This is a genomic window from Geomesophilobacter sediminis (assembly GCF_016458275.1).
Taxonomy (GTDB): domain Bacteria; phylum Desulfobacterota; class Desulfuromonadia; order Geobacterales; family Geobacteraceae; genus Geomesophilobacter; species Geomesophilobacter sediminis.
This window is the reverse complement of record NZ_JAEMHM010000009.1, coordinates 228531-281551: the sequence shown is the minus strand read 5'-3', so window position 1 is coordinate 281551 and position 53021 is coordinate 228531. Positions and strand designations below refer to the sequence as shown.

47 protein-coding genes and 1 pseudogene (1 of these 48 only partly in view) are annotated in these 53021 nt (G+C 59.1%); 29 read left to right on the top strand and 19 right to left on the bottom strand.

The genetic code is table 11. The annotated features are described in order from the left end of the window. The 9 genes from JFN93_RS12850 to JFN93_RS12810 form a co-directional block, all read left to right on the top strand. Positions 1-305, top strand: a 305-nt coding sequence (locus JFN93_RS12850) for a helix-turn-helix domain-containing protein (protein WP_328753911.1), incomplete at its 5' end; no start/stop codon positions are given. Between the two features lie 344 nt (positions 306-649). Further along, positions 650-1033 carry a hypothetical protein gene (locus JFN93_RS12845; protein ID WP_199384486.1) on the top strand — a complete coding sequence of 128 codons (384 nt, stop codon included), beginning with the start codon at positions 650-652 and terminating at the stop codon, positions 1031-1033. A 258-nt stretch (positions 1034-1291) separates the two neighbouring features. Next, positions 1292-2221 (top strand): REP-associated tyrosine transposase, encoded by a 930-nt coding sequence (locus JFN93_RS12840; RefSeq protein ID WP_199384485.1) that lies wholly within the window; start codon positions 1292-1294, stop codon positions 2219-2221. 54 nt (positions 2222-2275) lie between these two features. Next, positions 2276-3118 (top strand): helix-turn-helix transcriptional regulator, encoded by an 843-nt coding sequence (locus JFN93_RS12835; RefSeq protein ID WP_199384484.1) that lies wholly within the window; start codon positions 2276-2278, stop codon positions 3116-3118. Continuing rightward, on the top strand, positions 3119-3793 hold the full coding sequence (locus JFN93_RS12830) for a YbhB/YbcL family Raf kinase inhibitor-like protein (RefSeq protein WP_236021697.1): 675 nt from the start codon (positions 3119-3121) through the stop codon (positions 3791-3793). An 11-nt stretch (positions 3794-3804) separates the two neighbouring features. Beyond that, positions 3805-4323: a cupin domain-containing protein gene (locus JFN93_RS12825; RefSeq protein WP_199384483.1), complete on the top strand. Its 519-nt coding sequence runs from the start codon at positions 3805-3807 to the stop codon at positions 4321-4323. 112 nt (positions 4324-4435) lie between these two features. Beyond that, complete coding sequence (gene blaOXA, locus JFN93_RS12820; RefSeq protein ID WP_236021696.1) at positions 4436-5149, top strand: class D beta-lactamase; 714 nt, start codon at positions 4436-4438, stop codon at positions 5147-5149. A gap of 215 nt (positions 5150-5364) precedes the next feature. Continuing rightward, positions 5365-6123, top strand: a complete 759-nt coding sequence (locus JFN93_RS12815; RefSeq protein ID WP_199384481.1) for a sulfite exporter TauE/SafE family protein — start codon at positions 5365-5367, stop codon at positions 6121-6123. A 1325-nt stretch (positions 6124-7448) separates the two neighbouring features. Further along, complete coding sequence (locus JFN93_RS12810; RefSeq protein WP_199384480.1) at positions 7449-8216, top strand: rhodanese-like domain-containing protein; 768 nt, start codon at positions 7449-7451, stop codon at positions 8214-8216. Between the two features lie 288 nt (positions 8217-8504). Here the strand turns inward: JFN93_RS12810 and JFN93_RS12805 are convergent, their stop codons facing one another. From JFN93_RS12805 to JFN93_RS25560, 3 genes and pseudogenes are all read right to left on the bottom strand, one after another. Further along, on the bottom strand, positions 8505-9464 hold the full coding sequence (locus JFN93_RS12805) for a hypothetical protein (RefSeq protein WP_199384479.1): 960 nt from the start codon (positions 9462-9464) through the stop codon (positions 8505-8507). 602 nt (positions 9465-10066) lie between these two features. Further along, entirely contained in the window at positions 10067-10582 is a 516-nt protein-coding gene (locus JFN93_RS25565; protein WP_236021710.1) for a hypothetical protein, read from the bottom strand. A 186-nt stretch (positions 10583-10768) separates the two neighbouring features. Next, positions 10769-11071: pseudogene (locus JFN93_RS25560) on the bottom strand (transposase); the annotation flags it as partial. Positions 11072-11194: 123 nt separating this feature from the next. Here JFN93_RS25560 and JFN93_RS12795 point away from each other — a divergent pair. Next, positions 11195-11944 (top strand): transglutaminase-like domain-containing protein, encoded by a 750-nt coding sequence (locus JFN93_RS12795; protein WP_199384477.1) that lies wholly within the window; start codon positions 11195-11197, stop codon positions 11942-11944. Positions 11945-12225: 281 nt separating this feature from the next. After that, positions 12226-13245, top strand: coding sequence for an IS110 family RNA-guided transposase (locus tag JFN93_RS12790; protein ID WP_199384476.1), 1020 nt, complete (start codon positions 12226-12228; stop codon positions 13243-13245). Positions 13246-13691: 446 nt separating this feature from the next. Here JFN93_RS12790 and JFN93_RS12785 read toward each other — a convergent pair whose 3' ends face one another. From JFN93_RS12785 to JFN93_RS12775, 3 genes are all read right to left on the bottom strand, one after another. Next, positions 13692-15515 carry a hypothetical protein gene (locus JFN93_RS12785; RefSeq protein WP_199384475.1) on the bottom strand — a complete coding sequence of 608 codons (1824 nt, stop codon included), beginning with the start codon at positions 15513-15515 and terminating at the stop codon, positions 13692-13694. Between the two features lie 123 nt (positions 15516-15638). Beyond that, a complete protein-coding gene (locus JFN93_RS12780) occupies positions 15639-16661 on the bottom strand; it encodes a T6SS immunity protein Tli4 family protein (RefSeq protein ID WP_199384474.1) in 1023 nt (340 codons plus the stop codon). Positions 16662-16902: 241 nt separating this feature from the next. Beyond that, a complete protein-coding gene (locus JFN93_RS12775; protein ID WP_199384473.1) occupies positions 16903-19854 on the bottom strand; it encodes a hypothetical protein in 2952 nt (983 codons plus the stop codon). Between the two features lie 322 nt (positions 19855-20176). Here JFN93_RS12775 and JFN93_RS12770 point away from each other — a divergent pair, with 322 nt between their 5' ends. The 11 genes from JFN93_RS12770 (at position 20177) to fdhD (ending at position 31409) form a co-directional block, all read left to right on the top strand. Then, the gene (locus JFN93_RS12770) at positions 20177-20566 is read left to right on the top strand and encodes a response regulator (protein WP_199384472.1); all 390 of its coding nucleotides are present in this window, start codon (positions 20177-20179) and stop codon (positions 20564-20566) included. 2 nt (positions 20567-20568) lie between these two features. Beyond that, positions 20569-20724: a hypothetical protein gene (locus JFN93_RS12765; protein ID WP_199384471.1), complete on the top strand. Its 156-nt coding sequence runs from the start codon at positions 20569-20571 to the stop codon at positions 20722-20724. Between the two features lie 370 nt (positions 20725-21094). Next, complete coding sequence (locus JFN93_RS12760; protein WP_199384470.1) at positions 21095-22279, top strand: aldo/keto reductase; 1185 nt, start codon at positions 21095-21097, stop codon at positions 22277-22279. Positions 22280-22444: 165 nt separating this feature from the next. Then, positions 22445-22876 (top strand): lysozyme inhibitor LprI family protein, encoded by a 432-nt coding sequence (locus JFN93_RS12755; RefSeq protein ID WP_199384469.1) that lies wholly within the window; start codon positions 22445-22447, stop codon positions 22874-22876. 325 nt (positions 22877-23201) lie between these two features. Further along, on the top strand, positions 23202-24140 hold the full coding sequence (locus JFN93_RS12750) for an NAD(P)H-binding protein (RefSeq protein ID WP_199384468.1): 939 nt from the start codon (positions 23202-23204) through the stop codon (positions 24138-24140). Between the two features lie 103 nt (positions 24141-24243). Further along, a complete protein-coding gene (locus JFN93_RS12745; protein WP_199384467.1) occupies positions 24244-25275 on the top strand; it encodes a fatty acid desaturase in 1032 nt (343 codons plus the stop codon). 329 nt (positions 25276-25604) lie between these two features. Continuing rightward, positions 25605-26387 (top strand): 4Fe-4S dicluster domain-containing protein, encoded by a 783-nt coding sequence (locus JFN93_RS12740; RefSeq protein WP_199384466.1) that lies wholly within the window; start codon positions 25605-25607, stop codon positions 26385-26387. Between the two features lie 47 nt (positions 26388-26434). Beyond that, positions 26435-28825: an aldehyde ferredoxin oxidoreductase N-terminal domain-containing protein gene (locus JFN93_RS12735; protein ID WP_199384465.1), complete on the top strand. Its 2391-nt coding sequence runs from the start codon at positions 26435-26437 to the stop codon at positions 28823-28825. Between the two features lie 195 nt (positions 28826-29020). Beyond that, on the top strand, positions 29021-29956 hold the full coding sequence (locus JFN93_RS12730; RefSeq protein ID WP_199384464.1) for a hypothetical protein: 936 nt from the start codon (positions 29021-29023) through the stop codon (positions 29954-29956). A 50-nt stretch (positions 29957-30006) separates the two neighbouring features. Further along, positions 30007-30516 (top strand): FKBP-type peptidyl-prolyl cis-trans isomerase, encoded by a 510-nt coding sequence (locus JFN93_RS12725; protein ID WP_199384463.1) that lies wholly within the window; start codon positions 30007-30009, stop codon positions 30514-30516. 53 nt (positions 30517-30569) lie between these two features. After that, entirely contained in the window at positions 30570-31409 is an 840-nt protein-coding gene (fdhD, locus tag JFN93_RS12720) for a formate dehydrogenase accessory sulfurtransferase FdhD (RefSeq protein ID WP_199384462.1), read from the top strand. Between the two features lie 43 nt (positions 31410-31452). Here the strand turns inward: fdhD and JFN93_RS12715 are convergent, their stop codons facing one another. The 3 genes from JFN93_RS12715 to JFN93_RS12705 form a co-directional block, all read right to left on the bottom strand. Next, on the bottom strand, positions 31453-33078 hold the full coding sequence (locus tag JFN93_RS12715; RefSeq protein WP_199384461.1) for a 6-pyruvoyl-tetrahydropterin synthase-related protein: 1626 nt from the start codon (positions 33076-33078) through the stop codon (positions 31453-31455). 361 nt (positions 33079-33439) lie between these two features. Further along, a complete protein-coding gene (locus JFN93_RS12710; RefSeq protein ID WP_199384460.1) occupies positions 33440-33844 on the bottom strand; it encodes a hypothetical protein in 405 nt (134 codons plus the stop codon). A gap of 75 nt (positions 33845-33919) precedes the next feature. Then, complete coding sequence (locus JFN93_RS12705; RefSeq protein ID WP_236021695.1) at positions 33920-34543, bottom strand: TetR/AcrR family transcriptional regulator; 624 nt, start codon at positions 34541-34543, stop codon at positions 33920-33922. A 612-nt stretch (positions 34544-35155) separates the two neighbouring features. Between JFN93_RS12705 and JFN93_RS12700 the strand changes: the two genes are divergently transcribed. The 3 genes from JFN93_RS12700 (at position 35156) to JFN93_RS25945 (ending at position 39501) form a co-directional block, all read left to right on the top strand. Beyond that, the gene (locus JFN93_RS12700; protein WP_199384459.1) at positions 35156-35542 is read left to right on the top strand and encodes an STAS domain-containing protein; all 387 of its coding nucleotides are present in this window, start codon (positions 35156-35158) and stop codon (positions 35540-35542) included. Next, a complete protein-coding gene (locus JFN93_RS12695; protein WP_199384458.1) occupies positions 35539-37611 on the top strand; it encodes a chemotaxis protein CheA in 2073 nt (690 codons plus the stop codon). Before JFN93_RS12700 ends, JFN93_RS12695 begins: the two co-directional genes overlap by 4 nt. A 96-nt stretch (positions 37612-37707) precedes the next feature. Beyond that, a complete protein-coding gene (locus JFN93_RS25945; RefSeq protein ID WP_199384457.1) occupies positions 37708-39501 on the top strand; it encodes a methyl-accepting chemotaxis protein in 1794 nt (597 codons plus the stop codon). Positions 39502-39617: 116 nt separating this feature from the next. Here the strand turns inward: JFN93_RS25945 and JFN93_RS12685 are convergent, their stop codons facing one another. The 3 genes from JFN93_RS12685 to JFN93_RS12675 form a co-directional block, all read right to left on the bottom strand. Further along, entirely contained in the window at positions 39618-40097 is a 480-nt protein-coding gene (locus tag JFN93_RS12685; RefSeq protein WP_236021694.1) for a carboxymuconolactone decarboxylase family protein, read from the bottom strand. A 167-nt stretch (positions 40098-40264) separates the two neighbouring features. After that, positions 40265-40564: a YkgJ family cysteine cluster protein gene (locus JFN93_RS12680; protein ID WP_199384456.1), complete on the bottom strand. Its 300-nt coding sequence runs from the start codon at positions 40562-40564 to the stop codon at positions 40265-40267. 58 nt (positions 40565-40622) lie between these two features. Beyond that, entirely contained in the window at positions 40623-40853 is a 231-nt protein-coding gene (locus tag JFN93_RS12675; protein WP_456237431.1) for a DUF7830 domain-containing protein, read from the bottom strand. Between the two features lie 223 nt (positions 40854-41076). Between JFN93_RS12675 and JFN93_RS12670 the strand changes: the two genes are divergently transcribed. Further along, positions 41077-43809 carry an MASE3 domain-containing protein gene (locus tag JFN93_RS12670; protein WP_199384454.1) on the top strand — a complete coding sequence of 911 codons (2733 nt, stop codon included), beginning with the start codon at positions 41077-41079 and terminating at the stop codon, positions 43807-43809. A gap of 208 nt (positions 43810-44017) precedes the next feature. Here the strand turns inward: JFN93_RS12670 and JFN93_RS12665 are convergent, their stop codons facing one another. The 3 genes from JFN93_RS12665 to JFN93_RS12655 form a co-directional block, all read right to left on the bottom strand. Next, the gene (locus JFN93_RS12665) at positions 44018-44839 is read right to left on the bottom strand and encodes a formate/nitrite transporter family protein (protein ID WP_199384453.1); all 822 of its coding nucleotides are present in this window, start codon (positions 44837-44839) and stop codon (positions 44018-44020) included. A gap of 230 nt (positions 44840-45069) precedes the next feature. Next, entirely contained in the window at positions 45070-46095 is a 1026-nt protein-coding gene (locus JFN93_RS12660) for a CsgG/HfaB family protein (protein ID WP_199384452.1), read from the bottom strand. A gap of 345 nt (positions 46096-46440) precedes the next feature. Then, a complete protein-coding gene (locus JFN93_RS12655; protein WP_199384451.1) occupies positions 46441-46803 on the bottom strand; it encodes a DUF3135 domain-containing protein in 363 nt (120 codons plus the stop codon). A 323-nt stretch (positions 46804-47126) separates the two neighbouring features. Between JFN93_RS12655 and JFN93_RS12650 the strand changes: the two genes are divergently transcribed. Further along, positions 47127-47627, top strand: a complete 501-nt coding sequence (locus JFN93_RS12650; protein WP_199384450.1) for a DUF2231 domain-containing protein — start codon at positions 47127-47129, stop codon at positions 47625-47627. A gap of 102 nt (positions 47628-47729) precedes the next feature. Here JFN93_RS12650 and JFN93_RS12645 read toward each other — a convergent pair whose 3' ends face one another. Next, positions 47730-47981: a hypothetical protein gene (locus JFN93_RS12645; protein WP_199384449.1), complete on the bottom strand. Its 252-nt coding sequence runs from the start codon at positions 47979-47981 to the stop codon at positions 47730-47732. Positions 47982-48257: 276 nt separating this feature from the next. On the opposite strand from JFN93_RS12645, the gene JFN93_RS12640 reads away from it, so the two are divergent. Then, positions 48258-48746 carry a ferritin-like domain-containing protein gene (locus JFN93_RS12640; RefSeq protein ID WP_199384448.1) on the top strand — a complete coding sequence of 163 codons (489 nt, stop codon included), beginning with the start codon at positions 48258-48260 and terminating at the stop codon, positions 48744-48746. Positions 48747-48945: 199 nt separating this feature from the next. Here the strand turns inward: JFN93_RS12640 and JFN93_RS12635 are convergent, their stop codons facing one another. Further along, positions 48946-49317, bottom strand: a complete 372-nt coding sequence (locus JFN93_RS12635; RefSeq protein ID WP_199384447.1) for a pyridoxamine 5'-phosphate oxidase family protein — start codon at positions 49315-49317, stop codon at positions 48946-48948. Between the two features lie 164 nt (positions 49318-49481). Here JFN93_RS12635 and pdxR point away from each other — a divergent pair, with 164 nt between their 5' ends. Continuing rightward, the gene (gene pdxR, locus JFN93_RS12630) at positions 49482-50876 is read left to right on the top strand and encodes a MocR-like pyridoxine biosynthesis transcription factor PdxR (RefSeq protein ID WP_199384446.1); all 1395 of its coding nucleotides are present in this window, start codon (positions 49482-49484) and stop codon (positions 50874-50876) included. Between the two features lie 279 nt (positions 50877-51155). On the opposite strand, the gene JFN93_RS12625 is transcribed toward pdxR, so the two are convergent. Further along, positions 51156-51797, bottom strand: coding sequence for a TetR/AcrR family transcriptional regulator (locus tag JFN93_RS12625; protein ID WP_199384445.1), 642 nt, complete (start codon positions 51795-51797; stop codon positions 51156-51158). A gap of 4 nt (positions 51798-51801) precedes the next feature. Next, on the bottom strand, positions 51802-53021 hold the 3' portion of the coding sequence (locus JFN93_RS12620) for a B12-binding domain-containing radical SAM protein (RefSeq protein ID WP_199384444.1). 142 nt of this gene lie beyond the right edge of the window; only the last 1220 of its 1362 coding nucleotides appear in the window; the start codon falls outside the window, past its right edge; its stop codon occupies positions 51802-51804.

Genomic DNA, 53021 nt, shown 5'->3' with positions numbered 1-53021 from the left:
CGACGCCTGATCTCCAAACCATAATCGAGACTGTTGAACAGATTTGTAATCTTGAAGCGGGCGAATTGAACGCAGGAGGGAGGGATTTCCGGTCTGGCGAGGCCAGAAGCCTGGCAGCTTGGGCCGTGCTCGAAATGAGCAATGAAACCCTAACGGACTTAGGAAAAAAGGTTGGTCGTGATGTTTCAACTCTTAGCTCAGCGGTCAACAGGTTGCTGCGACGAGTTAAATTGGATGCCTCTTTGGCCGAAAAGCTGGCGGGGTTGAAACGAGCCCTTTCGGAGATTGAAACGTTGCAAGCCTGACCCCGGCCTTTGTGTTGCCGTTATCCCACAGGATGCTGTGGCGAATCAAATCGGAGGCCTCTTTGGCGGAAAAGCTCGAGGGGTTGAAACGAGCCCTTTCGGAGATTGCAACGTTGCCAGCCTGACGCCGGCCTTTGTGTTCCTGCCTTTGTTCCCCTATCCGTTCCTCAGGTGATGCGTCGAGAGCAGCAAGGCTTTGGCTAAACTTGGGATCAGGCACAGTCCTATTTGACAATAAGGTGATGGCGGGTATTCTTGCCCGGCTTGCTACGATGGTAGGCAGATCAGAGACGATCCAAGGTTTCCCAGATGCGCATTCCAGTCGTTTTCCGGGAGGTGGTCTTATGGGGATCAGTGAGGAGAATATCTTTTTAATGGAACTGCAGCTGCTCACGAGCGAGGCAATGAAGAAGCACTTTCAGTGGGAAAACAAGGACGATGACAAAAGTCTTTTTGCCACGGCTCAACTCGTGTTCTGCTCGCAAGTGATCGAATCCCTCATGGAAAGTGAGGATTGCGAAGAAAGCGATTTCGTTGATGCATCCGATGATTGCCTTCAACTGCAGTACTCGCTTCTTGAGGAAGCGCGTGCAAAAAATGATCGCAAGATGATGATAATATCGCTGGCGCGGATACGTATTATAAAGACAATCATCAGGCGGTTAGGGAACAACGAACGCCGCAATCGGTGGATCAGCGGCGAGTTCGTAATTCCACCTTCCTACTGACTCGCTTCCGGGGGGGTAACCCACGGGACTCCCGAGTAACGCTGTTAAGATTTTAAGATCCATCCCCGGCAAAAACCCTCCCCTTGCCCCCATGCTTCACGGTGAAGAACATCGGAAAGGCGGATGCGGGAAAACTGCACGTCCGGTTTGATTTGGGAGGGCAGGGTGAAACCGACTTCCCCTGTACCAGGCCTACACATTTGACAAAACGCTGGTAACCTTGCCTCCGCCGTTATTCCCTTTGGCGGAGGTGAGGGTGTGGCCCGTCCGCTTCGCATCGAGTATCCTGATGCTTTCTATCATGTCACCGGTCGCGGCAATGAGCGTCATGACATTTTCAGAAATGTCGGCGACCGCCGCAAATTCCTTTCCTGCCTACAATCCAGCAATGAAAGGTACCTCGCTGTCATCCACGCTTACTGCCTGATGACAAACCACTACCATCTGCTTCTACAGACACCTCTCGGCAACCTCTCCCAGGTAATGCATCACATCAACCAGGCTTACGCCAATTATTTCAACGTGAAACGGAAACGGGTTGGCCATCTGTTCCAAGGCCGGTTTCAGGCTGTCCTGGTCGAGGCAGACTCCTATGCCACGGAGCTGTCACGTTACATCCATCTCAACCCGGTTCGCGCTGATATGGTTGCTTTGCCGGAAGATTACCCCTGGAGTAGCTTCCACGGGTACCTTGACCCTGCAGACTGTCCTGCGTGGCTGACGACCAGCTTCATTCTGGGCTACTTCTGCGATCGAGCTGCTTACCGAAAGTTTGTCCACGAGATGATGGAGAAGAAAGTAGCGTCCCCGCTTGGCAATGCGGATCATTTCGGGATCTTGGGGCGGGAAAAGTTCGTTCAGGAAATTCTCGAGGAGCATGTCTGGGAGAGGAAAATGGATCGAGACTTACCGACGGTCCGGGGTGGGGATCGAAATCTGTCACCTGAGTTGATTCACTCGGTAGCGGCCGAGGTGTTCTCATCGGAGCCTGGGACGGCGAGGAAGGCAGCAATCTTTATCAGTCATTGCTATTCCGGCTTGTCGCTTAAGGAAATAGGTGCATATTTCGAACTTTCGCTGTCAGGAGTGACTCAGTCTAGCAAACGGTTTAGGATGAGGGTCGAGAGAGAAATGATTTTGCGGGAGAAGGTTGAGCTGGTAGAGAGACGGTTAGCCCTAGCCCTGTAAAATGTGTAGGCCTGGTACTGCAGGACTGCAGGAGTGGGTGTCATGGAGCCCTGAATGATGAACGATTTACTGCAACTCGTCGATTCCCTTCGCTTGAGGTCGGTGGACGACGCCGGCTTGGCCGATCTGAAGGAGATCTGCTTTGTTTCCTGCAAAAGAGCACTTTCCATCAGGCATGTACCCTTTTATACCCCCTGCCTGATCCTTGTTCTGAGCGGGAGAAAGGTCATCTTGGACCCCGGCGGCACGGTCACCTGCGACGCCGGCCAGCTTATTGCCGTTCCGGCTCCGGCAAGCTTCGACCTGCGCAACGAACCGGATCCGCAGCTGCGCCGCTACTTCGCGCTCGTCATCCCGTTTCGCCACGAGCACCTCGCCACCCTGGGCAACGCCCACGCGATCACCGTACCACCCCGTATCGAACAGGTGGGAGTCCTCAGATTCGATGTGGAGAAGACCCTGCTGACAACGGTTATGCACTACCTTGAGACGCCTTCGAGCCCGCGTCTTGTGGAGCATCGCCTGATGGAAATCCTGCTCGTGTTGCTCGAACAGGATCCGCGACTTTTCTCGTTTCTGCTGACGCAGGAGATGTGGAGTCAAAAGGTTCGCGCCATCCTCTCCTCCGATCTCTGCCGCGAGTGGGCGTTGGATGAGGTCTGTCAGCGGCTTGGCACGAGCGAAAGCAGCCTGAGACGCCACCTCGTTCAGGAGCATACCGGCTTCAGGGAACTCCTTCAGGATGTGCGCCTGAGCGCCGCCTTGTCACGATTGCTGGGAACCGGCCAGCCGGTGAACCGGATTGCATCCGATTGCGGATACCAGTCCACGTCACGTTTCACCGCCAATTTCAAGAAGCGGTTCGGCCTGACCCCCACCGACATTCGTGCAGTATGAATGAAACGGGTCAAAATCTGGCCGTTTGCGGACATTCGTCTTTGTTCTGATTTGCTAAGATACTCCCATGGACTGAGCAATATTCGGTCACTCATTGATGAACACGGGAGAAAGAAGATGCCGATGAAAACAGTGATGATTTTGCTTATGACAGTTCTGGTGATGACGGGTGCCGTACATGCGGAGGAGTTTTTGCTGACCAGCCCGCAGGTGAAAGACGGCGGCAGCATGGCCGAAGAGCAGGTGTTTGCCGGTTTCGGGTGCAACGGGGGAAACAAATCCCCGGCGCTGGTGTGGCGCTCGGCGCCTGCGGGAACGAAGAGCTTCGCCGTCACTGTCTATGATCCCGATGCCCCCACCGGCAGCGGCTGGTGGCACTGGGTGATCTTCAACATTCCATCAACTGCTGCGGGCCTGGCGAAAGACGCCGGCAATCCTTCGAGCGGCAAGGCGCCGAACGGAAGCATCCAGAGCCGCACCGATTTCGGCAAGCCCGGCTACGGAGGGGCATGCCCCCCGGTCGGGAACAGCCCCCACCGCTATATCTATACCGTTTTTGCCCTGAAGACGGACATGATCCCGCTGGACAGTGACGCCTCGGCTGCAATGGTCGGTTTCTTTCTAAACGCGGACAAACTGGCTTCCGCATCTTTGACCGCCTACTACGGGAGATAAGGAGAAAGATCATGCCCAGAACATTCAAGATGGACGACATCCCGTTTGAGACCAAGGAGGCCGGGCTATCAGCATTTTCCTGGCAGACCAGCCCGCACCTGGGCAAAATCGCGGGTTCGAAGCATCTCCAGTTCGACATAAGGTCGCTGGAACCGGGAAAATTCTCGTTTCCGTACCATTTCCACCGCGCTGCGGAAGAATTGTTCCAGATCATCTCCGGCGAGGCGACCCTCCGTACCCCGGAGGGGTTCCAAAAGGTCGGTCAAGGAGATCTCGTTTTTTTCGAAGAAGGGGCCACCGGTGCCCACCAGCTCTATAACCATGGGGATACTCCCTGTATCTATCTCGATATCCGAACGACAACCGGCATCGACGTCTGCGAGTACCCGGATTCGGGGAAGATAGCCATTCTCCCTTCCCTTGAGGTGTTCAAAAGCGATGCAAAAGTCGATTACTACCTGGGGGAGGAATGTGTCGCGGAGAAATGGTCGGCGGAGATGTTGAAGAGGAAAAACTGCCGGGCAGACTGATTCAACCAATACTCGAACCTGACAAAAGAGGCTCACGATGCCAAATATACTCTTAATGCTGGCACTCTTCCTGTTCACCCTTACATCCCCCGCATTCGCCGAAGACGCAGGCATGGCCCGACTGTTTAACGAGAAGAACATTCAGGGAACGATTGTCATCTCATCGTTAGACGGCACAACCACTTACAGCCACAATGACACCCGCGCCGCCACCCGGATGCTCCCCGCCTCCACCTTCAAGATCCCCAATACCCTGATTGCGCTTGAAGAAGGTGCCATTGCCGATGAGACACAGGTACTGAAATGGGATGGCAAAGTGAGAAGCATAGCGGTCTGGAACAAGGATCAGACCGTGGAAAGCGCCTTCAAATCCTCATGCGTCTGGGTTTACCAGGAACTGGCCCAGCGCATCGGCACTGCCAGGTATGAAAGCTATCTCACCCGGATCGGCTATGGCAACGCCCGACCGACGCCGGTCCTCACCACCTTCTGGCTGGAGGGAGACCTCCGGATCAGCGCCCTGGAACAGATCGCCTTCCTAAAAAGGCTCTACCGCAGGGAATTCCCCTTCAAACCCGCATCCTATGATGTCCTCAAGCGGATCATGATCGTCGAGCAGACACCGACGTACACCGTGCACGTCAAGACCGGTTGGGCCAATTTCGGCGCGACCACCGCGCCACAGATCGGCTGGTACGTGGGCTATCTGGAGACAAAGGGAAACGTCTGGCTCTTTGCACTGAACATGGATATCTCCAAACCGGCGGATGCCGGGTTGCGGCAGAAGATCGTCATGGAGGCGCTGAAGTCGAAGGGGATACTATAAATCAGCCATTATCAAACCGTTTCGAAGTCCTCGGGGTCTTGAATCTTGACATCAAAGAGGGTTGGAACACGAGGAAGGCCTCGACAAACGGGACTAAAACGGAAGCGGCAAGGGCCTAAGGTGTCTTGCCGCTTTCGCTTTTCCGTCTCACCGCTTGAACCGATGCGGCAATTCTGCTAGGGTGTGCGCTCTTCATTAATGAGAAGGAAGGCCGCATGCACGTCGCACCCATCGATTTAAACTCCATGCTCATCATATTCGCTGCCGGTCTTTGGGCGGGTACGCAAAACACCCTGGCGGGCGGCGGTTCCTTCATCACTTTTCCCGCGCTGCTACTCGTGGGGCTCAACCCGCTGGCGGCGAACATGACCTCGACCATCGCCCTTTTCCCGATGCAGATCACCGCGGCCCTTGCCGGCCGCTCCCTCTTAACCGACGTTGGCCCGGTAAGGTTTCGGCACATCTTCATCGTCAGCATCATCGGAGGCATCGGCGGGGCCTTCCTGCTGCTCAACACGCCGGTGAGCGTCTTCGCCCACCTGGTTCCCTGGCTGGTGCTGTTCGCCACCTCCGTCTTCGCCTGGGGGAGCTTTCGAAAGAAACCGCTGCAGGCCACCGGTCACACTCCTCCCTGGATACTGCTCGGCGCCCAGGCGCTGATCGCGGTCTATGGCGGGTACTTCGGCGGCGGGATCGGCTTTTTGATGCTGGCAGCCCTGACCATGGCCGGAGTTGCCATCCGCGGCGCGGCGGCCAACAAGAATTTCCTGGCCATGGCAATGAATGCCTCGGCGGTCGCCATCTTCGCCTTCTCGAGTCAGATCAACTGGTGGGCCGTCTTGGCCCTGGGGGCGGGAGGGATCGGCGGCGGGGTCATCGGCGGTTACCTGATGCACCGCGTATCGGAGAAGGGGCTGCGGACGTTCGTGGTCATCGTGGGCGGAGTCCTCTCCATCTGGTTGTTCGTGCGTTAAATAGCATAAACGGCCGAACGGAATTTTCCTTATACCGGGTCTACACAGACTGTTGCTCAATCCAAATTCCACAATCCTGGCACGAGTGCAACTCACGAAGTACCGCGGGAGCAACCGTCGTCGAGTGCAGGTTTCTACCGGATTTGCTGACGGACGCCTTTTGGGTAACAGGCCGTGTAGACCTGGTACCGGTGTCACGGGAATCAGTGGCCGACTTGCCACGGAATACGCAAACCCGTAAAATCTCCCTCCCAATCCAACCGATTTCGATCCGAATCCGATCGATCTCAATGCGAATCCGATGGATTTGAGATCGAATCCGATCGATTTTGCTTCAAATCCGTCGGATTTTTTCCAAAATCAATCGAATTTCACCCTTAGATCGCGCTATTTTAATTAAATGACCAGTCAAAACCGGTAAAAAACGACGGATTTGCCTTCAAATTGAACAGATTCGGCTCCGAATCCGACGGATTTCATGCAAAATCAATCAAATTTTTCAAAAATCCGTCGGATTTTGCAAAAATCGGTCGGATTTTTTTGGTAACCTGCTGAAATCACAACAGGCGCATCAGCTCATTAGAAATCCTCCCCCTCCTTGCCGGTGACTCGGTTTCCATCCGGTTTTTTCCAGAACTTGGTCCGTACGGGTCTGCACCTTTCGAAGAGAGAGACCAAAACAGAAGCGGCAAGGCCATCCACGGTGCCTTGCCGCTCTTGTTTTTAGGACATTTCCCTTCAAAGGCTTGCTGGGTGGCGGGCAACCATCTCGTGCCCTGTTCTCGGCAAAATTTCCCCGTCCTCGTATTCACCTCAAAACCCTTCCCAACTCCATACGGCCGTGCCGGCACGCCACCTGGTGTCGGCCGGCTGGGCACGGCTTCGCTCGCAGATAATTTCTGGAGCTCCGTCAGCAACGGCCCGTTTGGCAACGTCACCATCGGTGTCCTGCCACAGAGTACGACGGTCATCCCGGTGAGTTTCGACCAACTTGGTGCCCGCCGCCCCATCGGTTCCAAGGGGGATATCGGCGCCGTCGAGGCGACTCGCTGAGACTCACGCATCGGGAAACGGGGCGGTAACTACGGCTTGTCGCCCTCTTTTTTGACTCGAGGGGACAAGCGTTAGGGTGAGGCAACGCCGGTGGGCCTCCCGTAACCTGGAAGCGTTGATACGGGGCATCGTAAACTACCTCTGTGGTGGAGGTATCATCAATAGCGATAGCTCTGCCTGCTCTTATAAAATATAACAATTGGACTGCCCTAAAGATAAGGACTAATCTGGCTTCCGTTTTTGCCGATTTCACTACCTACGCAGGAGGCCCCATGCAGAACACTTTCCGTCCCTTTGGCAGGTTGGCAGCATCCCTCGCCGCCCTATTTCTGGTAATGACAGTTTTGGTTCCCGTTTGGGCCGCAGATGCGGAATTCCGGACGGTGTCCACCCAGGCGCTCAAGGACATGCTGGATGAGAAGCAGGCATTCACGCTGATCGATGCCAGGACCAAGGAGGAGTACCAGGAAGCGCACATCGGGAAGGCGGTGAATATCAGCGAGAAGGATTTCGATGCCGTGGTCTCGACCCTTCCCGCGGGCAAGGGTGCTCTTCTCGTTTTCTACTGTAACGGGGTCAAATGCGGCAAAAGCAAGAAGGTCGCCGAGAAGGCCAGGAGGGCGGGTTACACCAACATTCTCCTGTACAGCGAGGGGTTCCCGGTTTGGGAAGAGAAGGGAATGCCGATTGTCGCCGGCCCGGATTACGCAAAGAAGATCCAGACGAACATGATGTCCGCGGCCACTTTAAAAGAGGTTCTCTCCCAGAAGAAGGGAGAATACGTGCTGGTGGATGTGCGGGACGAATTCGAATTTGCCGAGGGGCACGTGGAAGGCGCCATCAACATTCCTGCCGAGTCGTTTGCGGTTAAATCGGGGGGGCTCCCCAAAGAGAAGGGAATCATCGTCTACTGCAACAGCGGCGGCAGGAGTTACATGGCGTACCGCAAGCTGATGAAGCTGGCGTATCCTAAGATATACCAGGCGATCTTCGACGAGTGGAAAAAGGCGGGATATCCGGTCGTGAAGTCCCAGTTGTAGAGTAGTTTTCCCATCGCACGTCAGCAGGGGCCAAACCTGGGTGGAATTCAGGGGAGCAAAGCCACCCGTGCGAAAGAAGGACCAAACAGCAGCGGCAAGGCCACCTTCAGTGCCTTGCCGTTGCTGTTTGGGGGGATCGTTTGCTTGATAGGGAAGCTTTCGGCTCTCCTGGCTTCCCCGAGACCTTTGACCTGAGAAAAGCCCGAGAACATCATATGCTCGGGCTTGCCAGGTCCATATTCCGGCTATATCAGGTACGATTCAGATCTCATTGGAAAGGGGGGGTGTTTACGGCTGGCAGGCAACATCGATGAAGACGGTGCCCTCTTTGAAGCTCTCCCTGATCGGAACCTGGACCAGCTGCGGTCCATCTACCAGGGTCCGTACGCCGTCGACGTACACCGCCCCGACGTTACATCCAGGCTGATCGCTGATCTGGATATTGTGAACACCATCTTCTACCGCTTCGACGTGGGCTTCGTGGTGAACATCGATGCTGAGGTTTTCATAGGAATACTTCACGTTGCTGGCAAGCAGCGGGTCGATCCAGGTGATCGTCAGCCCGTCGATCCAGTTTTCACCAGGGCTTTTAATGCCGTTGTTATCCTGGTCACTGAAAAAACGGGTATCGATCTCGCGGATCCTCTTCACGTGAATCTTGAAGTTGTCGGTCTTTGAATCGGAAGGGACGAAGCCGTGAAAATTACCCGAGGCTTTGCCGCAGTTGACGACGCTTAAACCATCTGCAACGCCAAGGTCGGCACAACCGGTGAGAAAATCAGCGACCTTCGTTACCCATACCTTGTACACCCCTCCTTTGTTCGGCGTGTCCAGGAAGGGCATCAACTGCACGGTGACTGCGGAGTTGCTAAGGTCGACTCCGGTAAGGTGCTGGCAGCCGGTAGGTACCACGGAGGTAATAATGCCCCCCGTGACCACAAATTCACGGCAAGCGGCAATGTCCGTGGAGAGAAGCGTTTTGCCCGACGGGTCGGTCACCTGGAAAACGTAGGTGCCATTGTCCAGGCCGGCAGCAGTGACGGGAGCTCCAGGGCCAGGCCCGCCATCGAGATAAACATCGTTTTTGTCCAAGTACTGGTTGAAGTTCACCTCCGTTCCGTCAGAAATCGTGGTGAATATCGCGCCTGTCGGTGCGCTGGCGCGAGCCGCGACGCTGAACATCAGCAGTGCCAGCGTTCCCATAATAGATACGGATATTTTTGCCAATGATTTTTTAAAGTAGTACATGCCGTTCTCCTGATCGATTAGAGCATCGTGTTGTGTATTTAATTGCCATTTTGCTTACATCAATACATTAAAGTATTGCTACTGCTGTGCTAATTCACCTCCTTTTAGATAAGTATGATTTCGTACCAGGCATTTTCAACCGTTAGAATTGATCCAGGACGATTTAGTTGCCGCAATGGGTACCATCCCGTCTTCGACTAGACCAGGGAACTCCTTGGGGCGCGGCTTCACATTCAGAAGACCCCGGATGATCTGAAAGAAAGGCCGTACTGGGACCAACACCCAGTACGGCTTTCTTGTTGTGCTCCCGACGGTTTTCTCACGGTTGCCTTAGGGAATCGGAGTAGTACCGATGGGGTTCAGAAACGGACTTGGACCTGCCAACGTAATCTCCCCCCACCATCGCGCCTTGACAGAAGAGCGCTGAATAATATTGTTTGTGTCTAATTTTTCTTTCGGGGGTGGGCCTATGGGGATCCGAGAAGAGGACATCCTGGCATTCGAGCTGCAACGGATGGCAAACGAGGCCATGGGGAAGCATTTCCGGTCTGAGCAGACCGAAGGGCAAATCAGGGGGACGCCCATGCAATTATGCGTTTCAGCTACTCCGTAAGCTGCCAGCCGTTTTCTTTCACTAACTCGTCTCCTCGCTCGGCAGCGCGACTAACGGCGGGCTGACTCATACCGATCCTCTTCCCTAACGCGGTAGTCGTCATTCCGAGTTCACGAGTTGCCCAGAAACACAACACGCTCCTTGCCTGGACGATATCTGGATGCTTTCCCGCCTTCATTACGCGATCGGCGTCGACTTTAAATATCTCCGCCACCCTGTAGGCGATCTGCTCCAGTTCAATATGGCTGTCTTTGTAGGCAGCCCTCCTTTCCATTTGTTCATTTGCTACTTTCAGGACGGCTTCAACGAAGTCGCTATCACCAAGAATACGCTCGTCGCTCTTTAAGAACGTGTTGCAGCGTCGGGCATCTTCCACAACATGCCAACCACCGGCACTGCGAACCAACCCTCCTCCAATGAGATCAGGTTGCTTGCCGGCAGCAATGCCGTCGGCAACGAAACGTTCATATTTCTCCCTGGCGTCCCTCTCGAAATCGCTGAACATTGCCATAACCTCCTCTGTGTCTTGCCACTTGGTGGCGACGTCGAAGGCCAGCGCACCATGTCCACAGTAGGGGAACTCCCTCAATTCGGCCATATTCCGGACAATGCGGGCTCGCAATGGGTTAAGGTGGATGTATCGAACCAGTTCCAGGAGATAAGCGTCTTTTTGACAAAGAATCGACTTGTACCGGTTATTGAACAGATGGCCGATACGATTGTGGCGCCGATTAAAATCGACTGCATACCCCGTCAGAAGCCGGCACATTATGGTCGCGATTGGAACGGTGCCGGTTTGCAGCAAGAGGTGGAAATGATTGGGGATGAGCGCCCAAGCGAAGCACCGGGTTGTCGTCCGTTCCAGTAACCGGGACAGTCGCAAGAGGAAGGCATCGCGGTCGGCATCGGCGAGAAAGATGTTTCGTCGCTCGATGCCTCGGCAGATGATGTGATGTAGAGCTCCGGGAGTGTCTATGCGAGCTTGACGGGGCATGTGCTTAAAATTGCCATATCACCATGGGAAAGCAACGCATAATTGCATGGGCGTCCCCCTAAATGTGCCGGGAAAATATCGTTGGACCATCTAGCACGGACTTATCCGGAAAGGAGGCGCCCTATGACAGCGGATACCTGCGTTCACCTTGCGGTTGGAGTGGCAATCGCCGGTCTGGGAATCGACTGGATGCTGGAGCAGGCCCGATTGCGGCGGTTCATTGAAACCTTGGGTCCATTGCCTCATGATCCGTGCGCACTGGTTTTGGCGTTGGCCGATCAATTGGCGAGAAGACCTCATCCCCCTGATGTTCCTTATCTGACCGCTCTGCTCGGTCCGCTCGGGGCGACGGCCAGCAGCATCATCCAAAAGGGGGGATGTTGTTCCGGAACCTCCCGGCTGTTCATTCTGGCCCTCAGGAGGTTCGGTATCCCCGCTTATCAGATAACGCTGCATCATCAGACCGGCCGAGCCCAGCACTGTCTGGTCGAAGTCAACCTCCAGGACCGACGGCTGATTGTAGATCCTGTTTACGGGCTTTACTACACTGATGCTCGGAGAAACCCAATTGGTCTTGAGGACTTGCAGGCGGGAGTTGCGGTGGAGTTCTACAGTGTTGGTGGTGGTGTTAAAACCGGGTATCCATCGGGAAATTACTACGAGTTTGATTTCAAAATGACCAAAACGGCGAACTGGACCAAATCGCACATCCGGAAGTTTGCCTATTTCATTTTGCGATCCGTTACCAACGGCACCATCGATCGATTTCGGGTACCGTATCTGCTCGAGTGGCCCCAAGTCTTGCTGGCCCTGATTCTGGTGGTGACCCTGGTCGCCTGGAATCTCGTAATGTGCCTTTGGATCCGGTTGTAGTGCAGGCGGCAGAACTGTTTGCCGGGATGGGCGCGGAAAAGTTTTCCGAGGAAAGATTGGTCTTCTGCTGCTTAGCAACGGCTGTTTGCGGATACAGAAGTTTGAGGTCGGTAAAACAATCGCCATCAAGTCCTGTGTGTCAGGTCTGGACATTGACAGGTCATTGTCCATGTCCAGACCTGATAATCATATAAAGGCACCTCCTGGCATAGGCGGAAGGCAAATGACTTCCTGATATGCTGTTAAAGAGACCCCAATCTCTTAACCTCAGGAGGTGCCCAATGAAACTGTACTCGGGAATCGATCTTCATTCAACCAACAGCTATTTGGCAATCATCGATACCAAAGGCAAGCGTATCTTCAAGGAGAAGTTGCCCAACGACATGGCAACGATCGTTCAGCGCCTTGATCTTTATAGCGGATCGCTTCAGGGCGTTGTGGTCGAGTCCACCTACAACTGGTACTGGCTCGTCGACGGCTTGATGGCAGAAGGATACGCCGTACACCTGGCGAATCCTTCTGCCATGCAGAAATACAAGGGCCTTAAACATGCTGATGATCAGTCCGACGCTTTCTGGCTGGCTGAGATGTTACGGCTCAACATACTCCCGGAAGGCTACGTATACCCGAAAGAGGTGCGCCCAATTCGTGACCTGCTCAGGAAACGGAGTCACCTTGTTGCTCTAAGATCGTCGCTGCTGATCAGTCTTCAGAACATCATCACCCGCAACTGCGGGTTGAAGATGAAAACGAACGATATTAAACGGCTACGAGAGGATCGAGTTCATCCTTTACTTGCCTATAACGAGGATCTTGCCCTTGCAGGACGCGTCAGCAAAGAATCCATCGACTTTCTGACCCGACAGATTCACTCCATCGAGAGATTCGTCGAAAGGAAGCTGGAACTGAGAGAAGACTATAAGACGCTGCTTACGGTCCCTGGCGTAGGACAAATTCTTGGCCTCACCATCATGCTGGAGACTGGTCCTATTCAGCGGTTTGAGAAAGTCGGAAATTATGCCTCATACTGCCGCGCCGTCTCATCGAAATGGACCAGCAACGACAAAACAAAGGGGAAAGGAAACAAGAAAAATGGCAACAAGTACCTCTCCTGGGCTTTCTCGGAAGCTGCAGAATTCGCAAGGCGCTTCGACGACAAAGCAAGAGCTTATTACAATCGCAAATTGAAGAAGAGTAATTTCATGGTCGCCCATGCAGCGCTGGCACATAAATTAGCGAGGGCCGCGTACTATGTCATGCGAGACCAAGTGATCTTTGTCTCAGACAAGACATTCACATAACAGTGTGGCTGGAGCGGTGAACCAGTATAGGGGTTGGTAAAACCACAAGGCCTGATTGGCAGCCGCTCCACCCACTACATAACAGTTATTTCGTCTTTACTGCCCATGCCGAGAGCCACCAAGGGGCTGGTTAATAACCACAAGACCTGAAACAAACATTTGGACCCGGCATGGTACCGAAGGTTTTCTGGACCGCGAAATGCGGAAGGGGCCACTTCTATCACCGCAACTGGCCTTGATCCTGATGGGTGACTGGATGCAGCGAAGGCTGACATCGCAAAGAAAGAAATAACGGCAATGGTACTGACGGCGATAACTGAAAACAGAAGGGCTTGAAAAGTCTCTTTTCCAGCTTCAGGGAGCCTTTTTGCCTCTTGACGGACAGCCTTTAATGGGTGAACACCTTAAGGGGCTTACCGAGCAGGCCTCACCGCTTTAGTCATCGGTTATTCCCTGGCATCTTCCATCGACCCCATGTCAAACGAATTGCGAAGGTCGAATTTCTCGTAGAACATTGAATATTCACCGCCGGTTTTTCTTCCTGAAGAGGCCGCCCCGGGTCCATCTTTTCGCCTGATGGTGAAAAGAACGGTCATATTCACCTGATCATAGTTTCCTGTGACGACGTTCGGTTGGGCAAATGCCAAGCTGAGCTGCATAGGCTTTGAATCAGCAGCTTGGCCGACGGTGACTATTCCGGTTTCCGAAGGCTTATTCTTGTGCGCCGCAACGCTGCCTTGGCCCGCTGATGTGGCAGGGCTGATCGTCTCACGCACCCAGAACAGGTCATCCTCGTTACCTTTGGTGTAGATCAGGCCGGAGGAATTGGTCCATACCTCCTCTCTTTTGTCATGGCCCTGGTAGGTGAGGCCTCGTTTATCTACTTGCAGGTTGAGAACCCGCTCACCGTCCTCGGTGGTGATCGGGTACCCTAGGGGGAGGCCTTGCTTATCCACGTGAAGGGTGATGCCTCCGCGTGCACCATAGACCACTCTGCGGCTGTCGGAAGTGAAGGCCGGCCGCCCTACCCAGTGAAACGACTTCCCTACGTCGCCGTCTATGACGATGAAAGAGGATGGGCCAGCGACGGCGCGGTAGGCGAAATGCTTACTATCCGGGCTGAAGACAAGGTCCGCGACACTGGAGTAGGGTTTGCCCTCCCGGCCATCTATGACGACAAATTGACCGCGCTTTTTGTCTGTAGCGATAAAAGCGATTTTTGAACTGTCGGGGCTGAAGGTTACTTGGTTTACTTCCCCATATTCCCGTCCCTTCTTGCCATCCATGACCACCATGTAGGAAGTCTGATTACCTCTTTCTGAGCCGGTCGATTCTCCGGCGGAGTTCCGTTCCAACTGCAAAATGTACGCGAGCCTTTTGCTGTCGGCGCTGAATTTTGGACTCTTGATGGTGTACCTGAAGGAATTGTCTGCGACATAGCTTTTTCCTTCTTCTTTCCCGTCACGGACAAATGCCATACCCTTCTCTGGTTCGTTATAGCCAACGTAGGCGATATGTCTGCCATCTGGGCTGATAACCAGATTGCCGGTTGTCTGGTAATATTTGCCTACTTGCTGGTTGAATTCGATTGAGTGGCGGTCGTCCTGGAAGTGCCGAGCTATAAAGTGAAGCTTCGCTTCTTGATCCACATACGGTTCGCGTTCCCTGAAATAGACCGAGTCGTTCGAGGGCGCTGGCAGTTTTTCGGTATGCCCATCCACCACCAGTACCGGTTTCCCTTCAATAAAACCGGCAATGGCTACATGTTGCCTATCGAAGCTCCAGACCACCTTGTTAAGCCAGAACCCTCTGAGTAATTCATCCTGGTTCCGCATCAAGACGCTACCGTTATTGCCGTCGGATCTCCCGAGCCAATAGATGTCATTGCCATCGGCGGAAAGAAAGAGGGTTTCGGCACGGAGGAAAGACTTCCCCGCAACGTTGCCGGTAACCAACTGCCAACGCCGGTTGCGCTCGGCAAAAAAATTGAACGAGTTGGAACCGAAAAAGAGATCTCGCACTTTGTCATACGGTGCTGCGTCAGCCCCCTGGAACAGGACGTAGTGCTTACCTTTCCGGGTGACGGCTGCTGCAGAACCGCTGCCGTCAGGTTTGAAAACTGGGGAAGAGTCGAGATTGGAGTCGTTTGGCAAAGTCATAAGCCGGGTCTGGTCGGTGCTCCGTTGAATGGGCGAAGCTGCCATTTCGGAGGCTGCACCCTGTGCACACCCCATAACGAAAAACACGAGAAGAATCGATAGCCGCTTCATGTGGACCTCCGCATTGTTGTGTGGGTAATTTGAGCGAAAACGGTGAATGAATTATTCGAAAATCTCCTGCCATAAGGGAAGGGTTAAAAGAGGGGAGAATCGTGCTGTGGGGTGGTGCGAAGGTCAGGGACTGACCTTATAGAGGGGCTTGACCGAGTCCAGGATCGCGTCCCAGATTTTCAGTTTCTCTTCGAGGTTTCCTTCGGGGGATCGCATGCTGATCATGATCTCGGGATACTCGCCGGAATTTTTCCTGCCTGCGAAGCGCCAGGTAAAATCATAGTCTTTTCCGGATCTACTGGAGAGCCTGATCACCTGGTCCTCACCTTTGAGTCCAGCGACCACACGTTCCTGGGCGCGGATCTTTTTTACGTTCACTCCCCATCCGGCCATATATCCGGACGCGATAGCGGCGGCGGTGCGGCCGAAGAGACCTTCACCTTTGGGCTCATCGATGTAGGTCGTCTTCATTTCGACCTCGACTTCCAGATCGAGAGGATGTCCCTCGAAACGGGCGCTACTATGCTCATCCCATTCATACGGTAGATGTATCGCACCGTTTGTCACATAGAACGAGTCTTCCCATTGCGGATTCGAGCCGACAGGCATTGAGTGATATGCCCCCGCCACTTCATTTAAATTGCGGACAACCTTCCCCATGTTCTCTTCCTCGAGAATTGCACCGTCAGTGTTGAACCAAACCATCGAGGAGCCGTAATCCACCAATAGCACCCACATCGCTTCGTTGTCACAGTCCCAATAATCATGGTAGAGAATACCTTTTGCCCATTGCCCTAATCTATGGAACTCACGCTGCTCTATTATCGGCGATTTATGACCGGCTATCGGTCTGATCTTTTTGATTTCTGCAACTTTCGAATTCCAAGCGTCCGTTCGTGTTTCACTATGACTCTTACCGTCTTCGTGCTCTACAGCAACTATATCTATATCTCGCATTCGATGTGACATGCCTATTAGATTCATTTCAGCCGGCAGTCCGATTGAGAACCTGCCTATCGGATAAAGTTTCATTTTAATGGTACCTCCCTTGGCGCTGGGGTTGCTCTGACCTAACTTTTGACATGAGAAAAAGAGGCCACCCAAAACAAGCACGGCAACAAGGATAGGAGCAGAAATTAGCTTCATCTAAAGACCTCCTGCCTGTTAAGACTTATTGATCGTGTGTTGCTGAACATAAACGCTTGCCAGGCTGTTGATGCTGTCATAAACGAATGATTGCGCCGCTGTTGTGCCGAATATATCTTGGTGCCCGAGGTCAAACCAGCTCGCCTTGTCTACACCAATACGCTCAGTACGGTCCTCGCCGATTGAGAGAATCTTTGCTGAGGACTCAGGTACCGTCCCCTGGAGTGGTGAACTTGCGGCCCTACCACCTGGCGGCCTCCCCGCCCGGTTCCCATTGGCTCGGCCGATAGACGAAATTGTCGGGCTCGTTGAACCAAAGCATGCCCTTGAGTTCACCCTTCCCCCGGTTCCTGAGACGGAATAACTCCTTCCAGTGCAGCTTGGTATGAATGTCCCGGCTGATATCGCGCAACCTGAGCTTCCCCTCGTTTCTGCTGTAGTCGAAGCAGTACCACTTGCCGTCGCGGCGGGAGGGAATAACCCTTCCCACCCTCACCTTGCTGGAAAATTTATTGGTCCTGAGATTGTAAAAGGACTGCTGGCCATCCCCCAGAACGATCAAGGCGGTATCCGTCTGAATCGAGATGCCGTGAACCCGGCCGGGCTCGAACATGCCGAAGCAATGCGCTTTTTCGAAGCCTTGTACAAACCCCAGGTCCAGGTCTCTTTGCGTCAAGCGCCAACCGCCTTCCAGGGTATAGACCTGGCAGTTAGGCTCGTCGACCTGATAGACATCCAAGGCCTGCTCCAGGATCGCCTTCGTCGAGAGGTTCCGGTTCAAGTGCCTGAGCCCCCCCTCGCTTTTGACGAGAAACCGATCCGGCGGGGAACTCCAGCGTTGCAACTTCAAGTCGGTGCAGTTGCCGATCTGCTGCGTCAGGACGGTTTTTTTCGGTGCCAGACTTTTTCGTACCAACCTTGCCGGAACCTCCCGAGCTTCGTCTTGGATCAAGACGTAATAATCGGTATCCTTTTCGCTCGATAACTTGATGTTTTCTACGTAACAGCCTGCCTCCAGATTAAACGATTCCCTCATGTCAATGCAGGCCGTGAATGCCGCTCCCTTGGCGGTTATCTCCGCCCGCCACATCATGTCCCCAACCCGGTCGTCATCCTTTTCTTCCACGAAGAGATACGTTTCCTCATTTGTGTGATCAGCGGGCCAGGCCTTGGCGAAGACCGGCGATTCAATACGGCAGGCGGTACCGCCGGCGAAATCGATCAGGACATAGGCCTCGTCGCCGTCTTCCAGGACCACCGTTTCTCCGGAGGCATAACAAAGTCCCAACGGTGGGGGCGTGGTCAGGTCTACCGGGAGATCGTCCACCATCTCCAGCGAGATAGGCTCGAAACCGATGTGAAAGGCCTGGGCGAATTCTGCATCGAGGGCTTTTAGTGCGGGAAGGTCGGTGATCTCCCGGCGCAGGCAGGCCGCCTTCTCCCGGTTGCCGATCTGCAATGCGTCCCTGAGTTCCCGGAGCAGTTTGTCGACGTCCTGCTCCCGGTGCAGGGCGTCGAGGTGCTCTTCCATCGTGCTCGCCAACTCGCGGCGCTCCTCGATGGAAAGGACCGCCATGCGTTTCCTGACGATGCTATGGATCTGGCGCAGCTCAGTTTCCGAGCACTCCGGAGCCCGAGTTTGTTCGAGGAGGGCGGCGATCTCTGCCCTTGCCCGGGTTTGCTCGCGTTGCTGCAGCATGAGGTGATCGGCTTGGAACTCCGGCGCGGATCCGAACCAGGGTCTGAGCTCGTCGAAGGTTTCCAGGCACGCCTCGTCCCTGCCGGCAGCAAGCGCCAGCTTGGCCTTGACGAACCGAAGCCAAAGATCTTTGGCACTCCGGTCGGAGGTGCTGTTAAGCCGCTTGTTCCCGTAGAGGACGGAAAAATACGGGCAGAGGGAGACAATCTCTTCGGCTCGCTCGGGGAATTCCGGCTGGCGCATCAGGAAGGTCACCGCGTCGAAGGCCTCCGACCAGCACTGCTTCAGGATCAATTCGCGCAGAGAGTCCAGCCGCGCATCGAAGAGCATCCGCCTCTGCTGAACCTTTTCATCGGCAATGAGCTTCCTGATGGTGTCACTGCGGTCCTTGTCCAGCTCCAGCAGCGTATTGAGGAGCACGATGCGCTCCCCACCGGCGGGTTCTTTTTCCAATCTGGCCCAGAGCTCCACCCGTCGCGCCTCATCGTTGCGCGCCTCGATGGAGACGATCAATGCGTGCGCCTCCTGGCAATGCGGGTCGAGATCCAGGGCCTCGCCCGCGAGCCTCCTGGCCTGTTCCACATCCCCCGATTCGAAGGCCGCGAGCGCTTTTTGCACCACCGGGCCGGCCTGAGCCGACAGGGCCTGCTCGATATCCTTTTGGAGACTCACCAGCTCCGAGCAGAAACCTTCCTTGCCTCGGGCGATGTTTACCAATCCCCAAGCCGCAGAGATATTGCCGTCCTTGAAGGCGATGTCGGCATAGGCACACAGGGCATCGAGGCCGAGATCGACCGGGTAGAGGTTATCCAGGAGGGCGCGCGCTTCGGCAAGGGAACCGTTTCGGTGGTATGCCACCGCCAGCAGCTCCCGGAGCCCCCGGTCCTTGAGGAGCGCGTTGGGTTGCCTCAGCAGCGTGTCGATGCAGCACTGGTAGGCGCCGATCTCGTGCAGCAGGATGGAGGCAGCCCGCGCGAGAACCTGCAGATCGGCGCGACTGCGGGCCTCAAGCCCTGCCAGCACCTCCTCCGCCGCAGGATAGTCGTACTCTTCCAAGAGGGCCTGCGCCTTCTTGAGGACCTCCTGGGGCGAAAGATCCGCTGCCGTGTCCCGGGGCAACCTTTCGCGGGCCGGTTTGGGCCTTTCGGTTGCCAGCTGCAGCGGTGGCGCAGCTTCGACACTTTCGAGCGCCTCTTTGGAAAGGGCGCTCAATTCGGCGTGGCAGGCATCGATGGAAGGGAGCGCACGGTGCTTGATCAGGATGATGTTTGAGCTTGCCGCGTGGGGGACCAGATAAAAGGCTTCGCCGTACTGCTCCAGGAGCAGGTTTTGGAGCCTGTTCTTGATCTGGTAGCCCCGCTCTCGCTTGCTTTCGGAGAGGGGGAGCCTGGTGGGATTGACCTTCTTGATCAGGGAGATGATTTCCAGCGATGACGGCACCTGCGGTGAGGAGAGCAGGCATTCCGCGGCTTTCACATGTTGTTCCCAGTTCATGTTCTGTCCCTCCGTCTCATGAGATTCACTACCTCACGGTGAAGGTGGACAGATTAGCAAAAATTAACCATTGATCAAGCGATTTCCGCGGTGGCGGCTTGATGTCATTGGGGCAGGAGATACTGGCGACTGCGGCATCCCACGGACCGACTTCAAAGGAGCAATTAACCCGGGGGTTCTCCTAAAGTTTTTATTAATCCTGCCGACTCCTTATACCTTGTACTGCTGCCAAGCTCCGGATCGGTGCGGCAACCCGGAGCAGCACCGGTCCGACCGGCGACAAAGGTCCTTGGCCCTTTCACTAACAACAGGGAGTCGTGTTATGAGCGCATCCGCAACCCATGTCCTGGTCGTCGACGACGATCCGTTTACCGCCGAGATGACCGGCATGATCCTGGAGGAGCCGGAGTACGAAATCATCCTGGCCAACAGCGGCATGGAGGCTCTGGGAATCCTGGCCTCCGATCCCGAGGTCCGCATCGTCATCTCCGATCTGAATATGCCGAGCATCAACGGCATTCAGCTTTTCCTCGCCCTGCGCGAGCGCGGTTTCAGCGTCCCGTTCGTTCTTTTGACCGGCGACGATTCGCCGCCGCTGCGCCTGGAATATTCCATGGATGCCATCATCGCCAAAGACGAGGATCTCGACGTGATTTTGCCCAGAACGGTGGGGGCCCTGCTGGCAAAAGCCGATTCACCCTCAGGCACGTAGGGATGACCCGCTCCGCAACCTTTGCCAGCAACGGCGCGAGCTCTTATGCCGACCGTCTCGATGGCGACGCCATCCCGAGCGGCCGGATCCCCAGCGGCTACGTCGTCATGGACTCGGAGACCTACCGCAGCGGTGGGCGCAGCCTCGACGTGGGCTGACGGATGGCAGTGCCGCCGTTACCTTCCCCATTCAAGGTGAACTGATCGCGACCGGAATGCCGCTCCTACAGGTGAGGGTAAATTCATGCTGGAGGAGCGGCATTCCGGCCGCGATTTTTTTTTTTGCCTTACGGCTGCGCCGATCGCGCCTGGAAAGGCGCTCCCACAGGGTAAGCAGCTACAGCGACCGGAATGCCGCTCTAACCAAAAATTAGCCCGCTTGCAAAAAGGGATCTTCTCTCGTCTGGGGATGGGAAACCCATGTCCCAGACACCGCAATGGTGGTTGATTTGCATTGATGCCCGCTAACCGGGCATGGTATGTTGCGCAGCCGGGGCGTAACGGACAATTTGCGGCAAGGGGGAGTGGCATGAGCCGTCGGGAACAAGGGAGCGGCATGAACCGGAGAAAATTTCTCAAACTCGGGCTGGTCGGCACCACGTCCACCGTCCTCGCCACCAGGGTGCTCGCCGACGCCGCCATGGCGTACGCACAGGAGCGCCCGGAAGCGTTCACCTTTCCCGCTCCGGTCTACCGGACCCTGGGGCGCACCGGCATGAAGGTCTGCATCGTCGGCTTCGGCGCCATGCTCACGCCGGAACCGGAGGTGATGCGGATCGCCTTCGAGCACGGCGTCAACTACGTCAACACCTCGCGCAAATACATGTCGGGGAAGAACGAGGAGATCGTGGGGCGGGCGCTCAAGGGATTGCGCGACAAGGTGTACGTTGCCACCAAGATCCAGACCGAGGTAAATACCAAGGAAGCGATCATGAGGGATGTGGAGGCGAGCCTCAAGGCGCTGCAGACCGACTACATCGACGTCATCCAACTCGATGCCAATGCCGATCCGAAACGGATCTTCCGCCCCGAACCGCGCGAGGCGTTCGAGACCCTGAAGCGCCAGGGAAAGGTACGCTTCTTCGGGGCCGCGGTGCACAAGGACCCCGCCGGCGTGGTGAACGCCCTGGCCGATGACCGGACCCGCTTCTTCGACACGGTGCTGGTGGCCTACAACTTCAAGAGCGACCCGGCGGTCGGCAAGGCCATCGCCCGCGCCGCCCAGACCGGCATGGGGGTCGTCGCCATGAAGACCCAGGCCGGCGGCTACGCGGTCTCGGCGCTCGGTTCCCTCTCCCCGCATCAGGCCGCGCTCAAATGGGCGCTCGAGGATCCCCACGTCGCCCTGGCGGTTCCCGGCATGAGGGATCTCACCGAGCTCAGGCACGACATCGCCGTCATGGGGCTGCCGCTTACCGCCGCGGATCGGAGAACCCTCGCTGCCTACGGTGCCGCGGTCGAAGCGCGCTTTTGCCGCCTGTGCGGCAGCTGCGAAGGGGGCTGTCCCCGGGGTGTGGAGATCGGCACGGTCAACCGGGCCCTCATGTACGCCGAGGGGTACCGCGAACCTGCCCTGGCTGCCGCTACCTACCGGGAGCTTCCCCGCACCGCTTCCGCCTCGACCTGTCTGGACTGCGCCGGATGCGTCGCCCGTTGCGCGAAGGGGCTGGACATAGCGGCCAACATGCAGAGGGCCCACCGCATCTTCGGGTAGCACCGCCTGGCCGTCGGCACGTTTTGTTGCCGTGAGCTTCAGCTCGTCCACACTGTTTGCATATTTCTCGGCCACTATGCAGGACCGCTTGACCGGAACCGGTTTCGACTTCTGCCGGCATTTCCATCGGCTTTGATTCATTCCTGCTCCGGGGGAGGGGCTTTCATGCGTGCATTGGTGGTTTGGTGTCTGACGTCGTTTTTTCTGCTCACTGCGGCGACGATGGTTCAGGCTGCGCCGCAACCGTCGGAGACCGAGCGCATTGATTCGGCATACATCAGCTGTATCGAGCGGGCGGGTGAGGTGACCTTCGAGCTGAGGGATTGTGCGGGCGAGGCCAGCAAGAAGATGGACAAGCGTCTCAATGCGGTCTATCAGGAGCTGCTTTCGAAACTGCCGCCGGAAAAGCAGGCGGTACTCAGAAACGCCCAGAGGCAATGGCTTACCTACGCCAAGGCCGAACGGGATCTCTCGTTTGCCTTGGACCCGTCCGAGGGGGGGACCGCCCAGTTGGTGAATCTCGATGCCTTTGCCTATGACCAGCTGAAGAATCGTGTGCTGCAGTTCGAGAGATTCCTGGCCGATCTGGAACTGTAAGCCAAGGCGCTCCTTATTGACCAGGCGAATTAAAGGGAACCGGCTGAAAAATGCCCGTTCCCTTTTCTTTTCTCGAGAAATCGTGAGTTATTCGGTCGCGGGGGACCGGTCCGGGATGACTGCTCTCGTGGTAGCCCAACCATCAATGGTGTGGTTTTGTAGAGGGGGGCGACCGATGGGGATGCAGCACGTAACCGATGTCCCCTCGGGCTGCTCCGGCTGTCGAACGGGCCGGGGGACGAGAGCTTGCTCCAGTGACATCTTATGCGAGACTTGGCACTATTTATCGTGGGCGAGCTTCTGCCCATGCACGTGAGGTGGCGCTATGGAGGTCGGTTCGGGAAAGGTGCTGGTGACCGGGGCAACGGGGTTCATCGGGGGCAGACTGGTACGGGCTTTGGTGGCTGAGGGGCATCAGGTGCGGTGCCTGGTCCGGCACCCCGCGGCAAAACTGCCGGAGGGGGTCGAACGTGCTGCCGGGGATCTCCTGCAGAAACAGACTCTCGGTGCGGCCGTGGCGGGAATCGATACCGCGTATTACCTGGTGCACTCGATGGCGGGTGGGGTGGGTTTCGAACGGCGCGATCGGGAATCGGCCGAGAATTTCACCGCGGCTGCGGAACGGGCCGGCGTGCGCAGGGTGATTTACCTCGGGGGGCTGGGGGATGTCGGATCGGGACTCTCCGAGCACCTGGCCAGCCGTGCCGAAGTCGCGAACATCCTCGGGAGCGGACGTTTCCTGACGACCTGGCTGCGGGCGGCGGTGATCATCGGTCCCGGGAGCGCCTCCTACGAGATGGTCAAGGCGCTGGTGGAGCGGTTGCCGGTCATGGTGGTGCCCCGGTGGGTCTACACCAGGTGCCAGCCGATCGCGGTTGACGACGTCATCCGGTACCTCCTCGGCTGCCTGGGCGACGAGCGCACCGCGGGTGAGACCTTTGACATCGGTGGCCCCGAAATCCTGAGCTACCGCGACATGATCAAGCGGTTTGCCCGTCTGCAGGGAAAGGATCCCCTGATGATCCCGGTGCCGGTCCTGACCCCATGGCTCTCTTCGTACTGGGTGGTTCTGGTTACCCCGGTCGACCCGGCCGTTGCCGTTCCGCTCGTCGAGGGGTTGAAAAACGACGTGATCTGCCGGGACGACCGGATCAGGATGCTGATGCCGTTTCCGCTCACGGCTTTCGATGACGCGGTCCGACAGGCCTTGGGGACGGCACCTCCCTCGGTTCCGGGAACCCCTGACGGGACAGGACCTAAGTGATCCCTGAGAGGGTGGTCGTGGACCCTGGCGGCGGCTTTTCCAAGACCGATTTCTGATTTATCCTTGGAGACCGGATTTCGACTCGATTTCAAGGGGGCTCAGCATGGTTTTCAATCCCGTCCTGGTCGCCACGCACGTGGAAAAGCCGGCCTGGTACCAATCGCTCGGCAAGTATGCCCAACCGAACAACCGCATCGCTACCTGGCAACTCCTCAGTACGCTCATCCTCTATTTCTGCATCTTGACCCTGATGGTGTTTACCGTGAAAGCCGGCTATGGGTACGGCATCACGCTGGGCTTGGCCGTGGGGGCTGCGGCGGTCTTCGTCCGCATCTTCATATTCTTTCATGACTGCACCCATGGATGCTTCGTGCACTCGCCCCATTGGAACCGCAACATCGGATACATCTGCGGCGTTCTCACCTTCACCGCTTTTCACGACTGGCGGCGCAGCCATGCCGGACATCATATCTCCGCCGGCGATCTCGATCGGCGCGGCTTCGGTGACATCACCACGCTGACCGTCGAGGAATACCTGGCCGCTTCGCCCTGGGAGCGGCTGAAGTACCGGGTGTACCGAAGCCCGTGGATCATGTTCACCATCGGTCCGCTCTACTACTTTTTGCTGCGCAACCGCTGGCCCAGCCCGGGAGCGCACAAGCAGGACGTCCACAGCGTGATCTACACCGACCTTTCCATCGCGGTCATAATGGCGCTGGCAGGCTGGACCATCGGCTTCAAGACCTACGTCCTGGTGCAGCTCCCCATTCTGTTTATCGCCGCCACCTTCGGGGTCTGGCTCTTTTACATCCAGCACCAGTTCCAGGGGGTATATTGGGCACGGCACAACGAGTGGAACCCCTGGCGGGCGGCGCTGGAGGGGGCGTCCTTTTACCAGTTGCCTAAAATGCTCCAGTGGCTGAGCGGCAACATCGGGTTCCATCACGTGCACCACGCCCGGCCGGGGATCCCCAACTATTACCTGCAGAAATGTTACGAAGAAGTCCCGGAGCTGCAGACCGTGCCACCGCTGACCATCGCCTCCAGTCTTGAATGCGTCAGGTTCAACCTCTACGATGAAAAGCGCCGCGAGATGGTGAGCTTCCGGGCGCTGAAGGGAAAACCGAGCCCGTGACGGCTCGGGGGGCCTTGGTACCTTTGGTAACATGGTGGCAGCGGTACCGATCGGGACGTGGTCCTTTCCATGGGGCTGCGACATCGTGATGGTCCCAAATATCGCCCCGGAGTTTACAACGCGGAAAATCCGACTATCTTAAGTGTTTGTCATTAGCAGCCCACACCACTACCCCACCAAAACACCACCCGGCAGAAATTCCAGTTGCACCGCAAGCGGCATCATCCGGCGCCCCGCAGGGATCGCTGTTTTTCTTTTTTTGGAAAAACGGGGTGCCGGCCGGCGACAACGGCAGACGGATTTTTATCCTGCGCCAAAGGAGGATGCACATGAAAGAGCCACGTGATGCGGTTTCCGAAGATCCGGGCAAAGAGGCGTCATCCGGCGAAATTGCGGATCTGATCCACAAGTACATCAGCAGGAGGGACTTCCTGATCGCTACCGGTGCGTTCAGCCTGGGGGTGACCGCCTTCTGCATCATGGGAGGGACTTCTGCGGCAGCCGGGGCGGCGCCGCGCAAGATCTACGTCGCCAACGCGCTGGGGATGGTCGTCGGCGATCCGACCCTGTGCACGGGGTGCCGGCGCTGCGAGGCCGCCTGCACCGGCTACCACGAAGGGATCGCCCGGCCCTCGATTTCCCGGGTGAAGGTCGCCCGCAACGTGCAGTTCGGCGTGGAAGGGGTGCGGATGAACGGGTATCAAACCGGCAACGGCGACTTCGGCAACTTCCGGACCATCCAGGACACCTGCCGGCAGTGCCCGCATCCGGTTCCCTGCCAGCTGGCCTGCCCCCACGACGCGATCGAGGCGCTCGCCCCGGTCAACGCCCGGGTGGTCGACGTGAAGAAATGCGAGGGGTGCGGCATCTGCGTGCAGGCCTGCCCCTGGGGGATGATCTCGCTCACCGGTCCGGCCAACGGCAAAGGGAGCAAGGCCACCAAGTGTACCCTGTGCAACGGGAACCCCGAGTGCGTCCAGGCCTGTCCCTCCGGCGCGCTCACCTATCGCAAGTGGTCCGATCTGACTAAAACCATTCCGCCGCGCCAGACGGTTCCCGCCTCGGTTCGGCTGACGGCGGCGGTCGCCGAAAGCTGCAAGGAGTGTCACTGACCTGGTATCCGAAGCGGGCGTTGCAGTCACCCACAAGGAGGCTGAAGATGCGATACGGCGGATGGACGGGAAAGATCTTGCGCATCGATCTGTCGACCGGTGCGATCACCACTGAAGAGACGATGAAATACAAGGAATACCTGGGCGGAACCGGCATCGGCTGGAAGGTGTTGTGGGATGAGGTGCCGCCGGGAACCAAGGCGTGGGACCCGGAGAACCGGATCGTTTTCGGCGTCGGTCCGCTCACCGGCTGCGGAGCCCCTTCTTCCGGCCGGATGGTGGTCACCTCGCTGATGCCGGTGCATATCAACGACCTTCCCGGGGCCGGGCACATGGGGGGCGCCTGGGGCCCGGAGCTTAAGTACGCCGGATGGGACTCCCTGATCATCCAGGGGAAAGCTGCCGCACCGGTCTGGATCAGGATCGTCGACGACGAGGTCTCCATCGAGGATGCCTCCGAGCTTTGGGGAAACGGCACCTACCGCACCGCCACGGCGATCTGCACGGAGATGGGCTCGGACGCCCATGTCGCCGCCATCGGGCAGGCGGGGGAAAACCTCTGCCGGCTCTCCTGCATCATCAGCGACCGGCATCACTCGGCGGGAGGGGGCGGCCTGGGGAGCGTCATGGGTTCCAAGAACCTCAAGGCGATCGGGGTCAAAGGGACCGGCTCGGTCCGGATCGCCACCGACGTCAAGACCTGGAAGAAGCTGAACTACTACTGGCTGAGCCTGATGGGGGCCAACAACAACCACGTGGTTCCGATGAACAAGCAGCCCTGGGCCGAGTACTACGACAGCGCCTCGCGCTGGACCGCGGACAGGGGGCTCTTTTGGGGGGCGGCCTCACCGCCGGTGGAGACCGGCTACTGCACCGATTTCGAGCATCCCCTGCCGGGGGACTGCCCGAGGCCGCAGAACAAGATGGGGCGGCGCACCCACAAGGGATACAAGGATTTCGGGCTGCCGGGAGCCAACCACACGGTGAAGATGAACGGCTGCCTGCACTGCCCGGTCCGCTGCCACATCGCGACCGACGTGCCGCAACTGGAGCAGTACGGCGTCTCCCGCTACAACGAGAACACCTGCACCGGCAACACCATCCTCTCTTCAATCATGAAGACCGTCCCCGGGAGCCAGGACAGTAACCTGATCAACTCCCAGATGAGCACCAACTTGACCTCCGATTACGGCTTCTGGCACGACTACGGGCAGTGGGCGGTCTGCTACAACTGGGCCCAAAGCCACGTGATGTCCGCCGCCGAATGCAAGGCCCTCATGCTCCCTGCCTCCTTCGTCGGCAAGACCCCGTTCCAAAACCGCCTTCCCGCCGCCGAGCTCGCCATCCTGTCCGGCAACCCAACCGGGAGCACCCCCTACGCCCCGGCTTCCCCGTGGGGCAAAGCCAACGCGGGCGATCCCTCCGCCCAGCAGGACCTCATCAAGCTGATCATCCCCAACGGGGGGAAGATCTATTCCAAGACCCCGGTTTTCGCCGACGTGGTCGCCAACGGGCCGGCCTACTGGGCCGAGAAATGGCCGGAGATCGGCTATTTCAACAACCACTGCACCAAATCCTTAAGCTTCAAGATGAACCACGCCAAGCACCACGGTGCCGAGAGCTTCGGCCAGATCGGCTGCCTGATCAACATGACCTACAACCGCGACGCGATGAACCATACCCACCAGAACGTCACCGTGGGGCCCCCCTTGGCCGTGGTGAACCAGCTGATGAAGGAGCTTTTCGCATCACCTGCCGCCCCGGGCATATTCAACGACCCCAATGGCAGCGACATCTGCCACACCTCGTCGGTGGACGGTTATAAACCGGTGACCGCCGGAATGGCGGCCTTCACCGCGGCCTGCATGGTGGAGCTGGAGCTGAAAAACGCCATGATCTCGTGCGACTGGACCCTGCCGGCCTGGCTGTCGCCGCTCAAAAGCCGGGGGTACCGCGGCGACATCAACATGCATGCCGACCTCTATGCCGCGGTCACCGGGGACAAGGTCGATCTCAAGCAGTTCCAGTTGATCGGGCTGCGGCTCCTCACCCTCTTCAGGGCGCTCACCGCGCGGCACATGGATTACCACGTGAAAAAGGAGAATCCGACCGGCCAGGTGAACATGCGCCACGATCACGACTACATGAACGACTGGATGTTCGACAAGGTCGGCGACACCACCACGGGTCCGGTGCGCGGCCCCGGCACCGGGATCCCCAATGCGGTATCGGGAAACACCGATGCCTACCCGGCCAAGGAGGTCGCCTTCCAGGGGACCACGCAGCTGATGAGCCGCGAGGACATGGAAAAGGCGAAGGAGCTCCTCTACGAACAGCTCGGCTGGGACCGGGAGACCGGCATGCCGACCGAGGCGACGCTCAAGAAGCTGGGGCTCAGCTATGTGAAGGGGAAGATACCGGCGCTGATCGTGGCGTGATTTTTTGCGCGTCTTGGGTGGTGATCACCTCATCCTCACCCGGTTCATCGCAAGCTTACGCTCTTGCGCGCGACCCTTGAAGGGGAGGGGACGTGAAGCCAACTTTCCCAGAGCGTCAATCTGCATACCTAACAACTCCGAACCTCCCTCTCCCCCCGGGAGAGAGGCGGGGTGAGGGAGTGGGGGAGGAGGAAAATGCTGCCGGAAGAGAACCCGGAACGAAGGGCAAACGAACGTGAGCAGGTAGGTTCCGAGGCGCCGGTCGACGATGGCATCGAGACCCGGCGGGTGAGTTTTCTTGAGGAGGATGGGTCCTGGCAAAAGGGGCTCGGGGAGGTCAAGGCGGCGGTGGCGCGGACCATCCGGGACAGTGCCCGCGAGCGTAGGACGGTGTCCTCGGTGGAAGACCTCGCCGAATGGGATGACTACCTCCGTTACGGGCAGATCGAGGTGCGGGCGCTGCTGGAGGAGATGGCGGGTGAAGCCGACTACCAGGACCTGAAGTGCTTAACTACCGCCACCGGCCTCGTCTACTTCTACTCTCAAACCTTCCTTACCGAAGAGGAGGCCGCCCGGAAAGGTACGGTGGAGGAGGCGAAAAGTATCATCGCCGGCGCCATCCGGGCCGATTCGCTGGAGAAAGTGGCGCTGACCCCGATCGGTGACATCTACGCCCTGGCTCCCGGCACCGGGGCGGGCATTGTCGATGCCCTGCTGGATGCCATGACACATGACCGGCGTTATCAGGACCTAAAACAGGTGACCGCCGCCGGCGAGGTTTACTTCCACTCGGACCGGTACCTGGTCGACAACTACGCGGCGACGTTGCTTCTGGCCCGGGCGGGAGACCACCGGGCAACCATCGCCGAGACGGTCCGGGAGGAATCGAGGATCTACCCGCGGACGACCAATGCCGCCTGCTTTCTCGACTACAAGCTTTACGGGATACCGCCGGACGAGCTGGAAACGGTGATCCGGGTCATGCTCGGCAAACCGGAATTTGCGGATATCAAGAGGATTGTCCACCCCGTCACCAACGCGGTGCATCTCTATTCGGAGCGCTACATCGCGGCGGAGCATGCCTGGGCGATGATGGATTGGGAGGAGGTCGGGCGGGCCAACAACCCGTAGCTCACCACCGGGAACCCGGACATGCCGCACCATCTCAGGGAGGAATCACCATGGCCAAAAAGGCAAAGGTTGGCGACAAGCTGCAGGTCCACTACACCGGCAAGCTCGACGACGGCAGCGTGGTCGAGACCTCGGGGGGGAAAGGGTACACCGTCTTCGCACCGTTCGAGTTGGTCCTGGGCCAGGAATGCGATGAGCTGCCGCCGAAAGTCCAGAAGGCGCTGGTCGGCATGAAGCCGGGGCAAAGCACCGAGATCAAGGTGGCCTGCGAGGAGGCGTTCGGCCCGCGATTCGAGGAATGGGTGTTCACGGTGAACCGAGCCGATCTCATTATCGAAGAGGAGGTGCTGCCGGAATGGCGCTATCACTTCCACAGCAAAAAGTCGGTCGGCCCCACCGACCCCAAGCCGGGGGACCGGATGGAATTGAGCCTGTCGGACGGCAGCTGCGTCCCGGCGGTGGTGACGGAGGTAACCGATACCGCGTACACGTTCGACGCCAACCATCCGTTGGCGGGAAGGGATCTGACCTACGAGGTCACCCTTTTGAGCATCGGGTAGGGGGGGACTGGTGTACCACGATTTGGTTTACCGGTCCAAAAGGAGAGCGCGCCATGCCAGCGGAAATAACGGAAGCGCCGGAACCCATGGATGAGCGGCTGTACTGCAGCTTCGACATGAAGGAAATCGTCTGCGGCACCGACACGATCCGGTTGTGCCACAAGGGGAAGGACGTCATCGGCGAGATCTCGCTGAAGATCTTCATCAACGGGACGGAATACGCCTCGCTTTTGTGCCTCAACCAGAAGACCGAGGAGTTGGCGCTCGGTTTTCTCTACAGCGAAGGGGTCATCGACAGCATGGAGGACATCGCGTCCATCACGTACAACGAGCGGCTGTTCGCGGTAATGGTGCAACTGGTACCCGGAATGTCGGTGGCCAAGTGCGAAAGCCTGCGCAGCGTCACCTCGGGGTGCGGCAAATGCTTCACCTACATCAACCCGCTCAAGCACGAGAAATACCTCCCCCTCGCCAACGAAGAGCGTTTTCCCCTGCGCGGCATCCTCGAGGCGATGGACGAGTTCGAGCGGCAATCGCAGGTCTACCGGGCCTTCGGAGGCGTTCACAGCGTGCTGTTCCGGCACCGCGACTACTGCGTCTTCAACGAGGACATCGGGCGGCATAACTGCTTCGACAAGATCGGCGGCATCCTGCTCAAAAACGAAAAGCTGGGATTGACGCGCAGCGGCATGCTGTTTTTAAGCGGGCGGGTCTCCTCGGAGATCATCACCAAGGTGATCCGGATGGGGGTGCCGGTCCTGGTGTCGCGCTCGACCCCCACCGCCGCGGCGGTCAACCTGGCCCGGGAATACAACGTGACCCTTTTGGGCTACGTCCACGACCGCTCCGGTTTCGTCTACGCCGGAGAGGAGCGCCTGACGCAGGAGATGTAAGTTACGTTTCGCAACCTTCCGGGTGGGCACCCTCGTGCCCGCCCTACGCCGGCCTTCCCGCACCTTTCCGGCGCCTCTCCCGCAAAAGCCACGTGGCCAGCGTCACCAGGGTCGTCCCGGAGACGATCCATCCTGCCACCCTTGGTCCCGTCGTTCCGAACCGGATTTCAACCTCGTGCACCCCTGCCGGGACCTTCACCGCAACCAAACCGTACCGATCCGGATAGACCGGGACGTCCTTCCCGTCGCAGGTAGCCTGCCACCCCGGGAAATAGAGCCACTGGCCGACGAGTTCACCTTCCCGCGGCAGCGCGATGCGGCAGGTGAAACGAGACCCGACCGCCCGGTAGACGGTCAACGGTTCCTCGCCGGCCCCATCCCGGAAAACCGGGTACTTGACGTAGTCCCCGCGGGTGAGCATTGAATCGATCGGCATGAAATCGCTGTCGGATGAGGAGATCAGGATCGGATACGTTTTGAGGCTGAACGGTACCGGGGTCGACGGAAAATCGGAGATCGTGCCGTCCACCCTGCGCAGGCCGTGGGAGAGCGCCAGGCAGCAGACCAGGATCAATCCGGCCACGGCGAGACCGACCTGCCGCCGGTCTGCCAGCATTCTCGAGGCGGGCACGAAACCACAGAATGCGCAGAGGAACAGGCTGGCCGGGCCGAGAAACCGATAGGGGAATTGCAGATAACGCAGGGGGGCGATCGCCTCGTAGAGCGGGGTGGCGATGGAAAGGGTCATCAGCATGCTCACCAGAAAGAAGGCGAGCAGGAGGCGCCCGAACCGGGCTTTTGGGTCCGCGGTAAAGGCCAAGGCGGTGAGCGATACGGCTGCGCAGACGAAGATCAGGGCGTAGACGGGATTGAAGGTGAAGATGTCATGCCGGTGCGCGCCAAAAAAATCCGACAACGCGAGGAAGTGTCGGGAATAGTGCAGGCTCCCGGTGATCGCGACCCCCGTGCCGATGAGATGTTTTTTCTCCAAGAGCACCGGGAGCCAGTAAAAGGACGAAAGGCCCGCTCCGAGGAAGGGACCGATACACGCTGCCAGGAACCGGCGCTTCGAGGCGTGGTAATAAAAACGGCACCAGATGAAGTAACAAAGGGCAAACGGCAGTATCATCACCGTCGTCAAATTGTGGGTCAGCACAATGGCAGCAGAGGCCAGCCCCGTAGCGACAATGCCGCGCAGGCTCTTCTCGGCGCCAAAGGAGAGATCCATCCCGTGGAACAGAAATGGCAGGATCCCGAGTACGATGAATTCCGGCAGCGCCGCACGCAAATAGATATCGACCAAATGATAGGGGGCAAACATGTACAGGCCGGCGGCAATAACCGCTCCTGGATCGCCGCAGTACTTTCTGGTCCAAAGGTAAACGCCCCACCCGCTGATGAAGAAGGCGCCGACCGAGACCAAGGTCATTGCGGTAACAATGGGGAGGCCGACCGCATTGAGGTAACCGACCATGAGATAAAAGGCGGGAGAGTAGAAATTGAGGGTGGGGAGCCCTTTGCCGAAACAGGCCTGGGACAACCAGCGCGGATAGTAGTTGCCGAGGCCGATTTCGTAACAGACATCGTTGCTTCTCAACAGATGGATGATGCTGTCGGAACCTTGGAACCATTGGCCGGGGGAAAGAGGTGAAGACGCAACGAGGGTCATCAAGGCTAACACCACGAGGACCAGATACGGTGTACGCTTTTCGGTACTGAAAGAAGAAACCTGCATCAAAAACCTCTTGGTGCGATATCCGCCTGCAGATACTTTGATCACCGGCAGCAACTCCGGTCAGGGGCGCCATATTACCATCAAGCCGGAATCAACACAATAATCAGGGAAAGCCTCACCGGTACCGGCAGCCTGAGAAAGCTGTCGGCACCGTCGGGGGCGGGCGTTGGGAAAGGAAAGGCCGATCCGTGAAACGGGATCGGCCTTCGTTGTTCAGGGGGGGCACTGCTGCATCTCGGCCAGGCGCGCGTTCACCGCTTGCCGGCCCGGGAAGGTCGCGGCTGGTGCCTTGGCGTCACCCGCAGCTGCAGCCGGCACAGTCGGCCGGGTCGCACTGCTTGGGGAGTAACCGTTCCGAGGCCCACTCGGTGATGTCGGCGCCGTAATGCACGTAAAGCTCGTCGCTGCCGGCGAGCGGAATCCAGTAGGAGTCCAGCACCGCGCCGAGGAAGTCGAAATAGCCAACCACGCGCGTGGTGGTCTGTTCACTGAGGGCCTTGTTGGCCAGACACCCCTTGTGGTGCTCCTTCTGCCCCATGTCGGCACAGCGGATGCCGGTCTGATACCCGACCTCCCCGGCCTTCCGGTTCATATCGAGGATGGTCCGGTCCTTGTGGACCAGGATCGCCGGGAAGGGAAAGTTGTCGTAGAAGAGATGGAAGTTCCGGAGGATTTCGTCGCTGATCTGGTGCTCTGCCATCGGTTGCTGCTCCTCTTGTGCTTGCTTGTCTGCGGCGTTGCCGCCTCGGAGAAAACTGAGGCGCCTGCCAGGGGTTCAGGGTTTGGTAAGAACGGTGGCGAAAAGGGTGGCGAGGAAATCCCGCACCGGCTGGGTGGACTTCATTACCTTGGCGGTAAGCACGGCGCCCTCCCAGCCCGAAAGGATGAAGCCGGCCATGACCTCGGGATCGAAGGCGGCGGAAAGTTCCCCGGCCTGCTGCGCCTCTTGAATGCAGGCGGCAAAGCGCCCGCGCCAGGAGCGCATGATCTCGTCGAGGCGCGCCCGCAGGCGTTCGTTGTTGGCGGCGAGTTCCTGGCCCAGATCGCCGATCAGGCAGCCGACGGTGCATTGATGCTGGGCAAGCTGCGCCTCGCCCCGTTCCAGAAAGCCGCGCAGCCGGTCCAGCGGGGTGAGGGTGGGATCGGACAGCAAAACGTCGAGCCGGGCCAGGAAGCGGCCGGAGAATTCCTCGATGACCGCCAGTCCGAACTCCTCCTTGCTGCCGAAGAAGTGGTAGAAGGAGCCTTTCGGCACAGCCGCCTGCTTGAGAACGGCGTCCAGGCCGGTGGCGTTGTATCCCTGGGTGGCGAAGAGCTGCATCCCGGTGGTAATCAATGCTGTCCGCGTGTCACGTCTGCTCATGGCAACAAAGTAGACCGATCGGTCTAGTTTGGTCAAGCAATTTTTTCTGCCGTTTCTCCTGCCGGGTTAAGGCAGGGTTTGAAGTCCCCCTTTAGCAAAGGGGGATTTAGGCGGATTTGCCTGTAGGGTTCAGCCCTTGCGAGGCCAGCCCCGAAAACCTCAGAAGCAAATCCCCCCCGCCCCCCCTTTGTCAAAGGGGGGATCAAAGGACCCCTGCCCTCTCGTTCCCAAGCTCCAGCTTGGGAACGACAACGTTTCGCGAAGCTCCAGCTTGGGAACGGCAACGTTTCGCGAAGCTCCAGCTTCGCCCGTGAGAGGCCCCCCCTTGCCAAAGGGGGGATCAAAGGACGGACCTTATTTTGGGGCATTGGCCTGAAAAACAAAGGCCGAGGTATCGGATCATCCGGAGAAGAGATCAGCTGTTTAATCGTTGAAACCGATTTTACCGATCGCAAACTGTATGAGGTTTGAACAGCTGTTTCAATCCGGCACAAGCGCCGCCTCGAAGCCCACCCGTTATCCTACCGAAAAGAGGCAACTTTTTCTATGCTAATTGTGGCACGCCCTTTGAAACAGGACGAAGTAAAGGATAAAAATGGTCCGCAATGTCCTGTATGGGGCAGACCAGACGATTTGGGGAGTAACACCATGTTGACATGCACCTTTGCACCAACCGATCCGGAAAGAGGAGATGGGGAGGCGACCCTGCACCTCAAGGGGAGGGCAACCATCGAAACCTGCACCGAATTCCGGGACGCGCTGCGCGCTGCGCTGACCGGCTGCCGCAACCTCACCATCGACGTCTCCGAGGTGGAGGCGATCGACTTAAGCTGCATCCAGCTCTTCTGTTCGGCGCACAAGACCGCGCTTAACCAGGGGAAGAACGTCACCATCGCCAACCCGCAGGGTGAGGAGTTCACCGCCTCCATCCGCAACGTCGGGCTCACCTGCACCCTGCCGGGTACCTGCCAGGGCGACCCCGACCACTTCTGCCTCTGGGGGAACCCGGAGGCGATCTGCCGGAGGGAGCCATGATGGACCAGTTCCAGGAAACATTCCGGGAGGAGGCGTACGAGAACCTGGCACTTTTGGAATCGGCCCTGCTGGAGCTGGAGGACGAGCCGGAGAACCTGGAGCTCGTCGGAGCGATCTTCCGCGCGCTGCATACCATCAAGGGGTCCGGGGCCATGTTCGGCTTCGAACGGATCGCCGCCTTCACCCACGATATCGAGACCGCCTTCGACCTGGTGCGGGGGGGGCGGATGCGGGTCAGCGCCGAACTGATCGATCTCACCCTGAAGGCACGGGACCGGATCCGCTCCCTGCTCGAGGAGGAGCCGACCGGGACGCTGGACCCGGAAACCCGACAGCTCGTCGAGGGATTCCGCCGGCTCCTGCCGGGCGATGACCAAAGGGGGGGGCCGGTGGCGGAGGCCCCGCCCGAGCACTGCACCGAGCCGGTCGCCTACCGGATCCGCTTCGCTCCCCACCCCGGGCTCTTCCTGAGCGGCACCAATCCGGTCCTTTTGCTTAAGGAACTGGAGGAGCTCGGCAAGCTCACCGTCACCGCCAACACCGACCAGGTCGGGCTCCTGGATGAGATCGACCCGGAACTGTGCGCCACTTCCTGGGACATGGTGCTGGTCACCGACCGGGGGATGGAGGCGATCGAGGACGTCTTCCTGTTCGTGGACGACCAGAGCGAGGTCCGCATCCAGCCGATCGAGACCGAACCGGACGGGGCGGCGAAGCGGCTGGGCGACATCCTGGTCGAGCGGGGGGACGTGGATCAAAACCAGCTGGAGGCGCTCCTCGGGGAGCGCAAGATGGTGGGGGAGATCCTGATGGAGTCGGGGCTCGTCTCGCGCCAGAAGGTGGAATCGGCGCTCGCCGAGCAGCAGCAGGTGAAGGAGATCGCCCGCGACCATTCGCAGCGCGAATCCCAAGGGTCGCTTCGGGTCCCGTCCGAGCGGCTCGACCACCTGGTGAACCTGGTGGGCGAGCAGGTGACGGTGCAGGCAAGGCTTGCCCAGCTGGCGCTCTCCCTCAAGATACCGGCCCTGAGCGCGATCTCCGAGGAGGTGGCCCGGCTTACCGGGGAGCTGCGCGAAAGTTCCTTGAAGATCAGGATGCTCCGCATCGGTTCCACCTTCAGCAATTTCAAGCGGCTGGTCCGCGACCTGTCGCGCGAGCTCGGCAAGGAGATCGAGCTGGTCACCTCGGGGGAGGAGACCGAGCTGGACAAGACGGTGCTGGAGAAACTCAACGACCCGCTGGTGCACCTGATCCGCAACAGCATGGACCACGGCATCGAGGCGCCGGAGCGCCGGGAGGCGCAGGGGAAACCGCGCTGCGGCCGGCTCCTGCTTGCCGCCGCCCATTCCGGCGACAGCGTGCACATCACCATCACCGACGACGGCGCCGGGCTCGACACCGCGGCGATCCTCGCCAAGGCGCAGGAAAAGGGACTGGTGGGGCAAAACGCCCAGCTTTCCGAGAAGGAGATCTACTCCCTCATCTTCCACCCCGGCTTCTCCACCGCCAAGGCGGTCACCAACATCTCGGGGCGCGGGGTCGGCATGGACGTCGTCAAACGGCACATCGAGGATCTCCGGGGCACCATCGACATCCGGAGCGAGCGCGGGCAGGGGACCACGATCACGGTCCGGATCCCGCTCACCCTGGCTATCATCGAAAGCCTCCTGGTCCGGGTGGCCCGGGAGCACTACCTCTTCCCGCTCGGCGCGGTGCACGAGTGCATGTTCCTGACCTCCGAGACGGTGGCGAACGCGCACGGACGCCAGGTGGTCTCGTTGCGGGACAAGATCGTCCCGTACATCAGGCTTCGGGACCGCTTCGCCCCGGCGGAGCGCCGCCCGTCCCTGGAGCAGCTCGTCATCACCGAGATCGACGGCGAGAAGGTGGGATTCGTGGTCGACCACGTGGTGGGACACCACCAGAGCGTGATCAAGTCGCTGGGCCCCGCCTACCGCAAGGTGGAGGGGGTCTCCGGGGCAACCATCCTCGGGGACGGCACCGTGGCCCTGATCCTGGACCCCTCCAAGCTCTACCAGGCCGAGCAGCTCCAGGAAAAGGCCGCCTGACCGCCCTGAGCGGGTCGGCCGACCCACGTCCACCAAGAAAGCGACTTCGCATTCGATAAACGCATCTACCTGATGCGACAAGGAAGGAGAACGAACATGAAATGGTTTTACAACCTCACTATCGGCACCAAACTTCTGGCCGGCTTCATCCTGATGGCCCTGTGGGCGGGCGCCATCGGCGTCGTCGGCGTGACCCATATCCGGGACATCGCCAAGCAGGACCAGCTGATGTACCAGCGGATCACGGTGCCGGTCTCCGAACTCGCCACCTTATCCACCACCTTCCAGAGGATCCGGGTCAACGTCCGGGACGCCATCCTCGCCCGCAGCACCGAGGAGCGTGCCGCCAAGGCCGCCCGCATCAAGGAGCTCAAGGATATCGAGGTGAAGACCGAGGCCTCCTTCGAAAAGACCATCATCACCGAGGAGGCCCGGAAGATGTTCCAGGACATGGTCGAGGCGCGCAAGGCCTACTGGCCGCTATTGGACCAGACGGTGCAGCTTGCCGAAAGCGGCAAGACCGCACAGGCCCAGGGGCTTTTGAACGGCGAGATGGGCAAGGCGAGCCGGGTGGTGCAGAACCTGATCGAACAGATCTCGGCGCGAAAGCTCTCCCTCGCCAAGGAGGTGGCGGCACAGAACCAGGCCTCCGGGAAGTCGGCGGAGAACGTCACCACCATCTTCGCGATCCTCGGGGTCGTGGCCGCCATCGCGCTCGGGATCTTCATGGCCCGGATCATCAGCCGGCCGGTGCGGGAAGTGAAGGAGGCGGCCGACAAACTCGCCCTGGGGGACGTGAACGTCACGGTGCGCTCCGACAGCCGCGACGAGGTCGGGCTGCTGGCCCAGTCCTTCGCCAACATGGTCGCCAACATCAAGGCTGCAGCACTCGCGGCGGAGCAGGTGGCCGGCGGGGACCTCACCGTCCAGGTCCAGGTGAAGTCGGAAGAGGATGTCCTGGGCAAGAGTCTCCATACCATGGTGGAGCGGCTCACCCAGATCGTCACCCAGGTGAAGTCCGCCGCCGAGAATGTGGCCTCGGGAAGCCAGGAGCTCTCCTCCAGTTCCGAGCAGATGTCGCAGGGGGCGACCGAGCAGTCGGCATCGGCGGAGGAGGTCTCCTCCTCGATGGAGCAGATGTCGTCCAACATCAAGCAAAACGCCGACAACGCGCTGCAGACCGAGAAGATCGCGGTCGCCTCGGCCTCCGACGCCGCCGAGGGGGGGAAGGCCGTGACGGAGACCGTCGCCGCCATGAAGCAGATCGCCGGCAAGATTTCCATCATCGAGGAGATCGCCCGCCAGACCAACATGCTCGCCCTGAATGCAGCCATCGAGGCGGCTCGCGCCGGGGAGCACGGCAAGGGGTTCGCCGTCGTGGCGAGCGAGGTGCGAAAGCTTGCCGAGCGCAGCCAGGAGTCGGCGGCGGAAATTTCCGAACTTTCCGTGTCGAGCGTTGAGGTCGCGGAACGCGCCGGGGAAATGCTTACCCGGATGGTCCCCGACATCCAGCGGACCGCGGGGCTGGTCCAGGAGATCTGCGCCTCCAGCCGTGAGCAGGACACCGGCGCCGAGCAGATCAACAAGGCGATCCAGCAGCTCGACCAGGTCATCCAGCAAAACGCCTCGGCCACCGAGGAGATCGCCGCCACCGCCGAGGAACTGGCGGCCCAGGCCGAGCAGCTGCAGGCCAGCATCGGCTTTTTCAAGACCGAAAACGACGGGAGCCACCAGTACGCGGTGCGCCGCCCTGCCGCCAAGCCACGCAAAGCAGCCTCTCCCAAGGGGACGAGCTATGCGGAGATGGTCCCCAAACGGCAGGAGAGCAAAGGGACGACCCTGGTCCTGGACCCGGAGGGGTACATCGACTCCGACTTCGAGCGGTTCTGACGCGCCGGCTTTAAAGAGACGTTGCCGGCCCGCCTCGGGCATGAAGCCGAAGACCGGCAAAGCAAAAGGGCAGGGGAGCGATCTTCCCTGCCCTTCTTATTTGCCAAAGCGCCGGTTCAGGCCGCCTTGGCGCGGACCCCCTCATGCTTTTGCGGCTGGTAGGTCCCGGGCTCGGCCCTAAAGGCGATGCCGAGTCGGTTCCAGCCGTTGATGGCCACGACCGCCAAGGTCAGAAAGGCGAGTTCCCGGTCGCTGAATTCCTCCCGCGCTTTCTCGTAAACCTCATCCGGCACGTGCCCGTCGGTGACGAGAGTCACCGCTTCCGTCCAGGCCAGGGCGGCGCGCTCCCGTGCGGTATAAAACGGGGTCTCCCGCCAGGCATCCAGTTCATAGAGCCGCTGTTCGGTTTCGCCGCGGGCGCGAGCGTCTTTGGAATGCATGTCGATGCAGTAGGCGCATCCGTTCAGCTGCGAAGCGCGGAGTTTCACCAAATCCAGCAGTGATTCCTCCAGACCGCTCGCGTGCACCTGGCGCTCCAGGGCCAGCATCGCGTTCAGCGCCTCCGGCGCGACTTTTATGAAGTCCATCCTCATCATGGTGCTCCTCCTTCCCTCCTGGTCCAGATAACTACCTGACCCCATTGTAGATCCGCAGCCTGGCGCAGGGCAAACGAAGAACGGTTCGGAGGACGGGACGGGGGACGGGACGGGAGAAAGAAGAGCGGGAGTTGTGGCGGCAGCAGCGGGGAGAAGGGTGGGTGGGGTCAGTCGCTGCAGAAGAAGCGGCGGCAGACGTCGGGGCGGTGCTCGTAGATGCTGCAGTGCCCATCGGACAAAAACTCGCAGCCGTTTTCGATGATGAGCAGGTGCCGCCCGGTAAGGGAAAAGTGGAGCCGGCCGGAGCCTAAAACGGTCAGCCTTTGGTACTCCTCGAAGGTGAGGGGGACACTGGGAAAGGAACGGCAGCAGGCACCGCCGCACTCACGGCAGCGGCCGTCGTCATCTATCGCGTGGTCCAGCAGCAGCCCGTGTTTCTTCAACTTTTGACGGTCGTTCCAGAACATGATCGTGACCCCCGGTGAGGAGATCGCCTGGAGAGGTCGTGCTGCGCCGCCCGATCGGCTAGAAATCCAGGCGCGGATCGGTGATCGGGCAGTCGGGATTGGCTTGCAGGTGGACGAAGTGGGCCGAGTGTCTCTCACCCGCGGCCCGCGGGCCGACCGGCTTGCCGCACTTCACGCACTCGAACCGGAGGTCGCGCCGGTGCTTGGGCAAGGCCGCAGCTCGAACCGCTAACGCCTTCTCAACATCGATGATGTGTCCAAAGAACCTGCATTGTAACGCCGCAGCCATTGTTGCGCTCCTTGTACCTAACTTCGGGGGATTGTGCTCTGGGAAGAATAAAATAACAGCATTTTACAATTGTTGTCAATGTAGAAGCCGCATCGGGAGCCATCCGCCCGGCATCACGGCCCCGCCGGGCGCGGAAGTTCGCCAACTATTGCAAATTCTTTGAAAAACTGCTATTCAGCAGGAACTGCACGTTGGACTGAGGGCTCTACCAGGAGGGATTGCCATGAACCTCGCCAGCCAAAGGTGTCTTCGGGGGGGCGCGAAATCCAGCGGCCGTTTGCCGTTTGCCGTTCAAGCGGCGCTGTTCGTCTCGCTTTCGGCGGTCCCCTTTGCCGTGGTGGCGCTGTTTAAAAGTACCTTCTATTTCGTCGCTTCCACCCCGTCCTACCTCCTTTTCCACAATCTTGCCGAACTCTTCAGCGTCATCGTCTCCCTCTCCATCTTTGCCTTGGGCTGGAGTTCCTACTCCCAAAATACCGACAAGCACGCCCTTTTTCTGAGCGCCGGTTTCCTGGCCACCGGGCTGATCGATTGCTTTCATGCGCTGGGCTACAGCGGCATGCCCGATCTGGTTACCGCAAACCTGCCCAACAAGGCGACCCTTTTCTGGCTGGCGGCCCGGATGGTCGGGGCGGCGGTCTTTTGGGGCAGCGCCTGGATCTATCCCGAAGACAAAAGGGGATGGATCAACCGGGCGACCCTGCTCGGTGCCGCCTTCGTCCTGCTGGGGGGCACCTTCGTCGGGGTCATCTTTTTTCCGGAGCAGCTGCCGGAGGCCTACCGCCCGGGATTGGGCCTGACGCCGTTCAAGGTGGGGACCGAGTACCTGATCATCGGGGTCCTCGCCTGGGCCACCTTCGCCTATGGGCGGCGCTGGCAGAAAAGCGGCGACCGGCTGCTCCTGTACTACCTGGCCGCCCTGGTCCTCTGCATATACTGCGAGCTTGCCTTCACGCTCTACCGGAGCGCCTTCGACAGCTACAACATGCTGGGACATCTCTACAAGGTGGTCGCCTACCTGCTCATCTACCGGGGGGTGTTCGTGGCGGCGGTCCGGCGCCCCTACCAGCGGCTGCGCCAAAGCCGCCGGATCTTGAACCAGATCGTCGATTCCCTGCCGCAATCCATCTTCTGGAAGGGCCGAAACAGCGCCTACCTGGGGTGCAACCGCGTGTTTGCCAGCCGCGCCGGCCTGGCCAGCCCGAGGGAAATCCTCGGGAAAACGGACTTCGAACTCCCGTGGAGCCGCGAGGAGTCGGAAGGGTACCGGGCGGACGACCGGGTAGTCATGGAACAGCGGCTGGCCAAGGAACATATCCTGGAAACCCAGCGCCAGGCCGACGGCGACCTGATCTGGATCGATACGACCAAGATCCCGCTCTGCGGGGAGGACGGCGCCGTCGAAGGGGTCCTGGGGGTCTACGAGGACATCACCGAGCGCAAACAGGCCGAACAGGCGCTGCGGGAAAGCAACGAACGCTTTTTCTCCGCCTTCCACAACGCGCCGATCGCCATGGCTATCAGCACCCTCAAGGATGGGGTTTGCGTCGATGCCAACGAGCGTTACCTGGAAGTCACCGGCGTCTCCCGGGAGGAGATCGTCGGGAAAACCTTCATCGAGGCCGGGCTGATCACCCCGTCGGAGCGGCAAAAGATCGTCGATGCCATGCAGCGCGACCGGCGGGTATACAACCTCGACCTCACCTACCGGACCCGGGAGGGAAAGGAGCTCTCCTGGATCTACTCGGGGCAGATGATCCAAGTGGACGGGAAGGAGTACCTCCTGTCGTCGGCGGTCGATCTCACCCAGCAGCGCCTTTTGGAACAGCAGCTGCGCCAGTCGCAGAAAATGGAGGCGTTGGGTCAGTTAGCCGGAGGGGTGGCCCACGACTTCAACAACATCCTCCAGGTAATCGTCGGCTACGCCACGCTGCTCGATTTTCGCGCCAGCCCGGAACAGAAACCGATGGTCCACGAGATCGCCAAGGCGGCGGAACGCGCCGCCGAGCTCACCAACGGGCTCCTCTCCTACAGCCGCAAGCAGGTGCTGAAACTTGAGACGGCCGACATCAACCAGGTGGTGCACAACATCGAGAAATTCCTGATCCGTATCCTCGGCGAGGACATCGAGCTCACCATCCAGACCGCCGACCCGGTGCGGACGGTGATCGACAAGGCACACATCCAGCAGGTTTTCGTAAACCTCGCCTCGAACGCACGGGACGCGATGCCCCATGGCGGGTGCCTTTCCATCTCCGTCGAGCGGATCGAGATCGACGAGCGGTTCATTGCCGCCCACAACTTCGGCGCAGCGGGACCGTATGCCTTGATCCGGGTCTCCGATACCGGCGAGGGGATCCCCGCGGAACACCTGCAGCACATCTTCGAGCCGTTTTTCACCACGAAGGTGGACGGCAAGGGGACCGGGCTGGGGCTCGCGATCGTCTATGGCATCATCAACCAGCACCACGGCAGCATCACCTGCTACTCCGAACCCGGAACCGGGACCACCTTCAACATCTATCTTCCCCTGACCGACGCCGATGCGGCGGTGGCGCAGTGCTCCGCAGCTGAGCTCCCCGCGCCGGCGCGGAAGCTGAACATCCTGATGGTTGAGGATGACGAGGGGGTAAGGACGGTGACCCGCAAGATCCTGGAGACCTTCGGGCACCGGGTCGTGGAGGCGGAAAACGGTCGCGCCGCGGTGGAGCGGTACGCCCAGGATCCGGCCGCCGTGGACCTGGTGCTGCTCGATGCGCTCATGCCGGGGCTGAACGGTGGTGAGACGCTGGTGCTTTTGAAGGAAGTCGATCCGGCGGTAAAGGTACTTTTCATGAGCGGGTACGCCCGGGAGGTCATCAGCGGCAAGATGGTACTGCCGGAGCATTTCGAGTTCGTGGCCAAGCCGGTGGTCCCCGCCGCACTCAACGAGGCGATCGGCAGGGCGATGCGCTGACCGAAGCCGATCGGCAAGCGCCGCGGTGTGGATTGCCAACCTGAGCTCGTGGCAGCATCTCCCGACCCCCGTCCGCCGGGGGGGGGCTGACAAAGGAGATCGCGGCAGCACGGGACAGGACCCGGGCGGAAAAGTACCTAAATGCCGGCGGCCGATCGGGAACATTCTGATCGGCCGCTTTGTGTTCATGCCTGCTTCATGCGTCGTTTCATCCTCGAGGCGTTGCTCCCCTCCGGTATTTGAGGTGCACGAACCAGTAGGAGAAGGCGACGAACACGACCCCGCCCAGGATGTTGCCCAAGGTCACCGGGACGATGTTGCCCAAAAAGAAGTTGCTCCAGGTGAGTCCGGGGATCGTCCTATCGGTCTGGGCGGCGATGAGGAGTCCGGTGGGAATGAAGTACATGTTGGCTACCGAGTGTTCGAAGCCGCTGGTGACGAAGGCCATGATCGGGAGGTAGCAGGAAAAGATCTTTCCCGCGATGTCGCGCGCGGCGGTCGCCATGAAGACGGCCAGGCAGACCAGCCAGTTGCAGAGGATGCCGCGGATCAGCGCCACCCCGAAGGGAAGCTGGCACTTCCTGGCCGCGATGGCGATGGAATGCTCGGCCAGGTTGCCGTTTTCCCAAAGGTGCGATTCGAACATGAGCCAGGCGAAGAACAGCGAGCCGGCCAGGTTGCCCAGGATGACGATCACCCAGTTCTCCCCGAGCTTCCCCCAGGTGATCTCTCCCTCCAGCGCGCAGCTGGCCAGGAGGCTGTTGCCGGTGAAAAGTTCCGCGCCGCAGACGACCACGAGGACCAGGCCGATCGAGAAGACGCTCCCCCCGAGGAAACTGGCGACCCCGCGGCCGACGAAGGCGGCGGCGTCCTGGGTCACCACGGTCGCCAGTTGGGCCCCGAAGGCGATGTAAAAGCCGGCCAGCAGGCTGAGAATGAGCGTGACGGAACGGCGCTGGGTACTGACGCGGCGTCCGTTCTCCACGATGGCCTGCACCGCTTCGTCCGGCTTCAGATAGTGTTTCTCCATCCGATCCCCCACCCCTGCGCATGGTGCGTCGATTGACGAGGCCTTCTTTTCGGTGAAATCCGGATCTTTGTCAAGAAAAACGAACGGTCGGGGCTGGGTGCGCCGAGGAAACGGGCGCTAAGGTGGGGTGGCGGGTGCGGGAGACGGGGACGGGGGAAAGCAAAAGGGGCGGCTCCTTTGGCAATGCAAAGGGAGCCGCCCCCGGGGCTGTTGCTGCTGGTGCCGCGGAATTACTTCAGGAGGTTGCCGAATTTCTTGAAAAGACTGCGGTCCGCCTTGGTCTTGACGATGTAGCCCACGGTGACGTCATCGGCGACTTCTTCCGGGATCTGAACGTAGCTCTGCTCATCGGCCAGCCCGGTTTCGCTGATCTTAACTTCGCCGACGTCCTGAATGGAGAGCGAGTTGGATTTCTTGATCCGGTCGTAGCTTTTCACGTACTTGGCCAGCACAACCTTGTCGCCGGCCTTTAACCCGTCGTTACGCCCCAGGGTGATCACCGCGATACGATCTTTCTGGTTTTGCGGGTTGGTCATCGTCTTGGCGGCGTAGCCGAAGTTGGGGAAGGCGTCTATGAAGCTGTCCTTTGCCTTCTCGATGGAGTTATTCACCGCCTGAAGCACCAACTGCAGGGGGTCTTTCACCCGGCACTCGGAGGAGCTTCTGACCTCGGAGCTGCCGGACACTCTTCCTTTGAACGGTTCAAAGACTTTGTAGATGGTGCCGTTGGTGGTGGATACCGCCCGGACATTGACCACCGCCTCAGCAGATACCGTGCAGGAAGGGGCGATGTAGTGGGATTTACCTTTCTTGTCCGTGTAGGAACTCGCTTCAGAGAATTTGGCGCCTACCGACGCCGTCGGGATGGACCCCAGGATGACGAAGTCCACATCCTTTACCAGTTTGCTGAATGCCGAGGGATCAACCTCACCGGAAAGCTCCGATTTGAACTTGTATTCCTCAAAAAGCCTTTTGACCTGCGACCTTTCAACAACCTCGAGTCCGGTTCCGCCGGTGATCGACTGGGTGAGCGACTCGGTTCCCGGCTCGGACAGCTTCCCCTGATATTCCGTGACGTCGGCCATTTGAAGAATGGCAACCTTCGGCTTCTTTTTGTTGAGAATGTAGTCGGGGGGCTGGACCTCGCACTCTTTTTTGTCGCAATCAAGTTCCTTGTAATTGGACAGTTTGATGCCACTGGCACACCCAGACATAAACAACGCTACACAACATGATGCAACAATCTTTTTGAACATCCGCAACTCCTTACAGTGAAATTTTGCCTTTTCAGGCAAATACCGAAAAAATCAATTGTTTGTACAAAAAATAAAAGAGTAACGGAATGGTAATACCGTAAATGTCACACTTTTATGACAGTAAGGAGCATACTGTTATTCGAATGGCGCATTATAGGCACTGAGAATATATTGTTCAATCATTAATTTTGTAGTAAAAGTCCTACAAAAATCCTGCAGTGGTTCTATTAGATCAGAAACGAATCTGTTCTGAAGGTTCCTGGAATTGGCCAAACGTAGCGCAGGAAAGCAAACGGCCGAGCGGGGAAAGCCCCGTTCGGCCGTTGGTTCTGATGCAGGTGAGCCTCACTTTACCGCGTAGAGGCAGGCTCTCTTCGCGGGCTTTGGAGCGCCCTCGAACATGCGCATCACTTTCTCCCAGTTGTAGACCAGTTGCGAGAGGTCTCCTTCGTCCCCGAACACCTCGGAATAGAAGATGCCCTCCATGATGCGCAGTCTCTCCAGCGGACTTTTCCCTTTACGGAGCAGCCCCTCCACACGCCATTGCATTTGACGGAGTTTGATCGACTCTGCATCGGTGCGGCCGACACATGCCTGGTCTATCGCCTCATCGGCAAGTTCACGAAAACGCCGGGGATCGGTCCGATACAACTCGCTCAATTCGTCCGGCGAATAACTATCGAATTCCTTCTTGGTCAGAGTGTCCATGGCGACCTTCCTTTTCCACGACTCCGGTGGTACTGCTACGTTTAATCCTAAGTATAAACCCAAAGCACACCATCATTGAATGGGGTGTCGTTTTCGTAGGAAGCCGTGTGCCGTTTTTCCGGGAGAGCGCTGTTCCTGGCGCGATTAACCGCAAACGCGGCCACCGCCTCCGGCGGATCGCTCCGGGAAAGGCGCTCCCACAGGTGGTGGGCACCTACCTTGTTATCCAACCGGTTCAACTGTTTTTATTGGAATTGATTTATGCTGGGTCGCACGTGTAACATGGCAGAAAGAGGAGATTTTACGAAGGGAAGGAGGAGTCAATGATCAGTAAAGTCAGTGTGGCACGGCACCCGATTCATCCCATGCTGGTGCCCTTGCCGATAGGCCTTTGGGTGTTCTCCCTGGTGTGTGACTTCATTTTTCGCGGCACCGGCAACCCGCTCTGGAGCATCGTCGCGTTCATAAGCATAGGCGGAGGGGTGATCGGAGCGCTGCTCGCCGCTCTTCCCGGCCTGATCGATCTGTACACCCTGCCGCCGTCCCGGGCCAAGACGATCGGTCTGTGGCACATGGCGATCAACCTTGCCCTGGTCACGGCATACGTGCTGAACTTCCTGTGGCGGCGCAACGTCGGGCCGGTCCCGATGGGGCCGGTAATACTGTCGGTCTGCAGCGTGGTTATTCTGGCTGTCTCCGGATGGCTTGGCGGCGAGATGGTCTACGTCCATGGCGTCGGTGTGGCCCCGGTAGAGGCGCCCACCGCCGAGACGGCTGCCGAAGAGCGGGGAATCTTTGGGCTCCGGCTGCACCATCGCCACTGAACGCTCTGATCCGGCGCCTTTGCGCCGCAACGGAAAAAGGGGACCGGCTCCGCTTGACTGGCAGTAGCTGGTCCCCTTTTTTTCTGCAGCAAGTTGGGCTGATCAATACCAGGCCGTGACGGTGGGGAGGATGGGGCGGTCGCCCCGGTTGGCGTCGGTACCGGAGGCCGCTTGCTGTTGCCGGGCTTTGAAGGTCATGAGGAGGTCCTCGGCGCGCTGGACGGCATCGGCTAACAGGGGCTCGGTGACTTCGTCCCACTCGTAATACTCATCGAGGTACGCGTTGGATACGAAGATGTGGCTCCCGCTGACAATTTCCACTTCGCTGTCGTCAAGTGCTATCGTCAACCGCATGGCTCTCTCCTGATGGAGCAAATTGCCGCCAAGCTACCAGAGGTTCTGCACCAAATCAAGACAAAAAAGTGTCGGAATTTCGACAGTTTGGCCTTCGTTGGATCACTCTTTGGGGGCGGATTCCAGGCGCTGCACACTGTTAGCTGAGCGCCTCCTGTCTTAGGGACCATGCCTGAGTCAGTAGTAATGGCCGGAGGAGGGGCTTGTTGACAAGGGGGGCGCCACTTTTATAATGAAATTAGCTTTTCCTACCGGCGCCAGCACAAGGAGGTATGTATGAAGGACATCCAGGAAGCAATCAGGCAGGCCATTCAGACTGAGAAAAACGCCATGAATTTCTACGAGCTTGGTGCCAAAGAGATGAAAGATAAGGATGCCAAGCGGATTTTCGAGCAACTCGCCCGGGAAGAACGGGAGCACGCATCGCATTTCTTCAAGGCCTACACCGGTGACGACATCAAGTCCTTCGACCAGTTCATGGCGGCGCCGCCGGAACACGAGTCGGTCTGGATCAAGTCGATCAAGAAGGTGATCGGCCCGGATTTCACCGAGAAGAAGGCTCTGGAAGCGGCCCTGGAGAAGGAAGCCAACCTGGAGAAGACGCTCACCGAGACGGCCGCGAAGATCACCGATGCCAAGATCCGCGAGGTTTTCGAGATCAATGCGCGGGAGACCCACAACCACTACCTCACCATCGAATCGGAATATTCCCGGATCATGGCGATGGTGGACGAATCCGACATGGACACCTTTGTAAGGGAGTAGGGCCGCTACAGCGGCAAGAGGAGCAAAAAAGGGGGCCGGCTCACCAAGATGCCGGCCCCCCTTTTTTCAAGGAGGTCCGTCCTTTGATCCCCCCTTTGACAAAGGGGGACTTCAAACCACTGCCTTAAAGGCGGTGACCGCAATCGCGCCTGGAAAGGCGCTCCCACAGGGATACTCACACCGGCTACGCCACCCCCATTTAAAGGGTCTGGGTGGCGGAGGTGATGGTAACCGACAACGCTGCCCGCGCCCACGGGTATTTCGTCTTCATGCTCTCGAAATCGGGGCCGGTGGAGATGAACTCGGCGGTCCCCTTGATCAAAAAGCCGGTTCCCGGTCCAAGGTTCCCGGCGACCTTGCTGCTGCCGCAGGTAATGACCACCTTGTTGTCGGCGGCGATGTTGGCCTCGGTCTGGTTCATGTACCCAGCCGGGATGAGCATCCTCCCGTCGTCGGTGAACCGGACGTAGCTGTTCCAGGTGTTCACCAGGTGCGGTCCGTCGGTTCCCTGCGTGGCGATCGCCACGACACCATCGTGCTTCAATACTTCTAAGAGTTTCTCCGGAATCATCTTTCCTCCGTTTTGTGATCTACCGTCTGGGATATCGCTGTGTCAGACAGTGTTACTTTTGGTTTGACCTCGTTTCCCTCTGATCATACACTTCCTGCCGCATGCCGGGGCACGAACTCCGCAGGTGCCTGTCCCCCTACCCCCAACCTTTACCGAGAGGCCGCATGTTCTCACTCAATCCCGCTCTTCCCGTTCCCCTCTACCAGCAACTCTACGATCAGATCCGCGAAGCGGTGCTCCAGGGGAAACTCCCGGCGCATGGCAAGCTCCCCTCGGTGCGGGAGTTGGCCGGCGAGCTTTCGGTGAGCCGGAACACGGTGGAAGGGGCTTACCTGGAGCTCTATGCGGAAGGCTACCTGTACACCCGGCCGCGCAGCGGGTACTTCGTGGCGCCGCTCGATTTCGAGGCGGCGGGCTCGGGAGCGGCGCGCCCCGCGGCGGCGGTGCCGGAAACGGCCGTGTCGGAGCCCCGTTACCGTTACGATTTCCATCCCGCCGGGCTCGACCCGGATTCCTTTCCGGCCCGACTGTGGCGGCAGTGCTTCGTGGAATGCCTGAGCCGGCACGCCCGGGAGTTGTCCCACTATCCGTCGGACCCGGCAGGAGAGTTGAGCCTGCGCCTCCAACTGCGCCGCTACCTGGAGCATTCCCGCGGAGTGATCTGCGACGCCGGGCAGATCGTGATCTGCAGCGGCCTGCAGAACGCTCTCGATATCGTCGCCCAGGTTCTCCGGGCCGATCACCAGTCGGTGGCCGTGGAAGACCCCGGTTTCCACCTGGCCCGGGCGGTCTTCCGGAACCACTCCTTCAACGTCATCCCGGTACCGGTTGGGCCCCAGGGGCTCGAGGTGGAAGGACTCGGCGCCACGAGCTGCACCCTGGCCTATGTCACCCCTTCCCACCAGCTCCCCATGGGACAGGTCATGCCGATCGGCAACCGGCTGAAGCTGATCGAATGGGCGGGCAAGAGCAACTTCATCATCGAAGACGACTACGACAGCGAGCTGCGCTACCAGGGGAAGCCGATCACCTCGCTGCAGGGGCTGCGGCCCGAAGCCAACGTCATTTACCTGGGGACCTTCTCCAAGATCCTCTCGCCGGCTCTGCGGATCAGTTACCTGGTGCTGCCCCCCTCCCTCCGCGCTCGCTACGCCGAGCGGTTCCGGGAGTACGTATCGCCGGTTTCGGTGCTGGACCAGTTGAGCCTTGCCCGGTTCATGGAGTTGGGACACTGGGAGCGCCACGTGCGCCGAATGCGCAACATCTACCGGAGAAAACACGAGGCCATGCTGCAGAGCATCGAGCGGCATTTCGGGGGCGCGGCAAGAGTGATCGGGCAGGGGGCCGGGCTCCACGTGGTACTGCATCTGGAATCATCGCACCGGGACGAAACGGCGCTCATCAGCCGCGCTGCGGAGCGAGGGATTCACCTTTTCCCCTTCTCCGACACCTGCGCTTCGGGTGACCGGCAGACCGGAAACCTGCTCCTGGGCTTCGGCGCCCTGACGCCTGGAGAGCTCGATGCGGGAATGGCCCTGCTTGCCGAGGCGATCCTGTGATAGTGCTACGATAGGATATTTCTGGAACCATAGGTAGGGACAGTTTTGGATAAATGTATGGGGGCAGAGAGATTATTGCCGATACGGAAGGAAGGGGAATTCCTGCCGCGATCGACGCTGCTTCGCGACAGGAACAACGGCTCCTACAGGGTAGGCAGGTGCCCGGACGTTCCCTCCCCTACAGGGGGAAGAAAGTTGCGGACGCTTCCCCTTCAAGGATACGAGAGCTGCCTGGACGCCCCTTCGAGGATAAGAGAGCTGCCCGGCGTCCCCTCCCCTTCAAGGGGAGGGACAGGGTGAGGATGGGGTTGATATCCCACCAAGCGCGCTGTCCGAAAGGTAGGGGAACATCATGTTTCTCAGGATGGCGCTTCCCCGCTGGAGGGTGGCTTCGTTAACATCCTCACCGCCGATTTCCAGGTAGTTCAGCCAGAAAAGCGCGGTCATCCAGATCTGCTCCGCCAGGAGGTCGCGCTGCTCGGCGGGAAGATCCTTCAAAAATCCCTGCTGGATGCTCAGGTCCAGCGCCCCGCGTACCACGGCCAGGTTCAGCCGGTGCGAGGCGACGAAAAGCGTCTTGAGCTCGGAGTCGCTTTGCACCAGGGCGGCCAGCTCCCGCTTGAAGAAGCGGTAGCGCCAGTTGAAGCGCTGGATCATCAGAAAGGTCTCTTCCATGGAAGCGGCCGATCCGGGGCCGTCGGCATTGACCTCCTGGTACTCCTCGAGACCCACCTCGTGCATCTGGGCGAAGATGGCCCGGATGATCTCCTCCTTGTTCCGGAAATGGTAATAGAGGTTCCCCGGACTGATGCCGAGCCGCGCCGCGATGTGGTTGGTCGTGACCGCCTTGGTCCCCTTTTCGTTGAAGAGCTCGATGGCGGCCTCGATGATCCGTCCCTTGGTCTTTTCCGCTTTGGTCATGCCGTTATGAATACTCCAGGTGGAATTGCCGCACCCGCTTCAGGAAGGTGCCGAAGAGCCGGATCCTGAGCAGCATGCCGTGCAGGCCGAACTTGATCAGCACCGGCAGGGAGCGGTAGATCGGCACCGCGCCGGCATACAACTGCGCCATCTCCTCGTAAAACTCGGGAAGCGGCAGCCGGGTCGGCACCAGCGCGTGGAGCATGTCGTACAGCTCCGGCGTCTCGGACAAAAGCCGGTCCTTGACCGACTCGTGCAGCTCGGTCCCCGGCAGCGGGGTCTTGACGGTGAAGGTCGCGTACTTCAGCTTGAGTTTCCGGACGTACTGCTTGAGGGCGAGAAAATCCTCCTTGCCGTAGTCCGGATCGACCATGAACGATGCGTACATCATTACGCCGATCCGGTCCAGTATTTTCGTCGCTTCCTCCTGCTGGGCGACGGTCACCCCCTTCTTCATCGCCTCCAGCCGCACGTCGGAGAAGTCCTCCATCCCGACAAATACCTGGGAGAGCCCGATCCGGGCCCACTTGGCGAAGAGGTCGGGATGCCGCACGATGGTGTCCACCCGTGCATAGAGGAAGTAGTTCTTCCGGATCCCCGCCTGTTCGATCAGATCCGCCAGCCGATCCATCCTTTTGGTGTCGCACATCGATTCGTCGTCGCAGAAAAAGACGTTCTCCTCGGCGATCGTTGCCAGCTCGGCCACGACCGATTCGGCCTCCCGGCGCAGATAGCGTCCGCCGGTGATCGCCCAGAGCGCGCAGAAGTTGCAGCGGGCGGTGCATCCCAGCGAGGTCCGGATCGAGGCGAGCGGCTTGAACCACTCGCTGAAGTAGTTGCCGCGGTAGCCAGCCGTGAGGGTTCGGTCGGGAACCGGGAGCTCGTCGAGCAACGTGTACTCCCGCGGGGCGGTGCAGGTCATCCCCCCGGGTGCCGGGATCGCCAACCCCCGGATGGAAAGAAGCTCCCGACCTTCGGAAAGAGCGGCGAGGACTTCGCGCAGGGTGAAGACCCCCTCCCCGATCACCACCAGGTCGATCGCCGGGACGTTGAAGTCCTCCGGCCGGACCGTGGCATGGTGGCCGCCGACGATGACCTTGGCGGCGGGGGCGAGCTCCTTCGCCCGACGGGCGATCTCCTTGACGATGTTGACATGGCTGGTGAAGCCGGTGATGCCGACCACGTCGGGAGTGCAGCGCTTGATGGCCCCGTCGATGTCGTGGT

Coding starts and splice junctions, on each gene's coding strand:
- JFN93_RS12845 (WP_199384486.1), top strand. CDS start 650: ATGGGGATCAGTGAGGAGAATATCTTTTTAATGGAACTGCAGCTGCTC.
- JFN93_RS12835 (WP_199384484.1), top strand. CDS start 2,276: ATGATGAACGATTTACTGCAACTCGTCGATTCCCTTCGCTTGAGGTCG.
- JFN93_RS12830 (WP_236021697.1), top strand. CDS start 3,119: ATGAAACGGGTCAAAATCTGGCCGTTTGCGGACATTCGTCTTTGTTCT.
- JFN93_RS12825 (WP_199384483.1), top strand. CDS start 3,805: ATGCCCAGAACATTCAAGATGGACGACATCCCGTTTGAGACCAAGGAG.
- blaOXA (WP_236021696.1), top strand. CDS start 4,436: ATGGCCCGACTGTTTAACGAGAAGAACATTCAGGGAACGATTGTCATC.
- JFN93_RS12815 (WP_199384481.1), top strand. CDS start 5,365: ATGCACGTCGCACCCATCGATTTAAACTCCATGCTCATCATATTCGCT.
- JFN93_RS12810 (WP_199384480.1), top strand. CDS start 7,449: ATGCAGAACACTTTCCGTCCCTTTGGCAGGTTGGCAGCATCCCTCGCC.
- JFN93_RS12805 (WP_199384479.1), bottom strand. CDS start 9,464: ATGTACTACTTTAAAAAATCATTGGCAAAAATATCCGTATCTATTATG.
- JFN93_RS25565 (WP_236021710.1), bottom strand. CDS start 10,582: ATGTTCAGCGATTTCGAGAGGGACGCCAGGGAGAAATATGAACGTTTC.
- JFN93_RS12795 (WP_199384477.1), top strand. CDS start 11,195: ATGACAGCGGATACCTGCGTTCACCTTGCGGTTGGAGTGGCAATCGCC.
- JFN93_RS12790 (WP_199384476.1), top strand. CDS start 12,226: ATGAAACTGTACTCGGGAATCGATCTTCATTCAACCAACAGCTATTTG.
- JFN93_RS12785 (WP_199384475.1), bottom strand. CDS start 15,515: ATGAAGCGGCTATCGATTCTTCTCGTGTTTTTCGTTATGGGGTGTGCA.
- JFN93_RS12780 (WP_199384474.1), bottom strand. CDS start 16,661: ATGAAGCTAATTTCTGCTCCTATCCTTGTTGCCGTGCTTGTTTTGGGT.
- JFN93_RS12775 (WP_199384473.1), bottom strand. CDS start 19,854: ATGAACTGGGAACAACATGTGAAAGCCGCGGAATGCCTGCTCTCCTCA.
- JFN93_RS12770 (WP_199384472.1), top strand. CDS start 20,177: ATGAGCGCATCCGCAACCCATGTCCTGGTCGTCGACGACGATCCGTTT.
- JFN93_RS12765 (WP_199384471.1), top strand. CDS start 20,569: ATGACCCGCTCCGCAACCTTTGCCAGCAACGGCGCGAGCTCTTATGCC.
- JFN93_RS12760 (WP_199384470.1), top strand. CDS start 21,095: ATGAGCCGTCGGGAACAAGGGAGCGGCATGAACCGGAGAAAATTTCTC.
- JFN93_RS12755 (WP_199384469.1), top strand. CDS start 22,445: ATGCGTGCATTGGTGGTTTGGTGTCTGACGTCGTTTTTTCTGCTCACT.
- JFN93_RS12750 (WP_199384468.1), top strand. CDS start 23,202: ATGGAGGTCGGTTCGGGAAAGGTGCTGGTGACCGGGGCAACGGGGTTC.
- JFN93_RS12745 (WP_199384467.1), top strand. CDS start 24,244: ATGGTTTTCAATCCCGTCCTGGTCGCCACGCACGTGGAAAAGCCGGCC.
- JFN93_RS12740 (WP_199384466.1), top strand. CDS start 25,605: ATGAAAGAGCCACGTGATGCGGTTTCCGAAGATCCGGGCAAAGAGGCG.
- JFN93_RS12735 (WP_199384465.1), top strand. CDS start 26,435: ATGCGATACGGCGGATGGACGGGAAAGATCTTGCGCATCGATCTGTCG.
- JFN93_RS12730 (WP_199384464.1), top strand. CDS start 29,021: ATGCTGCCGGAAGAGAACCCGGAACGAAGGGCAAACGAACGTGAGCAG.
- JFN93_RS12725 (WP_199384463.1), top strand. CDS start 30,007: ATGGCCAAAAAGGCAAAGGTTGGCGACAAGCTGCAGGTCCACTACACC.
- fdhD (WP_199384462.1), top strand. CDS start 30,570: ATGCCAGCGGAAATAACGGAAGCGCCGGAACCCATGGATGAGCGGCTG.
- JFN93_RS12715 (WP_199384461.1), bottom strand. CDS start 33,078: ATGACCCTCGTTGCGTCTTCACCTCTTTCCCCCGGCCAATGGTTCCAA.
- JFN93_RS12710 (WP_199384460.1), bottom strand. CDS start 33,844: ATGGCAGAGCACCAGATCAGCGACGAAATCCTCCGGAACTTCCATCTC.
- JFN93_RS12700 (WP_199384459.1), top strand. CDS start 35,156: ATGTTGACATGCACCTTTGCACCAACCGATCCGGAAAGAGGAGATGGG.
- JFN93_RS12695 (WP_199384458.1), top strand. CDS start 35,539: ATGATGGACCAGTTCCAGGAAACATTCCGGGAGGAGGCGTACGAGAAC.
- JFN93_RS25945 (WP_199384457.1), top strand. CDS start 37,708: ATGAAATGGTTTTACAACCTCACTATCGGCACCAAACTTCTGGCCGGC.
- JFN93_RS12685 (WP_236021694.1), bottom strand. CDS start 40,097: ATGATGAGGATGGACTTCATAAAAGTCGCGCCGGAGGCGCTGAACGCG.
- JFN93_RS12680 (WP_199384456.1), bottom strand. CDS start 40,564: ATGTTCTGGAACGACCGTCAAAAGTTGAAGAAACACGGGCTGCTGCTG.
- JFN93_RS12675 (WP_456237431.1), bottom strand. CDS start 40,853: ATGGCTGCGGCGTTACAATGCAGGTTCTTTGGACACATCATCGATGTT.
- JFN93_RS12670 (WP_199384454.1), top strand. CDS start 41,077: ATGAACCTCGCCAGCCAAAGGTGTCTTCGGGGGGGCGCGAAATCCAGC.
- JFN93_RS12665 (WP_199384453.1), bottom strand. CDS start 44,839: ATGGAGAAACACTATCTGAAGCCGGACGAAGCGGTGCAGGCCATCGTG.
- JFN93_RS12660 (WP_199384452.1), bottom strand. CDS start 46,095: ATGTTCAAAAAGATTGTTGCATCATGTTGTGTAGCGTTGTTTATGTCT.
- JFN93_RS12655 (WP_199384451.1), bottom strand. CDS start 46,803: ATGGACACTCTGACCAAGAAGGAATTCGATAGTTATTCGCCGGACGAA.
- JFN93_RS12650 (WP_199384450.1), top strand. CDS start 47,127: ATGATCAGTAAAGTCAGTGTGGCACGGCACCCGATTCATCCCATGCTG.
- JFN93_RS12645 (WP_199384449.1), bottom strand. CDS start 47,981: ATGCGGTTGACGATAGCACTTGACGACAGCGAAGTGGAAATTGTCAGC.
- JFN93_RS12640 (WP_199384448.1), top strand. CDS start 48,258: ATGAAGGACATCCAGGAAGCAATCAGGCAGGCCATTCAGACTGAGAAA.
- JFN93_RS12635 (WP_199384447.1), bottom strand. CDS start 49,317: ATGATTCCGGAGAAACTCTTAGAAGTATTGAAGCACGATGGTGTCGTG.
- pdxR (WP_199384446.1), top strand. CDS start 49,482: ATGTTCTCACTCAATCCCGCTCTTCCCGTTCCCCTCTACCAGCAACTC.
- JFN93_RS12625 (WP_199384445.1), bottom strand. CDS start 51,797: ATGACCAAAGCGGAAAAGACCAAGGGACGGATCATCGAGGCCGCCATC.